Raw genomic sequence first — 57,671 nt, 5'->3', positions numbered from 1 at the left:
GCCCTGACCCGTACCGACGAGAGGCCGCGCGGACCCGCGCGGCCTCTCGTCGGCGCTATTGACAAATGATTTTTGTACGTACAAACTTGTTTTTGCCATGAGAGACGTCCTGTACCTGGAAGCACGCGAGCAGGCGGAGACCCTGCTCAAGCCGCAGCGCATCGAGGTGCTGCGGCAACTCGCCGAACCGCGCACCTGCACCGAGGTCGCCGCCCGGCTGGACCAGACGCCGCAGCGCGTCTACTACCACGTCAAGCAACTGGTCGCGGCCGGCCTGGCCGAGCAGGTCGCCCAGCGGCAGGTGCGCGGCATCACCGAGGGCATCTACCAGGCCGTCGCCCGGTCCTACTGGCTCTCCCCGCGGCTGGTCGGCCGCATCGGCGACGGGCGCCGGGTGCGCGACGAGCTGAGCCTCGGCTACCTGCTCGACCTGATGGAGGAGGTCCAGGCCGACATCGCCGCGCTGGACCGGGCTGCCCCCGAGCTGCCCTCGATCGGCGTGTCCGGCGAGATCCGGGTACCCGCCGAGCGGCGCCAGGAGTTCCTGCACGACCTGCAGTCGACGCTGCGGGACCTGTTCACCCGATACGGCGGCGCCGAGGGAGACGCCTTCAAGCTCGCCGTGGCCTGCTACCCGAAAGGCGACAACACCGATGACTGAGCCGCTGACCGTCCGCGCCCGCCTCGCCGCCGACGTGGCGACCGTCCGCCGCGCGCTGACCGACCCGACCGAGCTGCGCGTGTGGCTCGCCGAGCACGCCGAGGTCGAGCTGCCCCGCCGGTACGAGTTCTGGGGCCGCTTCACGCCCGAGGGCGACGCGCCGCACCAGCGGCTGCGGCACGTCGACGACACGTCACTGCGCTTCACGTGGACGCTCGACGGGGTGGAGACCACCACCGAGATCGAGCTGGCGCCCGACGGCGACGCCACGATCCTCACGCTGCGGCAGAGCCACTTCTCCTTCGACGAGGCGATGAGCGGCAGCAGCATCCGGGGCGTGCTCCAGACGTACTGGGCGCTGTCGATCGCCAACCTCAACGCGCACCTGGAGGGACGGTCGCTGCTGCCGCGTACCGACTTCACCGCCGCCGACCTGCGCGGCGAGCTGCTGATCGACGCCCCGATCGACGCCGTGTGGACCTCGCTGACCGACTCGGAGCAGGCCAGCGCCTGGTTCGGCTACCCGATCGGCATCGAACCCTGGGCGGGCGGTCGCTACGCGATGGGCGGCTTCGACACCGGCTACGCGGCCAAGGTGCTGGACGTGACGCCCGGGCGGGCCATCTCCGTCGACTGGGGGCCCACCGGCGTCAGCACCTGGGAGCTGGCCGAGTCCGCCGGCCGGACGAAGCTGACGTTCGTGCAGTCCGGCTTCGACGAGGGCAACCCCCCGTACGCCGCCTGGACCGGCACCGTGGCCGGCCTGGCCGAGCTGCGCCGCTTCCACGAACTCCCCGCCTGGCGCCCCATCTGGCTCTGACGGTGAAAGGACGGGCCCCCTGTTAACGCCTGCGGTATAGGAGGGGGCCCCGCTTAACCCGTGCCCCGGGTGGGTAATGCCGGGCGATGTTCTTCATCTTCGGGCTGCGGACCAAGGTCACCCGGTCCGGTGTCGTCACCCGGGTCTGTCGTCACTGCGGCAACCAGGCCGCACAGGTGATCACGCGGCGGGCCACGAAGTTCAGCCTCTTCTTCGTCCCGCTGATCCCGGTGCGCACCCGGTACGCGCAGCAGTGCACGTTCTGCGGCGCCGAGTACGACATCTCCCGCGCCGAGGCCGAGCGCCTCCCGGTCGGCTGACCGTGACGCGCTTCCTCTGTTGGCTGATGGGACGGCCGATGGTCACACCGCCCGCCGTGCCGGTGCACACCGCCGCCCGTCCGCCCTGCACGCCCGGCCGTCGGCACCGTCGCCGCAGCCGGCCGGCGGCTGGCGCGCTGTCCCCGCGCTCCCCGTGGAACCGTTCCGCCGGACGGTGACCCACCGGAGCGGGTGTCAACAGGGGAACCCTCCTCTACCGGAGGCGTTAACAGGGGGCCCGTCCTTACACTTCATCGGGTGGAAGATCGGCTGGGGGAGATTCGGGGTGGGGGGCCGCCGCGGCGGCACAACGCCCGCACCATCGCGGCGCTGACCGGCAACCCCGGGTGCACCCGGCGCGCCGTGCTGGACAGCGCCGGCGCGGACAAGCCGGCGCTGGCCGAGCGGCTGGGCTTCCCGGCCCGGTTCGGGCAGTCCCGGTTCGCCATCACCCGGGGCAACGCGTTCGAGGCCCAGGTCAAGGCGGACGGCGGGGTGGAGCTGCTGCGCCTGGTGGCGGAGCGGCTCGGCGTACCGGTGCCGGCGGGCGCGACCTGGACGGACCTGGGCGGCGACGACGACCGGACGGAACGCTCCCGGGCGGCGTTGACGGCGGGCGGCGACGGCCCGGCGCTGTTCGACCATCCGCTGCTCGGCCTGGACGTGGCCGGCCGACGCGTGCACCTGGAGCCGGACCTGGTCGCCGCCCGGCTGGCCGGCCGGTTCCACGTCGTGGAGATCAAGTCGTTTCCGGTGATCGACGGGCAGGCCGACCCGGCGAAGGTGGCCGCCGCCGCGATCCAGTCCGCGGTCTACGTGCTGGCCCTGCGGGAGCTGCTCGCCGCCGCGGGACGCGATCCGGAGCTGGTCTCGCACGAGGTGGTGCTGATCTGCCCGCGCGACTTCGCCAACCGGCCGGTGGCCAGCCTGCTCGACGTCCGCCGGCAGCTCCTGGTGCTGCGCCGGCAGCTCGCCCGGATGGCCCGCGTCGACGACCTGCTGGCCACCCTGCCGGCCGGCTTCACCGCCGACCCGGCGGCCGACCCGGCCACGCTGGCCGCCGCGCTGCACGAGGTGCCGGCCCGCTACGCGCCGGACTGCCTGGCCGCCTGCGAGCTGGCCTTCTTCTGCCGACACGAGGCGCGCGGCCAGACCGGGGCGCTGGGCCGGCCGGTCCGGGAGGCGCTCGGCGGTGTGCCGGCGGTGACGGACGTGCTGGCGCTCGCCGCGGGCGTCCGTACCCCGGAGCCGGAGCAGGCGGAGGCCGCCGCGCTGCTGCGGGCCGCCGCGCGCCTGCGCGCCGACGCCCTCGCCGGAAACCCCGCATGAGTACGCCCCGAAGCGCGCGGGCGCGTCGAGCGGGGAAGTCGCGGTGAGTACGCTGCGCGCGCTGGCCCGGGCGCAGGCGGTCGCCGCCGGGCGGGCCCAGCCGGTGGCCACGGTCCGGCACCTGCACCTGTCGGACCGGCCGCTGGTGCTGGTGCCGCTGGCTCTCGCGGGTGAGGCGAACGCCCCACTGGCCGTGCTGGTGGGCGCCGCGCCGGACGAGGCCCGGCTGCTGGTGGTGCCGCAGCCCCGCAACCGGGACCAGCGGTTCGCGTTCGCCGCCGAGCTGGCCGGCATCGTGCTGCCCTATCTGGACTCGTTCCGCGGCGTGACCGAGGCGGTGGTGGTGGACCGGGGCCGGGACGTCCGCCACCGGTACGTCGACGCGCCGCAACTGCTGGTGCCGAACCCGGCCGGGGTCACGTTCCTGCGGCTGTTCGGTCGGTCCACCCGCTTCCGTCGCCCGGACGGCGACCATCCGGTGCACCCGTCGGTGCCGCTGCTCGGCCGCTGGTTGACGTTCTTCGCGGAGCGGGCCGAGCAGCCCGGCTCGGCGGCGCTGCTGGCGATGACCGACGCGTTGACGCTGCACTGGGCGACCGGGCAGAGCGCGGTGGAGGACCTGCACCTGCCGGCGTTGCTCGGCTGGCTCGACCCGCCGCCGGGGTCGACCGGGGCCGAGGCGGCGCTCCGGGCCGAGGATCCGGCGCTCGTGCCACCGGCCGGGCCGGCCACCGACCCGGAATTCGACAACCACCGGCTGGCCCCGGCGATCGAGGCGTACGCCGGGGCGGAGGACGATCCGGCGGCGCGCGTGTCCGCGTACGCCGAACTCGGTGACCTGGTGCGCGGCCAGCTCGCGCCCACCTGGGAGCTGATGTGGCGCGGTGTCGGGCTGTTGCGGGCGTTGCCGCCCGGCGCGCGGGTGGCGGGTCGGTGGGCGGGGGACCGGGACGCGTTCACCGGGTACGCCGAGCACGTCGACGCCGGCGGCGGTCCGCAGCCGCGCCGGGACGGCGCGGTGGCCGCGGCGCTGCGGTTGCAGCGGCTGGAGCGGGCGCTGACCGCGTGGGCGGTGCAGCGGGCGTACGACGATCCGCTGGTGATGGCCGAGCACCGGCTGGCCGGCGAGGCGTTCGTGGGCGAGGTGACGCTGGCGGACCCGAAGCGGGTGGACGACTCCGGCCGGCGGCCGGTGCTGCGGCCCCGGATCCAGGTGGTGACCGTCGAGCCGGTGCCGATGCCGGTGGGCGCGACGCTGTATTCGCCGGCCCGACCGGGCCAGAAGGCGACCGTGGTGTTCGTGACCCCGGGCGGGGACGGCAAGACGGAGGTGGTGCTGGAGCTGTCCGGCGGGATGGGACGCGGGCTGACCGCGCCGGCCGGCAGCGTGCCGGAGGTGGGGGAGCGGATCTGCCTGACCAGCCTCTCCGACGGCTACCTGCCGGGTGGCGTGTTCCCGACGCCGGAGGAGACGCCGTGGACGCACGGCGGACCGCCGGAGCATCACGACGGGTAGCGGTATCAATTCATTTACATGCTTGAAACTTAATCGGTTCAGTAGTGCACTGGTGGCAGCCACGCCCGACCCCCTGACCCGAAAAGGTGACCCATGCGAAGCCGCAGGATCCGCCTCGCGTCGACCGCCGCCGCCACCGTCCTGGCCGCCGCCACCGCCCTCTCCGTCGTCGCGCCGGCCGAGGCGCACACCGTCGCCCCGGCCAACGCGAACGCGTCCACCGCCACCCGCAACGTGCTCAACTGGCTCGCCCACCTGCCCAACCGCAGCAGCAACCGGATCGCCTCCGGCTTCTTCGGCGGCTACAGCAACAGCGGCTTCTCGCTCAGCCAGACCGAGGAGCTGCGCGCCGCCACCGGCCAGTACCCGGCGATCCTGAGCTGCGACTACGGCTCCGGCTGGGCGACCAACAACGACATCACCGCGCTCGTCGACTACTCCTGCAACTCGTCGCTGAAGTCCTGGTCGGCCAGCGGGGGCCTGGTCACCATCAGCGTGCACCTGCCCAGCCCGGCCAACGCCAACGGGGGTGGGCTGAACACCCCGATGGGCAACTTCGCCGACCTGCTCAACCCGTCGACCGCCGCCGGCGCCCGCTGGCGTCAGCTCCAGGACAAGATGGCCGCCGGCCTCCAGGACCTGGAGAACGCCGGGGTGCCGGTGCTGTTCCGACCGTTCCACGAGGTCAACGGCGACTGGTTCTGGTGGGGCAACCGCGACCCGAACACGTTCAAGCAGGTCTGGCAGCAGACGTACACCTACCTCACCGGCACCAAGGGGCTGGACAACCTGCTCTGGGTCTACTCGGCCGACTTCAGCCGGGGCAACCGCACCACCTACTACCCGGGCAGCTCCTACGTGGACGTCGTCGGCATGGACGCGTACGACGACAACCCGCAGGTCTCCGGCATCCAGTCCGCGTACAGCGAGCTGGTCGGGCTGGGCAAGCCGTTCGCGTTCGCCGAGATCGGGCCGGACAGCCAGGGCTCGTTCGACTACGGGCGCTGGGTCACCGCGTTCCAGCAGAGCTACCCGAAGACGTCCTACTTCCTGGCCTGGAACGACGGCTGGGGCCCGGCCCGCAACGCCGGCGCGAGCACGCTGTTCAACAACTCCTGGATCGCCAACCGGGGCGAGGTCGACCTGGGTGACGTCACCGAGCCGGGTGGCGGCGGCACCACCCCGCCCCCGTCCGGCGGCACGCTGCTCAACGGGTTCGAGTCCGGCACCGAGGGCTGGACCGGCGCAGGAGTCACCGGCGGGCCCTGGCAGGTCACCGAGTGGGCGGCGGAGGGCACCCGCTCGCTGAAGTCCGACGTCAACCTGGGCGCCGGCGCCGCGTACCTGAAGAAGACCGCCACCACCAGCCTGAGCGGGCGTGGCACGCTGCGGGCCACCGCGCGCGTCGCGCCGTGGGGCGGTTTCGGCACCGGCAGCCAGGCGAAGCTCTACGTCAAGACCGGCGCCGGCTGGCAGTGGTTCGACGGCGGCACGGTCGCGGTCACCTCGGCCGGGGTGAACCTGTCGCTGCCGCTGGCCGGGGTGGCCAACCTCGGCGACGTGCGGGAGATCGGCGTGCAGTTCGTGCCGGGCAGTGGCGCGGGCGGCACCTCGGCGGTCTATGTGGACGACGTCACCGTCCAGTGACGACGGACCGGTCTGGTCCGGCTGACTGTCGCTATTGGGCGGTTATGTTCCGGCGCGCTACACGTCCCGTGTCCGCCGGATATTGACCAGTAACCCAAATACACCGTTATCGTTGGTTGTGTATGGGTGTGGTGGTGCGTGATACGCGGTCGCTTTCCCCGGCGGCGCAGGAGGATCTGCGTCGTCGGGTGGTCGCGGCGGTGAAGGCGGGAATGAGTCAGGTCGGGGCGGCGCGGGTGTTTCGGGTGGCGCCGAAGACGGTGTGGCGGTGGGTGGATGCCTTTGACCGTCAGGGAAACCGGGGTTTGAACACCCGTAGGCGGGGGCGTCGTGCGCACGAGCAGAAGGCGTTGACGCCCCGGCAGCAGGCGCGGTTGCGGCGGGCGATCATTCACCAGTGTCCGGACCAGGTCGCCCTGCCGGGGTTGGTGTGGACTCGTGCGCAGGTGCGGCAGCTCATCCGGGTGTGGTTCGGCCTGGACCTGTCGTTGGTGACGGTGGGAAAGTATCTGCGGTCGTGGGGGCTGTCGCCGCAGAAACCGGTGCGGCGGGCCTACGAGCAGAACCCGCAGGCGGTCACCGAGTGGCGGCAGGTCACCTATCCGGCCATCGCCGGGCGAGCCAGGCGGGACAAGGCGATCATCCTGTGGCTGGATCAGACCGGGTTACGCTCCGACGCGGCGGTGGGCACCACGTGGGCGCCGGTCGGACAGACGCCGGTGGTGGCCAAGACCGGCCGCCGTTTCGGCGTCAACGTGATGGCCGCGATCAGCAACAAGGGCGAGTTGTACTTCACCTGCTACCACGGTTCGTTCACCGGTCACGTGCTCCTGGGCTTCCTGGCCCGCCTCACCCGCCACCTCGACCGGAAGATCCACCTGATCGTCGACGGACACTCCGCGCACCGCCGGATCATGGTCCGTGACTGGCTGGCCGAGCGCACCGACGACATCGAGATGCACTTCCTGCCCGGCTACGCCCCTGAACTCAACCCCGTAGAACTACTCAACCACGACGTCAAACAGCATGTGGCACAAGCACGCCCGGCCAGCCCCACGGACCTGGCCACCGCGGCCAGCCGGCATCTGCGTCGTCGGCAGAACCAGCCAGCCGCGGTGAAAGCCTTCTTCGGCAAGCCCGAAGTCCGCTACGCCGCCGAATGATCACGGCACATTTGCCCTACCCGTCAATAACATCCAGCGGGACCGGACCGGACCCCCGGTCCGCGCCGATCGAACCACGGGGGATTCGTTGTCAGTTCGCCATGCCCGCCGGTGGGGAGCCGCTCTCCTCGGCGTCGTCACCGTCTCGACGCTGCTGGGTGGTGGGACCGCGTCGGCCGTCAGCGGTGCCACCCCGGTGCCCGACGGCACCTACGCCTTCACCGCCAAGATCACCTTCGGTGACCTGCGCGCCTGCACCGGCGCGCTGGTCGACCCGAACTTCGTGGTCACCGCGAAGACCTGCCTGACCGACGGCACCGGCCCCGTCGCCGCCGGCGCCCCGGCCCGCCCCACCACCGTCGTCGTCGGGCGCACCGACCTGACCGGCACCGCCGGTCACCAGCGCGCCGCCGTCGCGGTCCTCCCGCACCCGGACCGCAACCTGGCGCTGCTCCGGCTCGCCAACCCGGTCACCGGCATCACCCCGGTCGCGCTCGCCACCGCCGCACCCGCCGCGGCCGACACGCTGACCATCGCCGGGTACGGCCGCACCGCCACCGAGTGGGTGCCGGACCGGCTGCACGCGGCCGACTTCACCGTGCAGGGTGTCGGCGCGGCCACCGCCGACGTCACCGGCGCCACGGCCGGGGCCACCATCTGCCGGGGCGACGCCGGTGGCCCGGCGCTCCGCCTCGTCGCCGGTGTGCCGCAGCTCGTGGCGATCGGCAACACCTCCTGGCAGAAGGGCTGCCTCGGCGAGACCGAGACCCGCGACGGGGCCACCGTCACCCGGCTGGACGACCTGACCGCGTGGATCCGCGAGCGGACCGCCGACGTGCAGATCTTCGGGGTGACCGCCACCGGGCAGCTCACCTACGGCGTCATCGACGCCGCCAGCGGCGAACTACGCGCGAACCGGGTGTCGACCGCGACGCTCGGCTTCACGCCCAAGGCGATGGCCACGCTGAACGAGAACACCATCCTGGTGACGGACACCGGCGGCAAGATGTACCGGCTGGACGTGACAGGCGTCGACCCGCTGACGTTCACCACCACCTGGGTGATGGACGGCTGGTCCTCCTACGACCGGCTGACCTACGACGGCTACGGCTCGCTCTACGGGCAGATCGGCTACGAACTGCGGCGCCGGACGCTCACCACCGAGAAGCCGACCTCGCAGAACGACCTCGGGTACCCGGTGACGGTCTCCACCGGCTTCAGCCAGAAGACGCTCACCTCCCCGGTGCCGGGCCGCATCCTCGGCAACCTCGCCGACGGCCGGCTGCTCTCCTACCGCATCAACGGAGGCGGGCCGGAGGGGTTCATTCTCAGCACGCTCGCCACGACCGGCTGGGCCGGTTACACCCACGTGCTCTCGCCCGGTGGCGGCTGGTACTTCGCCCGCACGGCCGGCGGCGGGCTGGACCGCTTCCGCGACGCGAACCCGGTCGACGGCAGCGGCGCCGACCTGACGAAGTCCACAGCGGTCAGCACCAGCGGGTGGAACCAGACCCTGCTGTCGGCCCGGCCGTGGCACGGCGTCATCTCGGTCTTCGGCGCCCGGCCCGACGGCCGGCTCACCTACACCGCCCTCGACCCGGTGACCGGCGCGATCGTGGTGCGGACCGTCTCCGAGCAGACGCTCGGCTTCACGCCCAAGGCGCTGGCCACCCTCAGCTCGGACACCCTGCTGGTGACCAACGGCGGTGACCTCCACCGGGTCGACGTCACAAGCGTCCAGCCGCTCACCTTCACCCGCACCACCGAACGCCTCGGCGGCGGCTGGACGCACGACCGGCTGGTCTACGACGGCAACGGCTCACTCTTCGGGCAGGCCGGCAGCGTCCTGCACAGGTACACGGTGGCCAAGGCCAAGCCGGCCGACGCGACCACCGACCTGCCCAACCACGTGGTGCCGATCGCCAGCGGCTTCGGGGTGCAGTCCCTCGGCGCCAACGGCAAGGGGCATCTGATCACCACGACCAGCACCGGGGCCCTGGCCACCTACGTCGTCACGCCGGCCGGCGCCTGGGACGGCCGGTTCGACCCGGCGACCAGCGGCTGGACCGGGGTCACGTCGCTCTTCTCGCCGGGCGGCGGCCAGTACTACCGGCGCGACGCCAACGGCGTGCTGACCGGCTACCTGGAGACCAGGCCGTTCGACACGAGCGGCGCCGACCTGGCGGCGTACGTGCCGACCGGCACGGCCAGCGCCGGCTGGGACGCGATCCTCTCCGCCCAGTCGTACGACTCCTGGCCGGACAGCACCCGCCGCTGGTGATCCGCGCCGAGGTCCGATGAGGACGCGGGCCGTCTCCACTGCGGTGGGACGGCCCGCGTCGCGTCCGGTGGCCGACACCGGACCGAGTCTGGCGGCGGCCCCCGGCGCTGACTAGGCTTGCGCCGTTCGTCGTCCGCCGTCCGGTCCTCATCACCGAGGGCGCACGTCTGGAAGAGAGCCGGAGCGCATCGTTGTCCCCCCGCACGACGTGAGCCTCGCCGCCGCGGCGCCGGCCCGTCACCCGCTCGCCGGCCGTGTCGGACTCGTCGCGGCCGCCGTCGTCGTACTCGGGGAGATGATCTGGCTGGTCGCCGCCCTGCCCGGCGCGGCGCTGGTCAGCGACCTCGGCGCGATGGCGGTGTCGAGCTGGGCGGCGGTGCTCTGCGTCGGCGCGGCCCGCCGGCACCCGGTCCCGCTGCGGCGGTTCTGGTTGCTGCTCGCGACCACCATGGCCCTCGCCGCGCTCGGCCGTACGGTGTGGACGGTCGAGCGGCTCAGCGGGATCGACCTGCCGCACACGCCGCTGGTCGGCGGGCTCTTCACCGCCGGCATCGTCACCGGCACCGCCGCGCTGCTCTGCTCCCGGGCCGGCGGAAGCAGCCTCATCGGGCAGGCCCGCACGCTGCTCGACGGCGTGATCGTCGGGCTGGCCCTGATCCCGATCGGCTGGGTGGTGGTGTTCCGCGACCTCGCCGCCGCCGACCTGTCCGACCCGCTGCGTACGTTCGGGCTGCTCTACCCGATGTTCGACCTGATGCAGCTCACCATCCTGGTGGCGGTCGCCGGGCCGGGCCGGCCGATGTGGCGGGCGCTCACCCTGATCGGCGCGGGCCTGGCGATCCGGGCCGGCGCCGACGCGGTCTACGTCTCCCTCGTCGCGCACGGCAGCTACGCCCCCGGGCACCCGGTCGACGTCTGCTGGCCGCTGAGCTACCTGCTGGTCGGCCTGGCCACCCGCTGTCCGGCGCCGGGCGGCGGTGACCGGGAGGACGACGCCGGCGAGTCGCCGCTGCCGCCGTGGTGGCGGGTCGCGCTGCCGTACCTGCCGGTGGGCGGCGCGATCGTCGCGGTGATGGTGTCCGGGCAGACCCCGCACCTGGTCTTCGTCGGCATGATGGCGCTGCTCGGGGTGCTGGCGCTGCGGCAGGGGCTGGCCGCGAACGAGAACCTGCGGCTGGTCGCCCGGCTGCGCCGGCTGGCCTACTCCGACCAGCTCACCGGCCTGCCCAACCGGCTGACCTTCATCCGGCGACTGCGCCGCGCGCTGCGGGCGGGTGGGCCGGTCGCCGTGGTGCTGCTCGACCTGGACGGCTTCAAGCAGGTCAACGACCGGTTCGGGCACGCCGCCGGGGACCGCCTGCTCACCACCACCGCGGCGCGCATGCGGGACGCGACCGGCCCGGACGGGATGGTCGCCCGGCTCGGTGGCGACGAGTTCGCGGTGCTTGTCGCCGGGGACCGCCCGGTGGCCCCCGAGCGGCTCGCCGTGCGGCTGCTCGCCGCGCTCGAACCGCTGCCCGGCGAGGAGGACCTCGGCGTCCACCCGTCGGCCAGCATCGGCATCGCCGAGTACGGCCCGCAACACAGCTCGCACACCGACCTGCTGCGCGACGCCGACATCGCCATGTACGCGGCGAAGGCGGCCGGCAAGTCCGCCTGGCGCACGTGCACGCCGGAGCTGCGCGAGTCGGCGGTGAGCCGGGCCGAGCTGATCGCCGACCTGCGCCGCGCGGTCGACGAGGGTCAGTTGCTGATGGAGTTCCAGCCCATCGTCGACCTGGCCACCGGCACGGTGCGCAGCGCCGAGGCGCTGGTCCGCTGGCGGCATCCCCGGCTCGGCGTGCTCACCCCGGCGCGGTTCCTGCCGCTGGCCGAGGAGACCGGGCTGATCCTGGCCATCGACCGCTGGGTGATCCACGAGGCGTGCCGGGCCGCCGCGACCTGGCGGGAGCGGGCCCCCGAGGTGACCGTCGCGGTCAACATCGCCGCCGCCCACCTCTGCCGGCCGGACCTGATCGCCACGGTCACCGGCGCGATGGGCGCGGCCGGGCTGCCGCCGCGCGCGCTCACCCTGGAACTCACCGAGTCGGCGCTGATCGAGGGCAGCGAGGCGGTGCTCGACCGGCTGGCCCAGCTACGCGACCTCGGCATCCGCATCGCCATCGACGACTTCGGGACCGGCTACTCGTCGTTGAGCTACCTGCACCGGATCCCGGCCACCGAACTGAAGATCGATCGATCCTTCGTGGCCCGGCTGGGCGCCGGCGACTCCCGCGCGTACGCCACGGTGGAGATGGTCAACCGGCTGGCCGGCGCGTTCGACCTGGCGGTGGTGGCGGAGGGGGTGGAGACCGGCGCCCAGCACGCGGCGGTCACCGCGATCGGCTGCCGGCAGGGCCAGGGCTGGCGGTACGGCCGTCCGAGCGCCCTGCCGGACCTGCTCCCCACGTTGGCGCACGAGAGAATCAGCGGGTGACTTGACCCTCACGCTGCGGGAGGCGGGAGCCTTGGTCGCGGAAGGGAGGGAACCCATGGCGTACACGGTGGGTCAGGTGGCGCGGGCGGCCCGGGTGACGGTCCGCACGCTGCACCACTACGACGAGATCGGGCTGCTGCGGCCGAGCGGGCGGACCCCGGCGGGCTACCGCCGTTACGAGGACCGCGACCTGGACCGCCTCCAGCTCATCCGCTACTACCGCGAGCTGGGGTTCCCGCTTGACGAGATCGCCGCGATCCTGGACGACCCGGACGCCGACCCGGCGGCGCACCTGCGCCGGCAGCACGAGCTGCTCTCCGGGCGGATCGGCAAGCTCCAGGAAATGGTCGCGGCGATCGAGCGCGCGATGGAGGCGAGGAAGTTGGAGATCCGATTGACGCCGGAGGAGCGGTTCGAGGTGTTCGGGGACTTCGACCCGGACGAGCACGCCGAAGAGGTGGAGCAGCGGTGGGGTGACACCGAGGCGTACCGGCAGTCGCAGCAGCGGGCCAGCCGCTACTCGAAGGAGGACTGGCTGCGCAACAAGGCGGTGAACGAGGACTGGGGGCGGCGGTTCGCCGCGCTGATGGACTCGGGCGCGTCGGCCGACGGCCCGGAGGCGATGGCGCTGGCCGAGGAGCACCGCCAGCTCATCACCGAGTGGTGGTACGACTGCTCGTACGAGATCCACACCGGGCTGGCCGACATGTACGTGGCCGACCCCCGGTTCACCGCGTACTTCGAGACGATCCGGCCCGGGATGGCCGCCTACCTGAACGAGGCCATCCACGCCAACGCGATCAGCCGGGCCTGAGCCCGCCCCGGATGGCACGATGGCCGGATGTTCATCGTCGCCGGCACCCTCTACGTCGATCCGGCCCGGCGGGACGCCTACCTGGCGTCCTGCGCGGAGGCCGTCCGCGCGGCCCGCGCCGCACCCGGCTGCGTCGACTTCGCGGTCAGCGCCGACCTGGTCGAGCCGGGCCGGATCAACGTGTACGAGCGGTGGGAGTCCGACGAGCAGTTGCTCGCGTTCCGTGGTTCCGGGCCGGACGCGGCGCAGGTGACGGCGATCCTCGGCGCCGAGGTGCACAAGTTCCGCATCTCCGGCGTCGAGGCGCCCTGAGTAGGGCTCGTGGCCCTGGCTGGCCTGGGGCGAACAGTGCCCACGGGTCGCCTACGAACTTGATGGCACGGATGGGTCAGCACGGCGGCTGCTGTTGGCCGCGCCCTGGTTGACCCATTCACGCCATCAAGTTCGTAGGCGGTGTGAGAGCATCCTCGTTCGTCGCAGCCGGGCAGCCCGGCAGCCGGGGGCTAGACGAAGACGTCGAGCAGGAGGACGCCGAGGAAGCCGACCACCGAGATGATGGTCTCCATCACCGACCAGCTCTTGATGGTCTGCCCGACGGTCAGCCCGAAGTACTCCTTCACCAGCCAGAAGCCGGCGTCGTTGACGTGTGAGAAGAACAGCGACCCGCAGCCGATCGCCAGCGCCAGCAGCGCCACCTCGGGGCCCTGGAGCGTGGCGGCCAGCGGGGCGACGATGCCGGCGGCGGTGATGGTGGCGACCGTGGCCGAGCCGGTGGCGACCCGGATGCCGACCGCGACCAGCCAGCCGAGCAGCAGCGGCGACAGGTTGGCGCCGGTGGCGGCGTCCGCGACCAGGTTGCCCACGCCGGCGTCCACCAGCACCTGCTTGAAGCCGCCGCCGGCGGCGACGATCAGCAGGATGCCGGCGATCGCCGGCAGCGAGCCACCCAGGAAACCCGAGACCTGGGTACGGCTGAAGCCGTTCCGGTAGCCCAGGAAGACCATGGCGAAGATGACGCCGGCGAGCAGCGCGACGATCGGGGTGCCGGCGATGTCCAGCGCCTTGCGGCCGGCGGTGTCCTCGTCGAGGGTCAGCTCGCCGATGGCGCGCAGCAGCATGAGCGCCACCGGCAGCAGCACGGTGACCACGGCGGCCCAGAGCGCCGGCGTGCGCCGGGACCGCGGCCCGGCCGGCTCGTCGATCGACGCGCCGGGACGACCGGTGCCGGGGTTGACCAGGTCGTCCTCGGTGACGAGGTCGCCGTCGGCGTCGGCCCGCCCGTCGCCGGGACGGGTGGGGCTGCGGTCCCCGGCGACCGCCAGGTCGCGCCGGGTGGGCAGCAGCGCCTCCGGCGCGGTGGCCGGCACGTACCGGGAGATGAAGTTGCCGAACACCGGGCCGGCGATGATCACCGTGGGGATCGCCACCAGCAGGCCGAACGCGAGCGTCTGGCCGAGGTTGGCGCCGAGCGCGTCGATCGCGACCAGCGGGCCCGGGTGCGGCGGCACCAGGCCGTGCAGCACCGACAGGCCGGCCAGCGCCGGGATGCCGATCTTCATCAGCGGCACGTCGACCCGGCGCGAGACCAGCAGCACGATCGGCACCAGCAGCACCACGCCGACCTCGAAGAACAGCGGCAGGCCGATCAGCGCGGCGACCCCGGCCATCGCCCAGGGCAGCGCGCCACCGGAGACCCGGCCCACCACCCGTTCGACGATGCTGTCCGCCCCGCCCGACTCGGCCAGCATGCCGCCGATCATCGCGCCGAGCGCGATCAACAGACCGACGCCGCCGACCGTGGAGCCGACGCCGCCGCTGAACGAGGTGACGATCTTGTCGGCGGAGACGCCGGCGACCACGCCCAGCACCGCCGCGCCGAGGATCAGCGCCAGGAACGGGTGCACCTTGCCCCAGGCGATGAGCACGACCACCGCCGCGATGCCGAGCAGCGCGGCGACGACGAGTTGGGTGTTGCCGGCGTTCGTGAGTGGTTCCGCCGGTGCGGCGAGCAGTGTGACCACGGCTATCACGACCTCTGTTCGGTCATCGGGGTGGGGCGGTGGGTGGTGGCTCCGGCGGCAGGCTCGGGGCCAGCCGTCGCAGCGACGCGAACGTCGGCACGAGCGCGTCGTACAGCTCGGAGAAGAGCGGGAGCAGTGCCGCGTACGTGGCGGCGGCGGCGGGGTCGGGGCGGACCGTCTCCTCGATCCGGACCAGGTCGGCGGCGACCTCGACCGAGGGAATCAGGCCGAGCGCCTGCATGCCGAGCAGTGCGGCGCCGAACCCGGAACCCTCGTGCCCGGCCGGGAAGCGCACCGGCATGCCCAACGCGTCGGCCAGGATCTGCCGCCACAGCGGGCTGCGCGCGAAGCCGCCGCTGGCGCGTACCTCGCGGACCTCGTTGCCGGCCGCGCGGACCGACGCCAGGACCAGCGCGAGCTGCTGGCAGACCCCCTCCAGCGCGGCCCGCACCAGGTGGGCGCGGCCGTGGCCGTGGGTCAACCCGACGTACGCGCCGCGCGGCAGCGCGCTCCAGTGCGGCGCCCGCTCGCTGAGCAGGTACGGCAGCATGATCAGCCCGCCGGAGCCGACCGGCGCCTGGGCGGCCAGGCCGAGCAGTTCCTTCTCGGCGTGCTCGCCCAGCTCCGGGGCGAGCGCGTCGTGGGCCCACTGGAGCACGATCCCGCCGTTGTTGATCGCGCCGCCGACCACCCAGCGGTCCTCGGTCAGCGCGTAGCAGAAGACGCCGCCCAGCGGGTCCACGCCGGGGCGTTCCACCATCACCCGCATCGCGCCGCTGGTGCCGATCGAGCAGGCCACCACACCGGGGCGGACCGCGCCGAGCCCGAGGTTGGCCAGCGGGCCGTCGCCGGCGCCCACCACGAGCGGGGTGTCCGCCGGCAGGCCGGTGGCCCGGGCGGCCTCGGCGGTCAGCCCGGGCAGCACGTGCGTGGTGGGGACGAGCTGGGGGAGCTGCTCCTCGGTGATGCCGGCGACGCGCAGCGCCTCGGTGTCCCAGGCCAGCCGGTGGATGTCCATCAGGCCGGTGGCGGAGGCGACCGAGTGGTCGGTGACCAGCGCCTCGGCGAGCCGCCGCAGGACGAGATCCTTGATGCCGACCCAGTGCGACACCCGCTCGTGCAGCTTCGGCTCCTGCTCGGCGAACCAGACCAGCTTGGGCAGCGGCGCCATCGGGTGCACCGGCGTGCCGGTGCGCCGGTGCAGGGCCAGCCCGGACGGCACGGCCCGCAGCCGTTCGGCCTGCGCGCTGGCCCGGGAGTCGGCCCAGGTGATCGACGCGGTCAGCGGGTTGCCGTCAGCGTCCAGCCCGATCAGGCTGTGCATCGCGGTGCTGAACGACAGGCCGGCGACCGGCCGGCCCAACTCGTCGACGACCGCGCGGATCACGCCGAGCACGGCCTGGTAGATGAGGTCCGGGTCCTGCTCGGCCCAGCCCGGGTGCGGCTCCTCCAGCGGGTAGCCGATCGAGTGACTGGCCAACTGCCGGCCGTCGGTGTCGAACGCGACCGCCTTGCTGCTGGTGGTGCCGATGTCCACACCCACCACGACGGCCGGGTCGCCCACCGGTGCACCTCCACTCGCCGCCGGGGGCCGCGGACGCCCCGCCCTGCGGCTGACGTTACCGACGTGCCCACCGGCCCGCATGGCGAAGCGGAGTGGCCGTCAATCAACCAAACGGACTAATTAGCGACTTTCGCGTGTCTTCGCGCCCCTGCCCGCCCGTTGTTACCAGTGACACCCCGGTTGGTGGGCTCGCGCGGCGGAGGAGTCGGCGTGGCGATGACTGATTCGACGGGTTCCACATGGCGTTACCGGTGGGCACACCGGCAGAACGAACGGCGGCAGCGGGCCTTCCGCGCGGCCGACGAGGCGTGGCGACGCCGCGACGACGAGCTGCGTCGCCTGCGTACCCTCGCGGTTTCCTTTCATGGCTCGGTGCGGGCCGGCGTGGGCCTGCCGATGGAGCTGGCCCCCGGCGAGGTGGTCTTCTGGACGCTGCCGGCCGCGCAACTGGTCGAGGTGCGGCACACCGCCGTGCTGCCGGCCCCCGAGCTGACCGTCGACCCCGACCCGGCGGTGCTGCGCCCGCGCCGCCCCGAGGGGGTGCGGGTGGTCGACGCCGGGCTGGCCGTGCTCACCAACCGGCGGCTGGTGCTGCTCGGCGGGCGCGGGCGGCGCGACTGGGTGTACGGCCGGATGACCGGGCTGTCCCACGACCCGGCCGCGCCGGTCACCCTGATCCAGGTGCTGGACCGGCGGCGTACCTCGGGGCTGCTGCTGCCCACCGGCGCGGCGGCCGACTTCCGGTTCACGCTCACGCTGGCCTTCGCCGACGCGATCGAGCAGCGCGCCGCGGTCGTCGCCGAGCTGGACGCACTGCTCGACGAGCACGCGGAGTCCCGCCCGCAGCGCCCGGCCGTGCTCACCCCGGGCCAGGCCCGGCCCTCCGCGCTGGTGCCCGGCGGCCGGCGGACCGTCGCGGTGGGCGCGGCGCTCGCGTTGGCCGTGCCGGCGATGCTCGTCGAGTCCAACCCGCCCACCCGGGCCGGGTCGGAGCGCGCCGCCGCCGCCACCCCGGCGGCCACCGGCACGCCCGCGCCACCGGTCGTCGCCCCCGCCGTCCAGGTCCGGCCCAGCGCCGACCCGGAACCGCGCCGCACCCGACCCGCGGCGCCGCGCGACGCCGTCCCGCAGCCGGCCACCGAGCGGCGCTGCGGCGCCCCGGTGAACCCCTTCGGGTACGACTTCTGCGGCGGCAACCGGATCCGCAGGCCGGCCGCCGGCGTCTGCGACTGGTTCGAGTGCGTACCCGGGTTCTGGTCCGGTCGGGGCTGGCTGGTCCAGTGCCGGGACGGCACGATCAGCCGGACCGGCGGCCAGCGCGACGCGTGCGCCGACCACCGCGGCCCGCGCCGCACCTTCCGCAGCTGAGGTGTAAGGAGGGGCCCCCTGTTAACGCTTCCGGTATAGGCGGGGCCCCCGGTTAACACCCCGGGCGCGCAGCGGCAGCAGGCCGGCCAGGACCAGCGCGGCACCGACCGGCAGCAGGTCCAGGTTCACCGCGATCGCCACGAACCCGACCAGCACCAGCACCGGCGCCCACACCGGCAGCAGCCGCGCCGCCGCCGCGCGGTAGAGCAGCACCAGCAGACCCACCTCGAACAGCGCCGGCCCGCCGACGAGCACCACTCCGGGGGTGTCCACCGCGTCGGCGAAGCGTGGGAACAGGTCACCGAGGATCACCCAGACGAAGGCGGCGGCACCGACCAGGCCGGCCAGCGCGGCCACGTCGTCGAGCGTCCGCAGCCGGCCCGACGGGGTACGCAGCAGGCCGTGCAACCCGACGATCAGCGCGGCGAACCCGAGCACGCCGAACAGGAACAGGGTGTGCCCGGTGTTCCACGCCCAGGCGCCCTTGTCGCTGTGCCCGTCCAGGCGGTCGAGCAGGCGCAGCAGCCCGTAGCCGAGCAGCAGCAACGCGGCGGTCACCGCGACCGGCCGCAACCAGCGGTACGCGGGAGGAGTCCGGGAATCGAGAAGGCTCATTGCCCCAGCGTGTCCGCCGCCCGTCGCCGGGACATCCGGGAGCCGCCCCGCAGCGCTCCCGGATCAATCCGCTCGCCTCCCGTAGGGGTGCTCGGTTAGCGTCCGGCCGTGTCCCGCACCGTGACAGTGGTCCTGGTCGACGCCGCCGGTCGGCCGCTCGGCGCGCTGCCTCCGTTCGGCGTGCCGGACCCGTGGTGGCAGCAGGTCGCGTCGATCGTCGACGGCGTCCGCCACCGGCACGGCGTCGACGTGGCCGTACTGCGGCTGCTCGACGCCGACCGCCCGCACCCACCCGGCGGCCACGTCCGCTACCTGGCCCAGCTCACCGGGGCCTCGGCCGCCGTCGCGGCGCCCGTCATGCCCCTGGAGCCGGTCGCGGTGGACCTCGCACCGCACCCGCTGCACCAGCCGTGGGCGGAGCCCGGCGGCCCGGCCCGCAGCGTGGCCTGGGCCACCGACGAGCTGCGCCGCCTCGGTCGCCCGGTGACCGCCGTGGCGCAGCAGCGCACCTGGAACCTCTCCGCGATCTGGCGCCTGGACACCCCACCGGGCCCGGCGTGGCTGAAACAACTCCCCCCATTCGCCCACCACGAACCCGCCGTCCTGACCTGGCTGACCACCCTCCCGCTCCCCGCCTCCCTCACCTCCCCGGCCGATCAGGGAGTTCGCGTCGCCGGAGAGCTCGACGGAGACGCGAACTCCTTGGTCGACGACGCCGGGGTCGGGCCGGGGGTGCTGGCGGTGGGTGGGGAGGGGCGGGTGCTGGTGGAGGACGTGCGGGGGGAGGACCGGTACGGGGCCGGGGAGGCGGAACTGGCCGGCATCGCGGCGGCGCACCACGCGGTGCAGGTGCGAGCCGTGGGGGCGGCGGGTCGGCTGGTCGCGGACGGCGTACCCGACCTTCGCGGGGTGCGGCTGGGTGGGTGGATCCGGAGGTGGCTGGCGGGGCACGACGTGTCGGCCGCCGCGGAACTGCTCGACGGGCTCGACGAGCGGCTACGGCAGGTTCGCGACTGCGGGCTGCCCGACACGCTCGTGCACGGTGACCTGCACCCCGGCAACGTCCGCGGCGACGGCACCCGGCGCGTCGTCCTCGACTGGGCGGACGCGTTCGTCGGCCATCCCGCGTTCGACGTCCTGCGTCTGGCCGAGGGCCTGGCCGCGCCGGCCGTCGCCCGGCTGATCGACGCGTGGGCCGACCGGTGGCGGGCCGACGCGCCCGGTTGCGACCCGCACCGGGCGGTCGACCTGCTCCGGCCGGTCGCGCCGCTGCGGCTGGCCGCCGCGTACGCGATGTTCCTCGCCGGCATCGAGCCGAGCGAGCACCCCTACCACGCACTCGACGTGCCGGCCGCGTTGGCGCGGGCCGCCGCCGAGGCGCGCCGCTAGACCCGGCGCACCGGGATCCACAACTCCGCGTCGGCGGTGCCGCCGCCCTCGGCGATCCGCACCCGGGAGATCTCCGGCCCGGGGCGGATCTCGTACGGGTTGGACGGGAACCACTGGGTGAACACGTCCCGCCAGAGGTGCTGCAACGCCTGCGGGAACGCGCCGGAGCTGCGGAAGACCGCCCAGTCGCCGGCCGCCACCGGCAGGGTGTCCAGGTCCGCCGGCACCGGGCCGCCGGTCACCACCGCGTGCCAGTAGTCCAGCTCGGTGCCCTCCGCGCGCGACCCGGCCAGGTCGTCGCTGACGTTGACGATGCCGCCCGGCTCCTGGTCGGACAGCGCCTCGATCCGGCGTACGGTGTCCGGGTCCACGCTCTTGACGAACGCCACGATGTGCGGGTTCATCCCCTCGTGGACCAGCGGCACCCGGGCCTTCCGGCCGGCGAGGTGGCAGGCGCCCTTGGCCACGATCCGGTAGTCCATGCTGCTGCTTCCTTCGACGACGAGCCGGAACGACATCCGGGGCTGGGACCGCAGCACCGCACCGGTGCGCCGTGCCTGCGCCGGGCCGACGCCGTGCACGGACCGGAACGCGCGGGCGAACGCCTCGTTCGACCCGTAGCCCCACCGGATCGCCACGTCGAGCAGCGACTCCCGGTCGGCGAGCACGTCGGCGCCGGCCAGCGTGAGCCGGCGACGGCGCACGTACTCCGACAGCGGCATCCCGGCCAGCGCCGAGAAGAGCCGCCGGAAGTGGTGCTCCGACGTGCAGGCGACGCGGGCCAGCGCGGCCACGTCGAGCGGCTGGTCGAGCCGTTGTTCGAGGTGGTCCATGGCCTGGTTGAGCCGATCCAGCACCGGATGCTCCCTCCTGGGTTCGCCCTCGACGCCATGGTTCCGGCTGCCGGTGGACCCGACCGCACCGACCCCGTCCCGGTCGGCTGAGCCGCCACTGGCGGGGGTGTCGCATCATGACGTCGTGATCATGCGGAAGCGACACCACAAGAAGAAAAAGCACCGGGACTGGTGCGACTGCGACTGCGATCTGCTCGACTGTGACGGCCCGGGCTGCTGCGACCTGGGGCTCTTCTCGACACTGCTCACCCTCGGCTCGGTGACCGCCGGCCTGGTGCGGACGCCGGCCGTGGACCGGGCCGGCCGGGCTGCCATCCTCGGCTACCGACGCTGGCTGTCGCACCGCTGGCCGGGGACCTGCCGTTACACGCCGACGTGCAGCGCGTACGGGCTGGCCGCGGTGGAACGGCACGGCCTCGCGGTGGGTGGCCGGATGGCCGCCGACCGGGTCCGCCGGTGCCGCCCCGACGTGCCGCGCGGCACCCACGACCCGCTGCGCTGACCGTCGGCCGGCACGGGGTCAGGGAACCGACGTGGGGCCGCCGAAGACGACCGGGACGCCGGGGGAGTGCAGCACGCTCACCGGCGGCCCGTCCGGCGCGGGCAGGCCGGCGGCGGTGACCAGCTCGTCGTCCAGGTGCAGCAGTTCGGCGCGGTGCAGCGGCCACCGCGGATGCCAGTTCGGCAGGTGCCGGGTGCGCCCGTACGCCCGGGTGTGCAGGCCCCACCGCGCGGTGAGGAAGTGCTCCAGCGGCGTCGGCTCGGGGATCGGCGCGCCGACCCGGACGGTCATCCGGCTGGCCGCGCCGGCCGGGCCGGGCCAGCGCCGCCGACAGTGGTAGGTGAGCGTGTCGCCGGCCCGCTCCAGCCGCATCGCCGACCACTTGTAGGGCAGGCGCAGGCTGAGCTGGGCGACCAGCACCGGCACCAGCCGGGACGCGTCCAGCGAGCGGAACACCACTGCCCGCCGGCCGGCGCCGTCGACGGAGTAGAGCCGCACGTTGGTCTCGGCGAACGTGCCGAAGTAGGGCACGCCCGGGCCTCGGCCGAACCCCAGCCCGACCATCCGGAAGCCGATCAGCCCGACGTAGCTGAGCCCGTCGAGCGTGTCGGGACGGGTGCCGGCCGGCAGCAGCGGCGCGACCCGCTCCGGCGGCACCGCCCAGTGCAGGAACATGAGATCGTGCCAGCGTTGCGCCAGCCAGGCCCGACGGATCGCGCGTGCGGGCGCGTGCTCGACCGGTTCGATCTCCACCCGACCATCCTGCCTCCCGCCGGGCCGGCGGGTCACTCCGGCCGGTGGCAGACCGCCTCGACGTTGTTGCCGTCCGGGTCGCGGACGAACGCGCCGTAGTAGGCGGCGTGGTATTCCGGCCAGACCTTCGGCGCGTGCAGCACCTCGGCGCCGGCCGCCACCGCCGCGTCGTGGCACGCCTGCACGGCCGCCCGGTCGGGCGCGGTGAACGCGATGTGCACCGGCGCCTGGGCGGCGTCGGCCGGCGCGGGCTCGACCCAGAAGTCGGGCGTGTCGACGCCGTAGCCGATCGGCCCCGGCTCCATGATCCGCCGGCCGCCCAGCGGGGCGAGGACCGTGTCGTAGAAGGCGGCGCTGGCCGTCAGGTCGCGCACCGCTACGGAGAAGTGGTCGAGCACGTCGCCTCCCTGCGATCGTCGAGAACCCCGCCAGGCTACGAGCCCACTACGACACTTCCCGGGCGTTCGGACGCCGCACTCCCGCCCACGCGCCGGGCAGCGCGCCGCCGCCGGGCGGTGTCCGCGCCGACGAGCAGGCCGGGCAGCGCGCCGAGCAGCCAGATCACGCCCACCGGCCAGTGGATCAGCGCGCCCACCGCGCCCCGGATCCGCGGCTCGTCGCCGACCACGTAGGACGCCTCCGGATCCGACGTGCGGCAGGTCAGCGTCCACGCCCCGGCCGCCGGCAGCCGGACCGAGGCGACCCAGGCGTAGCTGGCGGCGTCCCCGCCGTAGCCGCCGGGCGGCACCCGGACCGGCTCCGCCACCCGGACCGCCGCGCCCGCGCCGGTGAGCCGGCAGTCCGGGTCCGCCGGCGCGGAACCCACCCCGAAGATCGCGTACGCCCCGGGCGCCGGCACCGTGACCCGCCCGGCCGACGTGGCGTAGGGGCCCGTGCCGCCGTACTCCCGCGGGGGTTCCCCGACCGTGCTGCCCTCGGCGCCGAGCCGGACCGCGGACTGCGCCAGCAGCGCCCCGAACACGACGGTGAGCGCGCCGACCAGGTAGCCGCGCCGCGACGGCGGCCGGTCCCGGCGGGGCAGGCGCGCGCCGGCGGCGTACCCGGTCAGCGCGCCGGCCACCGCGAGCGCCAAGCCACCGAGCAGCGCCCGCCCCCAGCGGGCCTCGCCGGTCAGTGGCACCACCCAGCGGAAGAACGCCAGCGACACGCCCAGCAGCACGGCCGTGACCGGCGTGGCGACGGCCACCGCGAGCGCGGGGCCGGCGACGCCGCGGCGGCGGGGCTGACCGGCCGCGACCAGGGCGGCGAGCACCGGCGACGCCAGCACCGGCCACCACAGCGCGGGGGCGAGCGACGGGTCCTCCTCCCACCGGTGGGTCACCTCGAAGAAGAGCAGCGGGACCGGCACGGTCGCCAGCAGCCACGCCGCCAGGACGCCCGGACCGGGCCACCGAACGCTCATCCACCGATCCTCGCACGCCGTTCATCGACGCAAGGGCGCGTGCCGTCCGAAAAGGATTGGTCACCGACGGTAGGATGCTGGCGAGGCAGTCGAGTTCACGGGGGAAACGATGTTCGAGCGACTGGGCAGGTTCGTCGTCGGCAAGGCGTGGTGGGTGATCGGCGGCTGGGTCCTCGCCGCGATCGCCGTGGTGGTCACCAGCCCGTCGTTGAGCGACATCACCTCGGCCGACCAGGAGAGCTTCCTGCCGCGCTCCTACGAGTCGGTGCAGGCCACCGAGCTGGGTGCCAAAGCGTTCCCGCAGGCGGCCACCGCCACCGCCACCATCGTGGTCAAACGCGGCGACGGCACGCCGCTCAGCGCCGCCGACGAGGCGCGCGTCGGGCAGCTCGCCGCGGCGCTCAAGGGGCGCGCCATCCCGCAGACCTCCGGCTACCTGACCGGCCCGCCGGCCGTCGCGCCGGACCGGTCGGTGCAGATCATCTCCGTCGGTCTCGACGCCGAGAACCCGGGCGACCCGAAACTGCTCGACGCCGTACGCGACCTGCGCGCCGCGCTCGGGCCGGACCTGGCCGGCAGTGGCCTGACCGCCGGGGTGGCCGGCGACGTGGCCAGCTTCGTCGACAACGAGGACACGTTCAACTCGGCGTTCGCGGTCGTCGGCGTCGCCACCATCGTCCTGATCATCGGGCTGATTCTGATCATCTTCCGCAGCCCGATCGCCGCGCTGCTGCCGGTCGTGGTGATCAGCGTGGTCATGTCCGTCACCACCGGGCTGGTCGCCGCCGCCGGCAAGGCGTTCGACCTCAACGTCAGCCAGGACCTCCAGACCATCCTGCTGATCGTGCTGTTCGGCATCGGCACCGACTACATCCTGTTCCTGCTGTTCCGCTACCGCGAACGGCTGCGCGCCGGCGACGACAAACGCACCGCGATGATCGTCTCGGTGCAGCGGGTCGGGGAGGTCATCACGTCCGCCGCCGGCGCGGTCATCGTCGCGTTCCTGGTGCTGCTGCTCGCCTCGCTCGGCTTCTTCGGCTCGCTCGGCCCGGCGCTCGCCATCGCCGTCGGCGTCATGCTGATCACCTCGCTGACCCTGATCCCGGCCGTCGTGTCGCTGCTCGGCCGCTGGGTGTTCTGGCCGTCGAAGGCGTGGCAGCGCCAACCGAAGGCGACGCTGTCCCGGCGGCTCGGCGCCGCCGTCGGCCGCCGACCCGCCGTGGTGGCCGCCGCGTCCGGCGCGCTGCTCGTCGCGCTCGCCGCGGGGGTGCTCAGCTACCAGGCCGACTACGACTTCAGCGCCGGCTTCCCGCAGGACACCGAGTCGGCACGGGCCGCCAAGGACCTTCAGCGCGGCTTCGCCGCCGGCGCGCTCGCGCCCACCGAGGTCTACCTGACCACCGGCAACGGCACCCCGCTCACCGACCAGCAGGTGAACGCGTTCGCCGCCGCGTCGGCCGACGCGCCCGGCGTGGCCCGGGTGCAGCCGGCCGAGCGCAGCACCACCGACCCGAGCGTCGCCCGCATCAACGTGCTGCTCGACGAGAACCCGGTCTCCAACGAGGCGATCGCCCTGGTCCGCGACGACCTGCGGGACGCGTTGCACGCCAAGGCCCCGCAGGGCACGAAGGCGCTGGTCGGCGGCCCGACCGCGATCTTCGCCGACATCAACTCGGCCAACAACCGGGACCTGTCGGTGATCCTGCCGGTCGCCGCCGCTCTGATCGCGCTCATCCTCGGGCTGCTGCTGCGCAGCCTCGTCGCGCCGGTCTACCTGGTGATCGCCGTGCTGCTCAACTTCGCCGCCACGCTGGGCGCGACCGTCTACCTGTTCCAAGGGCTCCAGGGCAAACCCGGCGTCACGTTCCAGCTCCCGATCATCCTCTATCTGTTCGTGGTGGCGATCGGCACCGACTACAACATCCTCATGATCGCCCGGCTCCGCGAGGAGGCCCGCGAGGGCCACGAACCGCACCGGGCCGCTGCCATCGGCGTGGAACACGCCGGCCCGACCATCGCCGCGGCCGGGCTGATCCTCGCCGGCACGTTCGGGGTGCTGATGCTCGCGCCGATCTCGTTCCTTCAGCAGATGGGCTTCGCGGTGGCGATCGGGATCGTGCTGTCCGCGTTCGTCATGTCGATGTTCTTCGTGCCGGCGCTGACCGGGCTGATCGGGCACAAGGCGTGGTGGCCTGGGCATGGGGACGAGCGGCGCCACGGCGGCCGACCGGCCGAACCGGAGCCGGCCACCGTCGACGTCGGGTAGCCGGCCGGGTCACGCCTCGCCGGGGCGGACCAGCCCACTCTCGTACGCGATCACCACGAGCTGGGCGCGGTCACGGGCGGCCAACTTCTGGAGCAGCCGGCTCACGTAGGTGCGCGCGGTGTCCGGGCTGAGGAACAACGCCGCCCCGATCTCCGCGTTCGACCGCCCGGCGCCCACCTGCGCCAACACGTCCCGCTCCCGGGCGGTCAGCCCGGCCAGCCGCGCCGGGTCGGCCACCGGCGAGCGGGCCGCCGCCGCCAGCACCCGACGGGTGACGGCGGGGGAGAGCAACGCGTCCCCGCCGGCCACCACCCGCACCGCGTCCCGCAGCGCGTCCGGCGGGGTGTCCTTGAGCAGGAAACCGGCCGCCCCGGCGCGGATCGCCTCGAACAGGTACTCGTCGTCGTCGAACGTGGTCAGCACCACCACCTGCACGCCGGCCAGCGTCGGGTCGGCCAGGATCCGCCGGGTCGCCGCCAACCCGTCCCCGCCCGGCATCCGCACGTCCATCAGCACCAGGTCGGGCCGCTGCTCCCGCACCACCGCGACCGCGCCGACGCCGTCGCCGGCCTCGCCCACCACCACGATGTCCGGCGCGCGTTCCAGCAGCGCCCGCAGCCCGGTCCGCACCAGATGCTGGTCGTCCACCACGACCACGCGCACCGGGTTCACGCGGCGACCCGCGCGAGCGGCAGGTCCGCGTACACCCGGAAGCCGCCGGCCACGACGGCGCCCGCCGCGACCGTGCCCCCGAGCAGCGCGACCCGCTCCGCCATGCCCCGCAACCCCTGGCCGGCGCGGCCCGGCGACCCGCCGCGACCGTCGTCGACCACCTCCACCGTCAACCGGCCCGGCGTCGCCCGCACCGCGACCGTGACCCGGCCGGCCCCGGCGTGGCGCACCACGTTCGTCAACGCCTCCTGCACCACCCGGTAGACCGTGCTGCCCACGACCGCCGGCAGCGCCGCCACCGGCCCGTCGACGCGCAGCTCCACCGCCAACCCACCGCGACGGACGCCGTCGACGAGCGCCGGGAGCTGCGCGAACCCGGGCGTCGGCTCGTGCCGGCCCGGCTCGCGGCGCAGCGTGCCAAGCGTCGCCCGCAGCTCCGCCATGGCGCTACCGCTCACCGCGTGGATCGCCGCCAGCGCGGTCTCCGCCCGCGCCGGCGCAGAATCGGCAAGCGCCTCCCGCGCCACCGCCGACTGCAACGTGACCACCGACATGGTGTGGCCCAACGTGTCGTGCACCTCCCGGGCGATGCGCAGCCGCTCCGCCTCCACCTGCCGGGCCGCCTCCCGGCGACGGTCCTCGGCCGCCGTCGCGGCCTGCCGGTCCAGCGCCGCCCGCAGCGACCGCCGATTCCGCACCGCGTCCCCGAGTGCGATCACCGCCAGCATCAGCGCCGCCTCCGACCCCAGGGCCGCCCCCACCACCACCGCGACGTCGTCGCCCTCGGCCAGCCGGGCGGTCACCGACACCGCCAGCAGCCCGCCGGCCACCAGCGCGGCCGGCACCACCCGCCCCCGTTCCGCGACCCGGTAGAGCACCGCGGCGGCCGGCGCGGCCACCCCGAGCGGCGGCAGGTCCAGCGCGTAGTACCCGAGGATGCCGACCGCCGTGGCCAGCAGCGCCGGCAGCGGCCACCGCCGCGCGCACCACACCAGCGCGGCGAACCCGACCCCGAAAGCGCCGGCTACCGCCGCCACGCCCGGCGCTGTCGGCTCCGTCGCCACGGCCACCACGACCAGGCCGAGCGTGGCCGCCGCGAGCAACGCGTCGGCGCGGGTCAGCGAGAAGTCCGGCACGGCCCCGAGCCTAGGTCCGCGCGGCCTTCCGGCGCTGCCGCCCACAGGCGTCAGGTCAACCCCCAGGTGTACGCCGAGAGGCGACAACCGCTCACGCGGCTACGCGGACGACGCCAGACGGTCGCCGCCCTAGCGTCGATGGCGTCCCCTTCAGATGAGGAGAACCGTCGTGTCCCGCACCAAACTGACGTGGCTCGCGCTGATCGTGATGGTCTGGGCGGCGATGCTGTCGTTCGGCGGGGTGGCCGCCGAGACCGTCATGCTCTACCCGAACATCTTCAACGACCCGCCCGCCTCGCTCGACCGCGCCCGCGCGTTCCTGGTCGACGGCGGCCCGCACGACTACTTCCCGCCGCTGGGTGCTTCCGTCGTGCTGAGCAGTCTTGCCGCGACGCTGCTCACCTGGCGCGACCGCCGGCTGCGCTGGTGGGTCGCCGGTGCCACCGTCGTCTTCGTCGCCTGTGAGTTCCTGTTCTCCGCGGTGTTCTTCTGGCCGCGCAACGAGATCATGTTCGTGGACCCGCCGGGGACGCACTCGCCGGAATATCTGCGGCAGGTGGCCTCGGAGTTCGTCGCCGGGCACTGGGTGCGGTTCGCGGGTGGGGCGGTGACGGCCGGGTTGGCGTTCGTCGCGCTGCTGAAGTTCGTCCGGGCCACCGGGCCGGCGGCGGGTCGAGCGCGGAAGCGGGCAGGCCTCCCGGAGCACTGAGGTTCCTCTCGAACACTGACCGCCGGTGCAAGATCGCGACGGCGGCACGTCGAGCATGCGGGCCGTCGCTCTCGTCGCGGGAATGTCCTCGCCGAAGAAGCCTCGCAGAGTGGGAAATCTCAGCCCCCCGAACAGCGGTCACCTCACGCGGGGTGCTTGTCGCCAGAGAAGGCGACTGTCAGATCCTAGACACGACCGAGCGAACGGTCGGATGTCTTCTCCGTGTCATGACGGCATGGGGATCTTGAGGGTAGCGGTGATCTTCGGTCACCTGGTGCCGAGCGAGGTGGCGTGAAACGCCCGTGAACTGGTCTTTTTTGGATGGCTGCTGCGGTGGTGCCTGAAGCCGACGCCATCGCCGTACGTACCTAACACCGAAAGAACGAGGGCCCAGGTCGTCTGGTCGGCTGATTCCTCGGGGGTCCCGCTCGCGAGACTCCTGCCGTAGGGTCCATGTCTGCCTAGTGGGGAGGGTATCGATGCTTGCTGGGCCGAAATGTGCGGTGGCTGTTGGCGGGGATCTGGCTGAGAGGTCGTCCCTGGAAGAGGCTTGCTCGCGCTCTGGTCACGGCATGGTTGGCCCGACACGACGACCTGGCATCGATCGGCCGGGGGCCTCGATCACGGTCTGCACGCTCAACTCTGACGTGGGCCGCGGATCCGCGGTGAGCCTGGATGTGAGGACTGTCCTGCGATGACGATGGCGCTATCGGCCTGGACGCCAGACGCTGGCCTTCTGAAGGATGTGCAGGAGCAGTTCGACAGGGCCCTCGGATCCTATCGGATGAATCCGAATCTCATCTCAGAACATGCGAACCACGAGGAGTCGATCCGGGTCGGAGGCTATGCCAACCGGACGCTCTTGGAACTCGTCCAGAATGCAGCCGATGCGATGTCCGGGGTCCCCGGAAATTCCGATGGCCGCGTCGAGATAGTCCTCGACACCGAAAATCGGGCTCTCTATTGTGCCAATACCGGACGGCCATTCTCGAAAAATGGAATAACTGCGATCACGCACGCGCATCTCAGCGGCAAGCGAGGTGACGAGATCGGACGGTTCGGGCTCGGCTTCAAGTCCGTTCTTGCAGTTTCTGACACGCCGCAAGTGTTCAGTAGATCTGTCTCATTCGAATTCAACTCGCCGAAGGCTCGGGCCGAGCTCGTCCGCATCGGTTCGACTGCTAGGCGCTACCCTTCTCTTCGTACGCCTGTCGTCATCGACCCGCTGACGGCATTCGCAGCGGATCCCATCCTCGCAGAACTCTCCCAATGGGCCGCCACCATCATCAAGCTTCCCCAAGCATCTGGCCTCGAGCGGCTACGTAGGGAGATTGAAGGGTTCTCCTCGGAATTTCTACTGTTCGTCGGCGTAGTGCGAGAGGTGAAGCTCAGAGTAATCGGTCCGGATGAATTCGCCACAACTCACGTGTCGCGTGACTTCGGCGGCGGACTCTTCAAGATCGAAGGACCAGACGGCACGGGTGACGAATGGATCGTTGAAAATCACATGCACGCACCGTCCCCTGAAGCGAGGAAGCAGGTCGGCGAAGCTGCGTCGCGTGAGAAATTCAAAATCACCATCGCGATTCCTCAACGACAGATCAAGCCACGGGGGCAATTCTGGTCATACTTCCCCCTCCAGGACCGGACCTCAGCCTCTGCCTTGTTCAATGCGCCGTGGAGCGTCAACGACGATCGAACAACCTTACTCAGGAATGAGTACAACCGGGAGATCTTGCGCACCCTGTCCGGGATATTCGTAGACATGCTGCCGCGACTAAGTACCGCAGACGACCCTGCTGCTCATCTCGACTACATGCCAGCGCGAGGTCGGGAAATTCTTTCGTTCGGCGACGAGCTCCTCTGCGCACATGTCCCATTGATGGCGGCAGAAAAGAACCTCATTCCTGACGGCATCGGCGAGCTTAAATTTGCAGAAGAGATTCGTCCGTTGGACTTCGCGATCAATGTCGATGCCAGCATCCACAGAGCCTGGGCAGAATCCCCCAACACCGGGACTGACGTTCCGCATTGGCGCTGTTACACGTCCCAGCAGCGGGTCACCCGCCTAAAGAGTCTCTTTGGCGAGGCTACGTCAGGCCGTTTGGCGGGAAGCGGTGACAGGGGCATGAAGCGGACGCTGAAGGCGTTACCGAAGCGAGGGATTCTCACTTGGCTACGTGAGTGGGCCGAGGGGAGCGACGTCACCTCCAGCGCAAATGCCTTCAGATTCGTATGCGGACATCTGAACCTGCCGGATATCGATAAGGCCAAGGTTGTCCCGACCACGGAAGGGATGCGCGCCCTTGCGGACAAGGATCTCGTCTTCTTGCGTCCGGATCAAAGCATCGAAGTTAAAGGATCAGTTTTCGTCTATGCCGATTTCTTGGCGGAGCCGGGTGTTTACGACAGCCTGAAGAGAATCGGCTTTCGAGACCTGGATCCTCTCGCGATCCTGAACGCGCGCTTGGCAGGACTCTCGGGAAACGCAACTGACGAGGAGCTCTCTGAACTCTGGAATGCCGTTCTTGAAGTGAGCCCCTCGGAGGCTGCGAGGACATTGGCGGCCCACTCGGGCGCGGTCAAGGTGCCGACGAGCGACGGAGGCTGGGCGTGGCCACGCCAGGTCTTCGATCTACCGATATTGAGTGGGCAACTTGCCTCGAAACAATTGGATCACCAACGTTGCGTGGCAAGCGTGGCGCATCAATTAGGAGTGGTCCGCGGGCCGGTGAAGGATTACCCTGCCGAGGACGAGCTCGCTCTTGAACAGTACCGCCTGTGGGTGTTGGAGAGCATTAACGCAAATAAGGGTCCCGGCGAGCGGCCGGTCGAGCGAATCGAACTCTATCCCGGCATCGGTCCAGGCCCATTCTCGATTCTCTTCCTCCTGAGAGAGGTGAACGCGCCGGACCAGGTGCGTGAGTCTTGGACTATCGGCCTTCTTGGCGAGGATGATTCCGAGTGGACGTGTGAGGATCTGGATACGGGCGCAAGTTATCAAGTGACAGCGCCCGTCCGATGGGCCGCCGAAAAAGCGGGCCTACTACGGTCGACTCGAGGCTTTCGTTCTCTAGCCAGCATAGTAGCCCCGTCGCTTGTCAGGTACGAAAGACTATTGCCGTTGTTCCGTGGCCCGGGCCAGATCGCTGACACCCTAGGGCTGCCTGATCGACTTGACGATGTGCCCATTCCGGTGCTCGAAGAGGCTCTGACGGCAGAACTCTTCCCACACGACATCCCCGACGCTGTGCTTGTCGACTTCATCCTGAACTCATGCCGCGTTGCTTTCCACGACGCACAGCCGCCTAGTATTCCTGCGCGGGTCAAGCGAGCGGTCGAGGGACGTTCCCCCGCTTCGGTCTACCTCGCCACGACAACTGAGCAAGAAAATTTCCTGGCTACCCGGCAGCGCCCTTATCTCCGGGTAGCGGAAGATGAGGCAGAGAAACTTGTCGAGCTGGTTGGGTGCCGTCGCTTCGAGGACAGCTTTTCATTCACGGTGATGGTCGAGGGTGAGCAGGAGAGCGAAAGGATCGCAGATGTTTTCGCGGGGTTGCGGCGAGGGCATCTGCCTGATCGGCTGACCAACTCGATGCTGGCCCGAGCGGTCAAAATCATCAAGCGTGTTACGACCGAGGACGGCGTCGAGGACCAGTCGCTCGACTGGCACCTAGACGGGCTCAAACTAATCGTCAGCAGCGATGCGGATGAGCGCCGGACGCTTCGAATAGTCAGTGAGGCCCTTAATCTAAGGTTGACTAACGTAGAGCTTGATAAAGTTCTGCAGGCCGGGCTCGACCGTCGCCTTGAGAGGCAGCGCCAAGAAGCCAGGTCCGCCTTCAGCGACGCAGAGAAGCTCGACGTCTACTTCGGTCCCGACGACCTAAGGGAGAATTTGCCAAAGGGGCTTTGGTCGGCGCTTGAAGCACAAGGCCTCGTCAGCGGGTCGACCTCTCTCGCCCAGTTGTTCCTTACTGTGTACGGATCTGATGCGATAAGAACGCTGGCGGACCTCTTCAGGCGCGACGGTTTTTCCGATGCGCCCACGATGTGGGCTGGCGGCGCGGCGACGATCTCGTGGTTGAGGAAGATGGGTTTCGGACCTGAGTACGCCGGGCGCAGAAGCGAGCGGCAGGACGACGAGTTCGTTGTGCCGGGTGCCGTGAAACTCAATCCTCTCCATCATTTCCAGCAGAAGATCAGCCGGCAGCTCCGAGACGTTCTGACACTTAGAGAAGCGAACGGCCGTCACCTGAAGGCGATGGTGGAGCTTCCTACAGGCGCAGGTAAGACGCGAGTCGCCACAGAGACGGTGCTTCGCCTTTTCATCGAGGGAGCCCTCCGCGGTCCGGTACTCTGGATCGCTCAGTCCCAGGAACTCTGCGAGCAGGCTGTGCAAACTTGGAGCACAGTCTGGCGCGGGCTCGGGGATGAGCGCCCATTGACGATCGGGCGTCTGTGGGAGGGCAACGTTGTACACCAGCCTGACACGGAGTTCAGCGTCGTCGTCGCAACTGATGCGAAGCTCGACATACTCATCGGTAATCCTGAATACGAGTGGCTGAGTGATTCCGCAGCAGTAATCGTGGACGAAGGGCATCGAGCCGGGGGGTCCGAGCGGTATACCAGAATTTTGACGTGGCTCGGTGTTGCGGGTCGAGGTTGGGAACGTCCACTGGTCGGTCTTTCTGCGACACCCTTCAAAGGAAAATCTGAGACGGCAACCACGGCACTCGTAAATCGATTTGGTGGACGAAAGATCGATGCCTCTTTTCCTGGCGACCCGTACAAGCAACTGGCGGAGATTGGCGTCCTCGCAGAAGTCGAGCACGAGGTGCTCCCAGGAGTTGAGGTCATCCTACATCCGAATGAGATAGCCGAGGCGAAAAAGCAACGCAGGGTCAGCCAGAGTGTCCTAGACAGGATCGGGCGTGACCAGGCGCGCATGGCTATTCTTGTCAATCACATTATGAAACTGGATAGAGATTGGCCCGTGCTGGTTTTCACCCCGAACATCCTCTCGGCTCAGGTTCTCGCAGCGACGCTTCGATATCGTGAGATCGAGGCCGCCTCGGTAAGTGGGCAGACGGGTCGACAGGAGCGCCGTGACATCATCGAGAGGTTCAAGAAGGGCGAGGTCCGAGTCCTTGCGAACTGTGACCTGCTGATTCAGGGATTCGATGCCCCAGGGGTTCGCGCGCTCTACATTGCGAGGCCCACCTTTAGCCCCAACCCCTACATTCAGATGGCCGGCCGGGGCCTGCGCGGCCCGCAGAACGGCGGGAAGGCCAAATGTCTGATCGTTGACATGGCTGACAATTTCGGCGATATCAATGATTTGCTCGGATATCGAGAGTATGAGGATCTCTGGCAGGAGCAGCGCGCATGATTATCGTCCCCGACCTGGCCGATATTGAAAAGAACGCCAGCAGCGACGCGGAGCGCAGGGTGGCCTGGTTGCTGCGGGAGGTTGTCGGAGACGCTGACGCGGTCGCTTTCCATTCTGTGAAGCTGCGCTCTCATGCATACAAGCAGCAGGCCGAGGCCGACTTCGTCCTGCTGTGGAAGAAGGTCGTCGTCCTGATCGAGGTAAAGGGCGGCGGGATCAAGAAGTACGACGGTGTGTGGTACAGCGTCGACCGGCGAGGCGACTGGCACAAACTGGCGACGTCACCGATGGAGCAGTCGCAGTCGGCAATGTTCGCGCTGAGAAGCATTCTTCGCAAGGAAGGTGTGGGCTGGTTCGCCCACGAGGCGATCGTCGTCACGCCAGATGTCGAGGCCCCTCCCCACTCGGTCGAGTGGAAGCCAACTCACTGGCTGGCGAAGGACGACATGACCGTCGAGGCGATGGCGAGTGCGCTCGATGTAATTGCCGCGGCGGCCCAGAGGCCACCAGCCGGTCAGAAAATTGCACGGCCGGGCGAATTGCGGGTCCGGTTGTTCGGAGAGTTCACTCGTATGCCCGTCATCGATGCTCAGCGCGGAGCGGTGATCGAAGAGCAGAACCGGGCCACCGCCGGGCAGGCCAGAGTGCTTGCGCTGCTAGCACGCCACCCCCGGCTTATGATCCTCGGTGGGGCAGGTACGGGGAAGTCACTCGTCCTGGTGGAGGGAGCAAAACAGGAGGCAGATCAAGGAAGATCAGTTCTGATCACGTTTCATTCCCCAGAACTGATTGGTTTTTTCGAGGCACACCTCGCAAATCGCGAGATAGATCTCGTCCCGTTCGACCAGTTGGAGCCCGGAAAGATCTTCGACGTCATCTTCGTGGATGAGGCTCAAGACCTCATGACGGCTGAGGTGATGGACAGACTCGATGCGGTCGTCGCGGGGGGCCGTGCGGGAGGCCGCTGGCGTATGTTCCTCGATACCAATAACCAGGCTCACGTGGACGGAAAGTTCGACCAAGAGGTTTTTGAGCTTGTTGCTGACGAGGCGCTATCCGTGGATCTGGACCTGAACGTTCGGAACACACGGGCCATCGTGCACATGGTCCAGGAATACCTGGGCGCGGACGTCGGTGATCCGGGCATCGTTCATGGTGAGAGGATTCAGTGGCACGTTCCTCATGGCTCCGCTGACATCGGCGCGGCAGAGCAGGTGGCGCGAGATCTCGCCTCTGACGGCGTCCGCAAGAACGATATCTGGATTATCAGTGCATCCTCCAGCGCGGCGCCGATGAAGACGACTCAAGGATTCACGGTCACCAGTCCGAGGTACGCCAAGGGCCTCGAGGCGGAGCACGTCGTCCTCTGTGAGCTGCCGACGCTGTACGACGAAGCCGGGACGGCCGCCTTCTACGTTGCCGTGACGCGAGCCCGCGTATCGCTGCACATCGTCGCCTCCGCAGCTGACAGGAAGAACCTTCAGGGACTTGTTGCGCATCGAATGGCGTCGAAGTGACTAGATCGTCCGCGCAGGAGTTCGCGCTGAAGCACCTCCGAGAGGCGTACGTCGGACCGGATCGTGGTGAGGACGAAGTTGTTCTCAACATGCCCGATCGTCAGTACGCGGTCGGGATGCTCTTTCCTTCGACGTCCTCGCCAAGGGGCCGCGAGGGTTCCGAGCGGCAGGAGGCGGACGTCGATGTGATGCTCGGGGAGATCGAAGAGCACGGCGCCGGTGTTCCACTTGCCGAGGACTGGCGTCCGTCGTCGGCAGCGATTTCTTTCGTTGCTAACCGGTCTTCCGTGTCGTGCGATTTTTCCGGGGGCACTTATCAACGAGTGGTGGATGACGGCCCACCGCGGTGGAAGCGTACTCCGTTCCGCTTCCACGGCATCCAACTTTCCCGAGACTTGCCCGTCCACCAGATCTCCGCCTGTGGCGTGAAGGTCGAAGTGGGATCGCGATGGCGGCCCTACAGAGAATCCTGGCTTGTGACAGTGCACGTGCGCGTACTGACGACGTCTACTGGGGATGACCGGAGCGACATCCCCCTGATGCTCTTCCAGGTCTCGCTAAGCGTCAGTCCGTCTTCTGGCGGGCGGTTCCTTGAGTACGATATCTCCCATTCGTTCGACATGGACCCTGAGGCTGCCGAGCTGCGCCTTCGATACCGAAACAAGAAGATCTTCGCAGTCGGTCACGGCATGGCGGCGGACTGGGAATTCGATGCTGGTGAGTGCAGCAAGGTCTTCCTGGATCCCATGCCGTCCGTTGTTGTTCCAGCGGTAGAGACCACTGGCTTCGACTCCGGCTCGATCGAGGCTGAGGCGCTCCGCCTTGACAACTTGTCCCGGATCGACTCTCAAACCGATGTGATCGTTCCGATGCTCGACGCCTTCGTCGAAGCCTTCTCCATCTGGGTCACCTCACAGGAGGACCAGGTCGACAGCTTCGGGCAGCGATCCCACGTGGCGCGGTCGATCACGGTCCGGGCACGCGAGGCTGCCCGGCGCATGGCGGCGGGTGTTGAGCTGTTGCGAGCGCCTCGAAACCACTCCTTGAGAGCCGCCTTTGCCCTTGGCATGACCGCGATGCGTCTGCAAATGCTTCCGTCCGAGACCAGGACCGTCGGAGGTCCAGCCGAGCCTGAGCAACCTCGATGGCGTCCCTTCCAGCTCGGGTTTCTCTTGGTGGCACTGGCATCGACCGTAGATGAGAGACATGGCGACCGTGAACTGGTGGATTTGATCTGGTTTCCTACTGGTGGCGGCAAAACGGAGGCATACCTGGGCCTCTCAGCGGTCGAGATCTTTCGTCGTCGTCTTGTCCATGGAGTGGAAGGCGGGGGAACGGCGGTCATCACGCGCTACACTCTTCGGCTGCTAACGGCCCAGCAGTTTCAGCGTGCAGCGTCTCTGATATGCGCGATGGAACTGATTCGTCTCAATGACGAACGAGCCAAGGGCATGGCACCATTTTCTATCGGCCTCTGGGTCGGCAACGAGGTCACGCCTGGTTCGAGGAAGGACGCAAAGGCAGCTCTCCAGCGGCTGTACAAGGCGGCAAGGCCCGAGGAGGCGAACCAGTTCCAGCTTGAGAACTGCCCATGGTGTGGTGCGGACTTGCTGCCCGCTGCCAGATCCGCTGATCCGAAACGATACGGACTACGCGTGCTGGGCAACGATATCATTATTCATTGCACACGTAGCACTTGCCAATTTAGCAATGAGCTGCCCGTTTCAGTCGTGGACGAGGTTCTGTACGATGAACCGCCGACGATTCTACTTGCCACAGTCGACAAGTTCGCGCGTCTCCAGTTCAACCCCAATGCGGGTCGCCTACTTGGCCTTGACACGGCGTTCCGCCAGCCGTCGATGGTGATTCAAGATGAGCTCCACCTGCTGTCGGGCCCGTTGGGTACTACGGTCGCTGTCTTCGACGCAGTGATTCAACTCCTACTGCGCAGTGGGGGGTCGAGTCCCAAAATTGTTGCCTCGACCGCTACGATTCGAGCGTCGACCGATCAGGTTCAGGGGCTGTACGGGCGAGAAGTGGCACTGTATCCGCCCGCTGGTCTTGAGGGAGATCGGACATTTTTTTCTCGGCCCGTGGACAACGGGCAAGGCCGTCTATACATCGGCCTGATGCCGCAGTCTCTCTCGCAGGTCTCGGCGGTCGTCGCGGCGGCTGCGCCTCTGATCGAGATCCCCGAGGTGTTGGCGCGGGACTGTCCTCTCGCAGTCACACGAGATTCTTACTGGACAGTTGTCATGTATCACAACAGCCTCCGAGAACTGGGGCGTACGGGAACGCTGGTGGTCGATGATGTCAACGGCCGGCTTGAGCCGCGATCTGATCGGCTGTGCCTGTCGTTGCGACGGGTGCGAGCGGACCGCGTCCTTGAACTCACGAGCCGGCGGGGCCCAGAGGAACTACCCAAGGATCTTCGTGAGCTCGGCCGAGGTGCCGATCAGGGCACACAAGCAGTCGACGTGGTTCTCTCTTCGAACATGCTTTCCGTGGGCATCGACATTCCACGACTGGCCTTGATGTTGATGGTCGGCCAACCGAAGACGACTGCGGAGTACATCCAAGCCACAAGCCGAGTCGGTCGTGGCAAGAACAATGGAATCGTGACGACGCTATTTCGCTCGAATAGAGCGCGCGATCGGTCCCACTTTGAAACGTTCCGTGGGTACCATGAGGCGCTCTACCGGAATGTTGAACCCACCAGTGTCACTCCATGGTCGATCGCCTCTCGCAGGCGATCCCTGGCCGGGGCACTCGTGGCGCTGATGAGAAACTCCATCCCGACTTTGGCTGCTAACGATGCCGCCTCGTTTCTTGATCTTGGCAGCAAGCAAATCAGAGGCTCTGTGGAGCGAATCGTCAGCGCCTTCATCGATCTTGTGAGTCACTCGGATGAAGCTGAAGCCGAGGCAGCGTCGGAGGAGGTGTGGCGGCTCCTGCGTGAATGGGATTACCGGGCTGCGAACGTGCGTGAAGCGGGAGGCACCTTGCTTTACGAACGCCGGAAGCCGGATGACGAGGCTCTATTAAAGAGGTTCGGTCAGTCCGGATCCGGATGGCTGGCCGCCGATTCCATGCGATCGGTCGAACCGAACGTCGCCGTCCACGTTCGCGAGCCGATGGAAGGGGGCGGCCGTGGAGCCGATCATCCATGACCTACGGCTCTCCGAAACTGTGACGCCTTTCGGAGTGGGGGCCATAGTAGATGTGCTCGGGCAGTCCTTGATCGCGCCCGACACCTCTTGGTGGGATCTCAAGTTCACGTCGGAGATCAGATGCGACAGACTTCTCGCCCGCTTGGGTGCGGGCGTGCTTCGCCAGGCCCCTTCTCACTCGGGCCGGGCGGCCAAGGAGACAGCCCATCTTCTTTACTGGCGCTTTCCGGCATGGCGATTCTGCGAACGTTGCACGAAGCTCTCGCAACTTACCGGGAAGATCAAGGGTCGTTGGAGTAATCGGTGCGATTGCGGAGGAGCCCTCGTCCCGATGAGGTACATCGCTGTTTGTAAAGAAGGAAGTCACATCCAGGATATCCCCTGGTTCAAATGGGCGCATCGTGGGAACGACGGCGATGTCACCGACGCGGTTAGGTTCTGTCGTGCCTATAAAGAATTGAAGTTCATTCGGTCCTCGCAGCGTGGGGAGGGTTTGTCGTCTCTGCGTATTAGATGCAGTGGTTGTAAGCGATCCCGCCCCTTGTCAGCACTCGTGAGTGAGGGTTCGTTGCGCCGGGACGGCATTCGATGCGACGGCACCCAGCCGTGGGAGGACTCCAGATCTGGCGATGGCTGCATGCAACCACTCACTGCCGTGCAGCGTGGCGCCACGGGCAACTACATCGCAGATCAGCTTTCTGCGCTTGACATCCCGGAGGAGCGCCCGAGATCCGTCGAACAGGCAGAGAAGATACGCAGTCACATCTACTTCGAGAAAGTCGTCGCTGACAACGGCGGCCCACAAGCAGAACTAGTTGCCGGCTGGATCGCTGACGAGATCGGCGTGTCGAGGGATGACGTCCTAGAAATTGCGGCAGGTGGCGATGACGTGCCGGACTCCGTGTCGATGGAGCTGAAGGACGGCGAGTGGGCTGCGTTCCTCAAGAAACTCGAGGGCGGCAGAGATCGCAGTGACGGCGACTTCATGGTCGACGGGTGGAAGGTGCCGGCTGATTCGACATGGCCGTCGGCGTTGGCGAGCCGGCTCACTGGTGTCGGCCAGGTCCGTCGTGTTCGCGAGGTTCGCGCACTCCGCGGTTTCCGGCGGAACGGTCCTGACGCTGCCCTCATCTCTACGGATCTCGGCCCCGACCGAAAGCGGCGTCCGGTATATCCTGCTGTAGAGATGTTCGGTGAAGGAATCTTCCTGCGTTTCGATGAGACCCACCTGTCCAAATGGGAAGCCCTGCCCGCGGTCCGTGCCCGAGCCGACATATTGATCGAACGGCGTAATGCGAGCTCTTGGGCTCATCGGCTCGACCTGCCAGAGCCGAGATTCCTCGCGCTGCACACTATCGCTCACCTGCTCATTCGAAGGCTCGCTTTTGCGAGCGGGTACTCGTCAGCCTCTCTGCGTGAGCGAATCTATGCACGCTCCCAACGGCCTGATCGATCTGCAGGGGTATTGATCTATACGGCCGCAGGCGATGCGCAGGGGACCCTTGGCGGACTTGTTCGACTGGGTGAGCCGAAGACGATCCTCTCGCTGCTTCTGGCGACGTTCAACGATGCAGATGTCTGTTCCAACGATCCCGTGTGCATCGAGAGTGATCGCCAGGGTTCCTCGCAGCTCAACCTGTCGGCGTGCCACGGATGCTCGCTGGTGAGCGAGACGTCGTGTGAGACAGGCAATCGCCTGTTGGACCGCCAGCTCGTGCTCGGCGGCGGCGACGTGCCAGGTTTCCTGGACGCAGTCCTTGGGCAGGTCCGGGTCTCGTCAAGCTCGAGCGTCACTCGGAGCGAAGGGAGCTACGTCAGTGCTCGCGAGTGAGCGCGAAATCCGCCAGGTGTGGTCGCCCGTAGCGACGGTGCGTGAGCCTGTCGACGAGCTTTGTGGACAGTCGGCACGCCCGCCTTGGCTGCTGTCGGTGCCGATGGCTAGTGTACAGCCCATGCCGAAGATCTTCCGCGTCGTGGACCTCTTCGCCGGCTGCGGGGGACTAACGGAGGGCCTACGGAAGACCGGGCGGTACACCCCTGTCAGTGCGGTGGAGATCGACCTGGCTGCAGCGGCTTCCTATGCTGAGAACTTCGGCGCTGAGCACATTCACCCCGGAGGTATCGCGGAGTGGCTGGACGACGGGGTTGCTCCTCAAGCGGATGTTGTCGTCGGAGGGCCGCCCTGTCAAGGTTTCTCAAATCTCGGGAAGCGTCTCGATGGCGATCCCCGGAATGAACTATGGCGTGAGTATTGGCGTGCCCTCAGCGTGATCAAGCCAATGGTATTCGTGCTTGAGAATGTAGAGAGGTTTCTTGGCAGTCAACAGTACGAGCAGATGAAGGCGGTTGTTGGAAGCGGGGCTCTCCGCGACTACGAGCTCCGTGAGGATGTCGTCGTTGCTGCTGCTTTTGGATCGCCTCAGGTCAGGCGCAGGGCCATCGTAATAGGCACCCACCGGGACCTAAAAACTGTCGACATCCCGCTCCCGACGTTAGATCGAGACAACTGGAAGACCGTCGGGGAGGCTCTGCTAGGTGTCCCGCAGTTTGTTCCCCCGGAACGAAAATCCTTGCCTGCGGGATCTATGAAATTTGCTGGGAAGTCGATGCCGGGGCCTTTTTCCAGCCGCGCCCTGCATGTGACGCGCCATTACGAAGACATTTCGCGCAGGCGATTCGACGCAATTCCTGCCGGTGGCAACCGTTTCGATCTCCCTGACCACCTCAAGTCGCCTTGCTGGATAAAACACACGACCGGCGCCATGGATGTAATGGGTCGCCTGCGATGGGACCGTCCGTCCGTCACGATCCGGACAGAATTCTTCAAGCCGGAAAAGGGGCGCTACCTGCATCCGTCGGAAAATAGAGCGCTCACTCACTACGAGGCTGCGAGGCTCCAGGGATTCGACGATGATTTCCAGTGGTGCGGCAGCAAGGTTCAGATCGCTCGCCAGATAGGTAATGCCGTTCCTGTCGAACTCGCGACCGCTATCGGTAAACACATCGCGGCGGCGCTCGACGAGCAAATTTAGAAGACGTTCTCCAGCGATGTTACGGGCCGATCGTCAACTATAGGGTTTGACGGCGTTTGTCGAGGAGTGTGATGATCCTTCGCGCCGCCTCGCTGGCGCTCTCGTGCTCCCAGACCCGGACCACCGACCAGCCGAGTGTCTCCAGGTGTCGGCTGGTCTCGGCGTCGCGCAACTTGTTCGCTTCAAGCTTTCGTTGCCACCAATCACCATTTGCGATTGGACTAGTTCCGTGCAGGGTGCAGGAGTGCCAGAAGCATCCGTCCACGAACACGGCCACTCTTGCCCGTGTAAAAGCGATGTCGATGGTCCGTCGGCGTAGCCCTGGTATCGGCCAGGACACTCTATAGCGGTACCCCTGGGCATGAAGTAGCCTCCGTATCGACACTTCGGGCGCCGTGTCACGGCGGCGTTGGCCGCTCATGCGCTTGGAGACCGTCTCCGAACTCGGGGTGGGCAACTGTGCCGCCATCATTCAAGTCTACCGTTTCCAGGCTTACCGCTACGGCCAGTAGGTGCACATGGCGAGTGCACCGTGATTTGCGGACATGTCTCGAACTCGATTCGACGAGTGATTGCGGTAGGTACTCATTTGCATTCGTCGGGAAAGAGCGTTGGATCGCTTTCACGTGGACCTCGAACAACGGCGTACCTTGCCGGGCGGGCCTGAGTCGCCCGGCCAGCTGCCATCCCCAGGAGTCGTACGCATGCTGAGCGGCAGTGTTGTCCGGCCGGACAAGCAACGTCGCGCGTTCTTCTTGTCGGTTGCTCAGCAACTCGTCGTGCAGAGCGCGCGCAATCCCCTGACGCTGCCAGGCGCGCCGCACCAGCAACTCTGCGACGCCGAATGTCCGGCGACCGTTCTCCTCCGTGAAGCGGTCCGGAACCGGCCCTTCGATACCCTCCCACCAACGGGTGTCCGTGCCGAGCGGGAACCCGTAGATGTATCCCACCAACTCCCCACCGATCCACGCCGCCACCAACTCCCATCCTTGGCGGGGCATGTGCGCCGCGAGCTGCTGCTCGTATCGTTCGGCCGTGTAGCGCGGTCCGTCGTCGGCGTGTGCATCGAGATACACGTCCACGAGATCACCGAGCATGCCCTCCGCCTGCGTGGCCGTGTGGTGGCCTAGCCGCAGGTTCTCCACCATCAGGCGAGCGTCCCCTCGTAGACGTCGATGAACTCGCGAGCCTCGGGCACCCTGTGGTGGCTGGCGAGGCCGGACCGCACCTCGGAGAGCACGCGTAGCGTGCGCCCTGAACGCACGTCCTGAAGCTCAGGCAGCACCGCCAACGCGGCGTGGGCTGCGCCAGGCACATCACCCTGCCGTATCGAAGCGCGGGCGAGCTGTGCCGTGGAGTAGACCCGGTTGCGCCGGTACGCATCGACCGGGCTGGCGGTGATCGCCCGGAAGCAGGATGCGGCCCGGTCCGGTCGGTCGAGAGCAAGGTAGGAGAGCCCGGTGATGGCCGTGACCTCCTGCTCGGTCACGAAGGAGATGAAGGACAGGTCGTCCTCATGGCTGCCCCCTTCGAATGCCCGGCGTGCCTTGGTCATCTCCCGCTCGAATCCGAACGTGTCCCGGAGGATGGCGTGGGCGTGAGCAGAACGAAGGTGAAGCAGAGTGGTCAGGCGCGGTGTGGTCCAGCCGGCGGCCGTTCGCAATGCTGCTTCGGCGCAGTGCAACGCTTCGACCGGCCGGTCTTCGCGCAGCAGCAGGGACATGCAGGTGAGGGCACGCACCTCGACGCGGGCATCGTCGGCAATGCGCGCTCGCGCTATGGCCTCGTTCAGGTAGGGCCGCGCCTCGGAGCGGCGGTCCGCGTCGATGGCTAACCAGGCTGCCTGGATCGCTAGATGCGCCAGCGCACTTTGCAGCGCCTCACCCACCGACCGGCTGTAATCGGCGTGCTCGGCCCAGGCGGACAGGCGATGGTGCACTTGCATGGCGATGTCGCAGAGCGCATCCGCGCCTACGGCGGCATCCGCTGAGCGAAACTGGTCCACGAGCGAGGCCGTGTACCGCACCTGCTCCATGCCGAGGCTCGGCGGCGGCTCCGAGTTCGCTGTGAGCAGGTCAAGGCCGATGCTGGCATGGATGCCGGCCAGCGCGGCTAGCGCGTGGAATTGACGGCGCTTCGTATGATCACCTTCTTCAACACGTGCGCCGGACACCACTGTGGGTGCCGGCTGGCCGGGCAGAGCGAACCAGAGACGCTCCGGGGGGATCCTCAGCATCGAGGCCCAGTGCGCCAGCCGGTCGAGGTGCACGATTGCCGGCCCGTTCTCGATCCGGCTCAACTGGGCCTGCGTGATCCCCAGCCATCCCGCCACCACGCTTTGCGGCAGCGGGCTCCGCCCGTGGTACGGGTGATACCGGTACGCGCGGATCACTCGCCCGAGGTGCCGCCCGGCCAACGCCGTCCGTACCGGTTCGTGTTCCCAGAACGACTCCGGCACCACCGGCGGCGCGCTCAGTCGGTCCCGCTCGGCGGCCTGGCAGGGCGCGCAGCGTCCGCTGGAGTTGTCGCGGGCCAGGCGTCCGCCGCAGCGGGGACAGTTCGCGTGTGTCACCGGCAACCTCGCTTCGCGCGGGTGGCTGTGTCCGAAATCGAGCGTAACCATTCAAACCGTTTCGTGGCGTGCCGGTATGCATGTCACGCATAACGAAGCCGCCCGGCATGAGCGTGACTGATCGCATACCGAGCGTGCATGCCGTCGACGATCACGAGGACATACGGCCAGCAGATGCCAAGGTCGACAGTCGACGCATGGCCCGGGGCGGGTGCCGGGCTCCGGCGGTGCCGCGTCCCCCGATTCGTGGCTGCCCGCCGACCCCGCCCGCCCCGGTGCCCCGCACACGACACCCGACCCCGGAGGCGCCCGCCGATGTCCGCCATACCCGCCGACCTCCCCACCCCGACCACCGACGAGGACCCGAAGCCGTACCCGGCGCTCCACCTGACCGACGAGGCGCTGCTACACGCCTCCCTGCTGCGGCTGCTGGACGGCCGCGACGACCGGGCCGCACGCCTGGCGTCGCTGCGGGTGCTCGGGTCCGCGTACCGCGGGTTGGGGTGGCGCCCCTGGCACGCGGCGCCGATTGGCGCCGCGCTGCTGGCTGCGCCAGGCGTGTGCCTGCGGCGGGCCTGGCGGCTGGTGGAACGGACCGCCGCGCGGGTGAGCGACGGCCCGGCCTGGTGGCCGGCCGAGGTGATCGGCCACGACCGCGATGTCGACACGATCGCCGCGCTGACGGTACGGCCCTTGCGGCGCCTACCGTTCCGTGCCGGGCAGGCGGTGCCGGTGTGCACGCCTGGCCGGCCGGGGCGGTGGCGGTGGTTGTCGCCGGCCAACGCGCCCCGCGCGGACGGCACCGTCGAGTTCCACGTCCGCGCGCTGGCCGGCGGGTCCGTCTCAGGGAGCCTGGTCCACGAGGTACGCCCCGGCGATCTGCTTTACCTCGGCCCGCCGGCCGGTTCCGGCCTGGAGTTGGCCGGCGGTGCCGACGATCTGCTGCTGGTGGCCGGCGGCACCGGCCTGGCGCCGCTGCGCGCCCTGGTCGAGCAGGTCGCCGAAGCGCCCGTCGGTCGGCGGGTCACGCTGGTCGTCGGCGCGCGCACGTTCGCCGACCTGTACGACGCGATCGCGTTGGACAAGCTCCAGCAGGCGTACGACTGGTTGCGGATCGTGCCGGCGTTCTCCGACGACCCGGAGGCTCCACCTGCCGAGCAGGGCACCGCCATCGGCCTGGCGATCCACCACCACCGGCCCGGCCAGCACGTGTACGCGTGCGGGCCGCCCGCGATGCTTGCCGCCGCCCGCCGCTGGCTGCCCATCGCCGGCGTGCCCGCCGACCGCCTGCACCTGCCCACGCTCGGGCAGCGATGACGGGCCGGCCGCCGCATCATGAACATCGACAATCGACGTGCCGAAAGTGCAGGCCGCAATTGGCAGTCGGAAAGAACCGGCGCTGGAAATTCCACGGCACCGGTTACCGATTGCGCGGCGGTGAAAATATCGGCATGGCGACAGGTGTGTCCGCCGCGACCCCTGGTGATCAGGGAAGATGCCTTCCTATTCTGGTTGGACAGAGGGGATTATCAATGTCCAGCGGGGGGTGTGGAATGGCGTTTTCGCGTGCGTACCGAATGGTTTCGGCCGCCGTCCTCGGCGTTTTCCTGATCGTTTCCGGCGGCCCCGCGCCAGGGATGGCGGCGGCGAAGCGCGAGATGACCGACTACCTGGCGGCGCATCCGGGTGGGGTGCCGGTGAGCGCCAACGAGATCAGCTACGGCGACGGCGCGGTGCTGGTCACGCTGCGCGCGCCGGTCGGGACCTACGCGCTGGCCGACTGCCCCTACGGGTGGTACTGCTTCTACGACCGGCCCAACTTCGGCTATCCCCGGGGCAAGCTCTCCGACTGTGGTCGGCAGAACCTCGCGACCTGGCAGTGGCAGTTCCGGGTGGCGTCCGCGCACTACAACATCTCCAGCGGATCGGTCACGTTCTACTACGGCACCACCGCGTTGTTCAGCGTCGGCGCCGGCAACCGGGTTCGTGCCGACGCCGCGCCCTATCGGGACTGGGCCAACTACGTCAACCGCCCTTGTTAGTCGGCTTCGGATCGGCGCACGGCCGGTCGACGATGGTCGAGGTTCGCCCGCTGTCCAGGAACAGGTAGGAGGCGAGCGTTTCGTTGCCGGCGCCGATCTTCTCGTGACTGAGCAGCCGGCCGGTCTTCTCGTCGAACTGCAACGTCTCGCGTTGACCTTCACCGTTGTCGGCGCTGATCGCGTACCCGTCCCGGCCGGCGCGGTCGGGGTAGCTGCCACTGTCGATGGTGCCCTCGGTCCTGGCGAGCAACCGCAGCAGCGTCACCCGCTGCGGCACCGAGAGCGGCCAGAACTGGTGGAACTCGGCGACGAGTTCCAGCAGGCCGGCCGCGTTGCGCAGCTCTGGCGGCCTCGCGTCCAGCAGGCTGGCGACCTGCGCGCGCAGCTCGGCCGGATCCTCCGACGGCGACGGCGGCACGTCGGTCAGGTCGCTCGGGCCGAGCGGGGAGACCTTCGCCCGGGATCGTCGGCCGTGCTCGACGGCCTGGACCGTGCGTCGACCGGTGCCCTCCCGGGTCCACCAGAACCGCTCCTCGCGGAACCGGTCCGGCCTGTCCGAGTGCGGCTCGAGGTCGTTCGGTGACCACACCCGCAGGCAGATGTGGGCGTACCGGCCCCGGCTCGGCGGCTCCGACCGCTGCGCCACCCGGGCAGCGATCCGGTCGAGCTGCACGCCAGGGCCCACCGGCTCGAACGGTGTGCCCGCACGGTCGTCGTCCCGGCTGGTCGGCGGCGTCTCGGTCCGGTTGGACGGCGTCACCGGCGGCCGGATGCCCCGGTCCGACGGGCCTTCCGCCGCCATCAACGGCAGGAGGCTGGTGCCGAACACGGCGAGGGTCACCGGGACCATGATCCGACGTCGGGTGCCGTTCCCGGCCGATGGCCGACCGACGCGTGAGCGCCACATCCCGCCGACCCGGTCCGCTGCGGCATTCCGATTGCGCTGGTGGGGCGGCCTCCCGGCCGGGCCCGGGTCGAGGGCGGGCGCCGCGTTGCGCGGCTGAGCCAGCGTGGCGCGGTGCCGCCCCGGTGTGCCCGGATCGTGCCCCCCGCCGGGAAGCTGGTACCAGCCGGAGGGCCGGGCCGTGTCGAGTGGCCGGGGCGACGGCACCCCGATGCCGGAGGCCGGCGGTGTCACCTTCCGGTGGTGCTCTTCGCGGTGCGCCTCCAGCAGGTACGCGGCCAGGCGGAAGCACCACCGGACGCCGTCCGGACTGACGTTGTCGTAGGTGGTGGTGGCGAGTGCATGGACGATCAGCGACAGCCGGAACTGCGTACGCCACTCCGGCCGCCAGTTCCCGTTGTCGGCGTAGGCCAGCCCGGCCTCGTGCGTGAGCCGCACGATGTCGGCAAGCGCCCGCGGCAGTTGGCTCGGCGCCGGCTGGTCCGGCCGCACCAGGTAGCGCAGGAGCGGCTCGGTCTGCCTGGGTGGCAGGCCGGGCGGCCACGCCCCGTCCGGACCGGGTCGCGGCGCCACCCACCGCAGGACCATCGACATCAGCAGGGCCGCCGGGTCGCGGGACAGCGACGCCCGACTCTCGTACGACTCCAGATCGATCATGAAGAACGTGCTGGGTTGGGGTGTGCCGTCGACGGTCGCCGGGATCAGCAGGTTCCCGCCGTGGAGGTCCCCGTGGGTTCGCCCGACCAGATAGCGGATGCGGAGGTCGCCGAAGAGCCCGTCCGGTTCGGCCAGCCGCAACGGGTTCGGCAACATCCTGCCGTCGATGTCCAGCCAATCCCCGTCGAGATCGCCAAGCCTCAGCCGGTCGGCGGCCGAGCGGATCGCCTCCAGCGACTTTGTCACCGTCAACTCGCGCTCGACGTACTCGCGCACCGTGGTGGAGGTGGTGGACGGTCCGCCGTCCTTCGTCGGGCGGTTCCAGTCCGTCGGCAGGGCGGTGACCACCTTGCGGCAGGCCGCGACGAGGAGATCGTCGTCCTCGATCTCGTCCATGGCGACCACCGGGTCGCCACCGTTGGCGACGTCCTGGAAGGAAAGGTGGCGATCGTCGCTCGTCCGCTGCCAGCCGTGATGGTCCTTGACCATGTGCCGCTTGGCGAAGCCACCTCCCTCTGCCTTCGCGCGGTTGTGCCGGCCGGACTCGGGTGACTCGCTCTCGCCGGCCGGATGCACCTTGACCAGCTTCTTGCGGTCGCCGGTCAGCCCCGGGCCGGTGGGGCCTCCCAGGCTGATGGCGAACAGATAGGCGGCGGTGTATCCACGCCTGGGTTCTTCCTGTGGCAGCACCTCGGCGGTGCCGCCCTTGCTGGCCGCCCACTCCCGCAGTGCCGCCAGCACGGGTGCGTCCTGCCGGAGCCAGGGCGGTGTGGCATCGAGACCTTCGTCCATCGTGGGTCGTTGAACTTTCTGGTGATGAGGGGTGTGGTCGAGATTCGTTGAGTGCCGGCTCAACGTACCGGACCCATCCCAAAGTACCCACTACCTCGCGGGTCGGGATGTATCCATACTTATTGGTAGTTCAGTGATCACGTTAAGGTGTGATCAAGAAGCGGACAGTAACATCTAGTGGCTTGGATGTACGATCGGGTCGGCGGACCGGGAGGTTGACGTGACGGACCGGACTGATTCCCTGCTCAGGCGTCAGGTCGACCCGGCCATGATGTCGCTGCTGCGGGCCATGTCGGTCTGCCACTACCGCGCCCAACGCCTCGACGCGCTGCGCACCACGGTCTCCGTCGTCATCGCCGGCGCCGGCGCGACAGTCGCCTTCACCGGCGTGTCGGCCACCGCCGTCACCGCGCTCGGCGCGCTCTGGGCCGTGGTCAACGCGCTCGGGCTCGCCTCCTGGTCGCGCGGGCAGCTCCGGCGGGCCGCCACCATCCAGGAGATGTTCGACGTCGACCTGTTCCGCCTACCGTGGAACGCGGTGGTGGCCGGCGACCGGGTCGCCGCGCACGAGATCAGCCGACTCGACCGCGCGTTCCGGGGCACCGAACGCTACCTGCGCGACTACTACGAGATTCCGGAACTGCCCGCACCGTACGACGTCCTCGCCTGCCAGCAGCAGAGCCTCGGCTGGGGCGCGCGGCTGCGCCGCCGCTACGCGTACACCGTGCTCGTCGCGGTGGCGACCTGGACGGCGGTCGGCGTCGGCTACGGGGTGCTCGCCGGCCTGACCGTGGCGCACCTGCTGCTCGCCTGGTTCGTGCCGTCGCTCGGCGCGCTGCTGCTCGGCGTCGAGATCTACCGGGGGCAGCGCGAGGTCGCGGTCGAACGCGACCGGGCCATGGTCATCGTGCACGGTCACATCACCTCGGCCGTCCGCGACCCGTCAGCCGGCGACCTGCTCACGGTGGCCCGCCAGGTGCAGGACCTGCTCTTCCACAGCCGCTGCACCCAGCCCCGCGTGCCGAACTGGTTCTTCCGGCGGTTCCACGCCGCCGACCGGGTCGACTTCCAGTCCACCATGGCCGGCCTCGGCCAAGTGCTGCACGCGCCCGCACCCGCGGCGCGACTTGACGGGTGAGCACGGGGCCGCGCGGAGCGCCCGACGCCGGTACCGTCCCTCAGGTGCCGCACACCGAAGACCCGCTGGCCGGGTTCACGCCGGCCCGGGCGTACACCAAGGATGTCGTCGCCGCCGCGCCCGCCGCGCCCGGCGTGCACCTGGTGCTCGACGGCGGCGTGGTCGCCTACGTCGGCCGCACCGGCAACCTGCGCGCCCGGCTGCGGCAGCACCTCACCGGCAAACCGCGACTCGTCGGTGCTGCACGAGCAGGTCGGCCAGCTCCTCGACACGCCAGGCCGCGCCGCGACCCGCGACGACATCGCCGGGTGGCTGGGGCGGTGCGAGGTCCGCTGGCAGGAGACCGACAACCCCGAGGGTACGAAGGAAGCGCTGGTGTTGGCGCTGCGTCCCCGTTTCAACCGTCAGGTGCCCCGCTCCCGCTGATGGTGGAGATTCACTTCAGTTCGCGAAACTCGAAGGCGCCACCGATTTCACGCTGGCTATTCTGAGTGCTCGATTCGTGACTCTGAGGAGTTGATGATGGTTGGTCGATGGGAAGCGGAACCTGCTGCCACGTTCGCCCGTCGCCTCGGACGGTCCGCCGCCGAACTGGGCGAGAGCGGCGGCACGACCACCTGCCCCGACATCTGGGAGCTCTCCAACGGTGACGTGGCCGTCATCGGCCGCGACCTCACCACCGCGTACGACGGACGCCTGCCGGAGGGTGTCAGCGTCGGTCCCGACGAGCGGCTGGTCGTCATTCCGCGCAGCATGATCCGGGCCGCCAAGCCGGACATCCCGGATGCGTGACCTGCTGCGGGCGGCATCCGCCCGACAACTGAGCCTGCCTGAGTACGAGGCCGACTTCTACGCCACGGTGGAGACCGTGGACGGGGTGATCCTCAAGACCGAGCGGGCCCAGACGTTCCGTGAGCCGGGCAGCCCCAGTTGGGAGGCGTTCGCGGCCGGTCGGTGGGACGAAGCGCTGCGGATCGCCGCCCAGCCCGATCCCGACCTGGCCCAGTTCTTCGCCCGCCTCGACGAACGGGGCTCCGGTCTGCACCGGCTGAGGATCGTGGAGCTTCCTCTTACGCCGTACCTGTTCTGGGAGTTCAACTTCCTCCGCTTCCGCGCCGAGGCGGGGGAGCAGATCCGCGTGCTCGACGCGGGGGCCGTGTCGGAGCTGGAGCGGACGCACGGCCAGGTTCCGGAGCTGATGGTGGCCGGCAGCCGCGCCGTCTACAACGTCCGCTACGACGAAGCAGGGGCTCCAGTAGGCGCGGAGAAGGTCGTCGAGCCCGAGGCCGTTGACGGTTGCCGTACGCAGATCCTGGCCTTCCTCGACCAGGCCGAGCCGTTCGATTCGTTCTTCCGTCGGGAGGTCGACAGGGTGAAGCCTCTCACCGCCCTCTCGTAGTGGCCTGCCTTCACCCGAGATTTACACGCCGGCTGCGTCAGGGTTTCAAGATTGGCTACCGTCGGTCTCGCATCTGCGGAGCGTGAAACCATGCATCCCTGCCGAGTGCGCCGAGATAGATGTATGACATGCCCCGGTCCCTATCGTCGATCGGGGTGAAAAACTCGGCGGCCTCGTTGATGTAGAACCGGCCGCCCCGATGTCCCTTGACCCTCTTTAGCCGGTGGGCGAGCCCTCGGGCCGCTTCCTGCCCTACGACGGTTGACAAATACTCCCGGCGGGTGCCCTGCTGGCTGGTTCCGATGCGTCGGAAGATGTCGTCGCCGCCAGACGTCAGGGCGTGCTGGATGCCCACGTGTGGACCAGGCCAGCGCTCGCCGGGTGCCAGGCCCGACGGTGCGACCGGGCTCAGTGTGCGGCCGTCGAAGTCGAAGTCCAGCAGCTTCCGATACGTGCGGACGTAGATGCTGCCACCGCCAGCTCGGGGAACCAGGACATGGTGGAACTCGTTGATGTAGAAGATGCCGCCATCTTCGCCGGATTCCTTGTACTTGACCTCGTTGACCTGGGCGATGAGCTTTCTGTGTCGCTTGTTGGTCCGCAGGTGCTCCCCGCTGCTGTCGCGGTAGATGAGCCGGACTTCCCAATCACCGGTCGGGCCACGAACAATCGAATACTTGGCATCTTTGTTGCTGTTCGACGGTGACAATCCGGGATAAGGCTGGGGCACTCTCGCTCCTGTGGCAGCGCATCGACTCGACGCCGGCCGTACGATCGCCAGATGAGACCGCCGGGGCGCTCGGCGAGCCTAGGTGCGTCGGAGCGCGTCCGTCCATAGCGGAGCGTGGGTGAACCTGAACATTGGCGGTCTTCCTGACGTACGTGGCCCGAGGTATGAACCAGCCCCGTCAGGATGGCCAGGAGAAGCCACCCGGAACGTAGGCGAGGAAACGCCGTTGGCTGGCTTCGAGATACCATGCCTGACCATCGCTACTGACAAAGAAGCCAATTCCTCTGTCAAATAACTGACGCCACCCTTCCAGCACCCGACGCGCGTTCGCCACAAGTTCTGCGGGTGCTGCTTCGTCGGTCCGAGCGAACTCGGTCAGCCCACCCGGCAGGCGCCGCTCGATGACGCCACCCCTCTTCTGTCGGAGGCGAAAAGCGCCACCGTTCTTGTCGACCTGCCGACGAAGTGGCGTGCCTGGTGTCAGCGTGCTCGGGTCCGGGCCGCCGTCGTCCGACGGCAGCGCGTCTCGAGGCTCGGCCTCGAAAGGCTTGAGGAGTTGCCCGGCAACGTAGGGCAAGACTCCGTTCAGGCCGTCGCCCCAGACGAGGACAAGACGATGGGCGGGAGTGATCCGGAAGCGTCCCCCGGGGCGGCCCCGGACCAGTTCGACCAGCGACGCGACGTGCTGAGGATTACGGATCAGGGCACCCGAACTGTTGGTGACGGTACCGAGTGTGTCGACGGAATACTCCTGACCGCTGAGCATCCCGTGCCACTGAATCGGGGTGTCGGGGGCCCGCTGGCCCAACCTCTCCCACTCCTGCTCCTCGGTCGGCCGAGGGGTGGCGGGCGATTCCGGCATTCGTTCCTTCGCCTTCTCCGGGTCGAGAGACCAGCGCCAGTAGTGGTTCGCGCCCTCGCCGGTGAGGTCGGCCCAGTCCTCCTTGGCGTAGATCTGCTCGTCCACCGTGCCCGCGACGTAGATGAGGTGCATGTCGGCGTGCTTGCGCGGAGCAGAGCCATCGAAGCGGCGACGCAGCACCCTGCCGAGTGCCTGGATCCGCTGGCGAACGCTGGAGGTCGCCGCGACCGACACGCCGAGGTCTGCCTCCGGTACGTCGATGCCTTCGACCAGCGACTTCACGGAGACCAGGATCTGCGCCTGGCCGTGCCGAAACGCGTCCAATGCCGCCACCCGTGTTCGGGCGGCCAAGCGGGAATGCTCCAGCACGACGGATGTTCCCGTCAGATGCTGCCGCAGGTGCTCGTACAGCTCCTTTGCCTCACCAACCCGCTCGTGAAACATCAGTACGCGGCGGGCTGTATCCGCCCGGAGAGCTTCTTCGATGATCTGGTGGGCCACCCGGCCGCGTTCGAGGGCGCGGTAAAGCAGATCCTTCCGCCGCGTCGCGGCGGCCATGTATCTGCGGGCGACCGCGGCCACCTCGTCCCCACGTCGCTGCAACTGCTGCACTCGCCCTACCTCGAAGCCGAGCGAGCGCAGTTCGTCAGCGAGATCATCCACCTGCCGGCTTATCTTGTCGTACTCACGCCGTTCCTCATCGATGAGTTGGATGCCATGGTGATGAATCTCGTAGTCCGGCAGCCAGCCGGCGACACGTGCGTCGCGCAGGGTGAAGCGGTGCACGACGGGACCGAGCCCCTGGCCGACGAGTTGCTCGTCGTAGCGCAGAGGCTGACCTGACTCATCGAGTTCGTCGCGATCCGGGGTAGCAGACAGGCCGAGTCGATAGTCGGCCTTCGTGTCCAGCACCCGGGAGAAGGTTCGCGCTCCCGCTCGATGGCACTCGTCGACCACCAACATCAGAGGTTGTGCGGTCTGCGCCGCAGCGGGAAGTTGCTTGGCGGCGGTGTTCAACACCGCTACCAACGCCCTGCAGCGGGAAAGATTAGCTGAGCCTCCGGCACCTAGCAGGCCGATCTCGGGTCGCTCCAGGTTCGTGTACCGCTCCAACGCAGCCTGCCACTGCCGGGCCAGCGCCTCGGTGGGAACAACCACAGCCAGCCGCAGTTCGGGATCGCGTTCGGCCGCGCGCGCGGCGCAGGCGAGCGCGATCAGCGTCTTCCCACCACCGGTGACGATCTCGAATGTTCCCCGGTGCGCGCCACCAGTGCCACCGACCCACGCCTCGACGGCTTCTGCCTGCCAGGGCGCCAGTTCGAAGCCACGGGTCCTGATCACCGAGTCTCCCAGCGTGAACGAGTCGGTTGTGGTGCCGCTGACGCTACAACGAGCACGACGGTCGCGGGCCGGCCTGGCACCAACTCCAGTTAGCGGATCCGCGTACTTGATCGGGCCGGCAGTCCGGCGGCGGCCGAGTCTCGGCGGCGTCCAGCTCAGCCTCGGGGTCGGGCCGCGCGCAGCGCGTCGACCACCACCGCCCACCGGCTCGGCGTCATCTCGTCCGGGGACCGCAGCACGTCCCCGTCGTGCACCACCGCCCCCGCCTCCCGCAACAGCCGTAGATTCGGCGCGTAGGCCGGATGCGCCGACAGCGCCGCGTTCACCCGGGGGAAGACGTGGATCGGCAGCCCGGTGCCGAGCAGTTCGTTGAGGATGCCCAGCGCCAGCGTGTCGCTCGCGCCGGCCGCCCACTTGTTCAGCGTGTTGAAGGTGGCCGGCACGACCGCGGCGGCGTCGGCCGGCGGGTGCGGTTCGGGGTCGCCCGGCCGGCGCCACTGCACGCGTACCGGATGACCGGTCTGCGCGGCGAGCGCGTCACGGTCGAGCCAGCTTCCCGCGACCGGGGTGGCGATGAGGCAGACCCGCCACCCGTCGGCGGCGAGCAGGTCGGCGAGTTCGCCGATCCGCTGGGCCGGCGGAGCGGCGCAGACGACGAGGTGGAGCACCGGCGCGTCACTCATGGTCGTCAGTCTTACCCGGAAACGCTCCCGCCCGAGCACCCTCGGTGGGTGCTCGGGCGGGCGAGGTGTTAGGAGGGGGCCCCTCCTATACCGGAGGCGTTAAGAGGGGGCCCCGCCTTTCTGCACTACGCCGTTGACCTTCAGCGTGTACGGGGCATACTGCTGGACCTGCTCGGTGGGCTCGTCGTAGGCGACCACGGCGACCACCTTCGGGAAGAGCGCGAGCAGCGCGAGCTGGGCCCGGTTGAGCGTCAGGCTCGACTTGCCGTTGAACTCGAACTGCCAGGCCAGCGAGTGCTTCTCGTCCAGACCGACGAGCCGCACGTTCCAGTTGTGCACCGCGATCGGCTTGATCTCGGTGGGCGAGTCGAACGCGGCGAGGCTGCTGCCGTCGCTGACCGTGGTGCCGCCGAGCGTGACGTCGTCGACGAGCAGGCCGCCCTCGTTGACGCCGCCGTCGCTGACGTAGCGGAAGCCGAGCAGGATGTTCTTGCCGGCGTACGCGGACAGGTCGAAGCTGTGCGGCTCGAAACCGTCGGTGGTGCCGTTGAGCGCCGGGCCGAGCGGACCGTCGGTGGTCTTGTCGCCGGCGACCGCGGTGTAGGTGGCGCCGCCGTCGGTGGAGACCACCACGTAGCCGTAGTCGAAGCCGACCTCCGCGCCGTACTTGGCGAGGAAGCGCAGCGTCGGGTCGGCGGTCGGCACGGTGACCGGGGTGACCGCGGCGGCGTCGGTGTTGTCGGCGTTGCCGGAGAACAGCACCGGGTTGCCGGCGCGGTCCGGGTCGTTCGTCACGACGGTCCAGGCCAGCGGCAGCGACGGCAGCGTCTTCGCGCCCTGGAACGACAGCGACCGCAGGTCACGGCCGCGCAGCACGGTGCCGTCGGCCTTCGCCAGCGGGACGTAGTCGGCGCCGTTGGGCGCCGCGCCGGGCGTGGCGTACGCGGCCGGGTTGGCCAGGTTGACGGTGGAGCGCAGGATCTTCGTGGTCACCCGGCTCTTCGGTACGCCGAGCATGATGCCCGTGCGCGACTCCCCGACGATCTTGTCGACCAGCGTCATGGTCTGGTAGTCGTGGATCACCTGGTACATGTTCTTCGCGCCCTCGGCCTTGAGCGCGGCGTCCAGGCTGGCCAGCCCCTGCAGGTCGGCGTCGTTGTGCAGCCGGTGCACGATGTCGTTGCCGTAGCGGTCGTACAGGAACTGGATGAACGCGTACGCGTTGCCGTAGTCGGCGAGCACCGCGTTCGGGTTCGGGTTCTCGCCCCACAGGTTCAGCGAGTTCTCCGGGCCGCCGCAGTCGCGCGGGTTCGCGTTGTACGGCGTCTGCACCGTGCCGAAGCCCTGCTGGCAGTAGAGGTGGCTGTCCGCGCCCCGGTCGAAGACGGTCGCCTTCGTGTCCACGTACCCGGTGAGCGTCTGCGCGAAGTCGGACAGGCCCTCGTTCATCCAGGTGGTCTCGAACGGGTCGCTGTAGTAGTGCGCCAGGTGTTGCCACTCGTGCGCGAACGTGCCCTCGTAGCTGAACGGGCGGGCCGGGCGGCTGGTGCACAGGTCGTCGGTCGGCTCGTCCGGCGGGTTCGCGCCGGTGCGGTGCAGCCAGTCGAACGCGTCGACGGTCATCACGTTCCGGTCGAACAGTTCGTTGAGCTGCGCCGAGAAGAAGCCGGCGATGTAGGTCGGCGCGGCCGGGAAGTCGTAGAAGTTGTCGTCCCGGACGTTGTCGATCAGGGTGACCGTCTTGTTGCCGCCGCCGGTGTAGTCGCCGCCGTTGCCCTGGGCGTCCGGCGGGATCTGGGCGTTGCTGCCGTCGCGGTCCGGTGGCCGGCTGAACGCCACCGTCTCCTTCGGGTACATGTTCGTGTCGAACTCGTGCACGAAGCTCTGCACCTGCGCGTCGGTGATCTGCGTCGACGTGGGGATCTGGTTGCGGCAGTCGTCGGCCGGAAACGCGATGTCGTTGGCGACCCACACCTCGACGTTGTCGCCGACGCCGCGCAGCGTGTAGTCCTTGCGGTAGTAGCTGCCCTGGAAGTCGTCCATGCCGAGCCACTGCCGAACGGTGCCGACCGGCGGGGTCGGCGCCGCGGCGGCCTTCGAGCGGGCCTGGGCGCGCTTCTGGTAGCGGGCCGGGGTCTTGACCGGCTTGCCGTCGAGCGTGAAGTCCTTGCGGGTCAGCTCGCGGGTGTCGTCGGTGGCCGGCGTGGCCTTGGCGGGCACGGCCTGTGCGGGCGCGGCGGATGCGGCCGTCGCGGGCAGGACGCCGAGGAACGGTAGGACGAGTGCGATGGCTGCGGTACCGGCGATCCGGCTGCGTGCCATTGGCCCCCCTTGTCGGGTGTGCGGAATCCGGCCGACGGGGTCACCGTCGCGTGCGCCGGAGAGACATTCACGTCGTTCGTACGCCACACTGTTGCCTTTGGCAACCAGTCGAACGTGTTAAGAAGGGGCCCCGCCTCTACCGGATGCGTGAAGAAGGGGCCCCGCCTTGCAGGTCGTGGAGAGTGTGCTGCGTGACGTGCGCGAGGGCGCGCACCGGGGCGTCGTCGTCGACTCGCCGCCCGGCGCGGGCAAGAGCACGCTCGTCGTCCGCGCCGCCGCCGAGCTGGCCGTCACCGGGGACCCGCTGATGATTGTGGCGCAGACCAACGAGCAGGTCGACGACCTCATCGACCGGCTCGCCCGGCGGGCGCCCGAGCTGCGGATCGGCCGACTCTCCGCGACCGACTACCGGCCCAGCGAGCGGGTCACCGGCCACGGGACGGTCCGGGTCGCGGCGAAGGTCGCCGACCTCGGCGGTCCGGCCGTCACCATCGGTACGGCGGCCAAGTGGGCCACCGTGCCCGAGGGCTCCTGGCCGTGGGCGATCGTGGACGAGGCGTACCAGATGCGGGCGGACGCGCTGCTGCGCGTGGCCGGTCGGTTCGAGCGGGCGCTGTTCGTCGGCGACCCCGGGCAGCTCGACCCGTTCTCCGCCGTGGAGACCGCCCGCTGGACCGGCCTGACCTGGGACCCGATGCAGTCGGCGGTGGCCACGCTGCTGCGGCACAACCCGGACCTGCCGGTGCACCGGCTGCCGGTGTCGTGGCGGCTGCCGGCCTCCGCCGCGCCCGTGGTGTCCGCGGCGTTCTACCCGTTCAC

The 57,671-nt window shown here is 69.4% G+C and carries 46 protein-coding genes (1 of these 46 running past the window's edge); 29 read left to right on the top strand and 17 right to left on the bottom strand.

Going from position 1 to position 57,671, the window contains the following annotated elements:
- From TPA0908_RS30740 to TPA0908_RS30685, 12 genes are all read left to right on the top strand, one after another.
- Positions 1 to 7: the final stretch of a class I SAM-dependent methyltransferase gene (locus TPA0908_RS30740; RefSeq protein ID WP_281943913.1), read on the top strand. Its footprint begins 1,337 nt before the window's first position; only the last 7 of its 1,344 coding nucleotides appear in the window; its start codon lies off the left edge, out of view; it ends in the stop codon at positions 5 to 7.
- 90 nt (positions 8 to 97) lie between these two features.
- Positions 98 to 661, top strand: coding sequence for a winged helix-turn-helix domain-containing protein (locus tag TPA0908_RS30735; RefSeq protein WP_281943911.1), 564 nt, complete (start codon positions 98 to 100; stop codon positions 659 to 661).
- Complete coding sequence (locus TPA0908_RS30730; protein ID WP_281943909.1) at positions 654 to 1,481, top strand: SRPBCC family protein; 828 nt, start codon at positions 654 to 656, stop codon at positions 1,479 to 1,481. The genes TPA0908_RS30735 and TPA0908_RS30730 overlap by 8 nt, the downstream gene beginning before the upstream one ends.
- Positions 1,482 to 1,567: 86 nt before the next feature.
- Positions 1,568 to 1,801, top strand: coding sequence for a zinc-ribbon domain-containing protein (locus TPA0908_RS30725; RefSeq protein WP_107158271.1), 234 nt, complete (start codon positions 1,568 to 1,570; stop codon positions 1,799 to 1,801).
- 258 nt (positions 1,802 to 2,059) lie between these two features.
- The gene (locus tag TPA0908_RS30720) at positions 2,060 to 3,130 is read left to right on the top strand and encodes a hypothetical protein (RefSeq protein WP_281943905.1); all 1,071 of its coding nucleotides are present in this window, start codon (positions 2,060 to 2,062) and stop codon (positions 3,128 to 3,130) included.
- A gap of 43 nt (positions 3,131 to 3,173) precedes the next feature.
- Positions 3,174 to 4,646, top strand: coding sequence for a hypothetical protein (locus TPA0908_RS30715; RefSeq protein WP_281943904.1), 1,473 nt, complete (start codon positions 3,174 to 3,176; stop codon positions 4,644 to 4,646).
- 93 nt (positions 4,647 to 4,739) lie between these two features.
- A complete protein-coding gene (locus tag TPA0908_RS30710; RefSeq protein WP_281943903.1) occupies positions 4,740 to 6,293 on the top strand; it encodes a glycosyl hydrolase in 1,554 nt (517 codons plus the stop codon).
- Positions 6,294 to 6,415: 122 nt separating this feature from the next.
- Positions 6,416 to 7,456 (top strand): IS630 family transposase, encoded by a 1,041-nt coding sequence (locus TPA0908_RS30705; RefSeq protein ID WP_281934556.1) that lies wholly within the window; start codon positions 6,416 to 6,418, stop codon positions 7,454 to 7,456.
- 88 nt (positions 7,457 to 7,544) lie between these two features.
- Positions 7,545 to 9,737 carry a S1 family peptidase gene (locus TPA0908_RS30700; protein ID WP_281943902.1) on the top strand — a complete coding sequence of 731 codons (2,193 nt, stop codon included), beginning with the start codon at positions 7,545 to 7,547 and terminating at the stop codon, positions 9,735 to 9,737.
- 208 nt (positions 9,738 to 9,945) lie between these two features.
- Complete coding sequence (locus tag TPA0908_RS30695) at positions 9,946 to 12,213, top strand: putative bifunctional diguanylate cyclase/phosphodiesterase (RefSeq protein ID WP_281943900.1); 2,268 nt, start codon at positions 9,946 to 9,948, stop codon at positions 12,211 to 12,213.
- 55 nt (positions 12,214 to 12,268) lie between these two features.
- Positions 12,269 to 13,027, top strand: coding sequence for a MerR family transcriptional regulator (locus TPA0908_RS30690; RefSeq protein WP_281943898.1), 759 nt, complete (start codon positions 12,269 to 12,271; stop codon positions 13,025 to 13,027).
- 27 nt (positions 13,028 to 13,054) lie between these two features.
- Positions 13,055 to 13,339, top strand: a complete 285-nt coding sequence (locus TPA0908_RS30685) for a putative quinol monooxygenase (RefSeq protein ID WP_281943896.1) — start codon at positions 13,055 to 13,057, stop codon at positions 13,337 to 13,339.
- 191 nt (positions 13,340 to 13,530) lie between these two features.
- Here TPA0908_RS30685 and TPA0908_RS30680 read toward each other — a convergent pair whose 3' ends face one another.
- Both TPA0908_RS30680 and TPA0908_RS30675 read right to left on the bottom strand, forming a co-directional pair.
- The gene (locus TPA0908_RS30680) at positions 13,531 to 15,048 is read right to left on the bottom strand and encodes a GntP family permease (protein ID WP_281943894.1); all 1,518 of its coding nucleotides are present in this window, start codon (positions 15,046 to 15,048) and stop codon (positions 13,531 to 13,533) included.
- Between the two features lie 22 nt (positions 15,049 to 15,070).
- Positions 15,071 to 16,612, bottom strand: a complete 1,542-nt coding sequence (locus TPA0908_RS30675) for a gluconokinase (RefSeq protein ID WP_281943892.1) — start codon at positions 16,610 to 16,612, stop codon at positions 15,071 to 15,073.
- 210 nt (positions 16,613 to 16,822) lie between these two features.
- Between TPA0908_RS30675 and TPA0908_RS30670 the strand changes: the two genes are divergently transcribed.
- Complete coding sequence (locus tag TPA0908_RS30670; RefSeq protein WP_281943890.1) at positions 16,823 to 17,980, top strand: hypothetical protein; 1,158 nt, start codon at positions 16,823 to 16,825, stop codon at positions 17,978 to 17,980.
- Between the two features lie 21 nt (positions 17,981 to 18,001).
- Here the strand turns inward: TPA0908_RS30670 and TPA0908_RS30665 are convergent, their stop codons facing one another.
- Positions 18,002 to 18,595 carry a hypothetical protein gene (locus TPA0908_RS30665; RefSeq protein WP_281943888.1) on the bottom strand — a complete coding sequence of 198 codons (594 nt, stop codon included), beginning with the start codon at positions 18,593 to 18,595 and terminating at the stop codon, positions 18,002 to 18,004.
- A 108-nt stretch (positions 18,596 to 18,703) separates the two neighbouring features.
- Here TPA0908_RS30665 and TPA0908_RS30660 point away from each other — a divergent pair, with 108 nt between their 5' ends.
- A complete protein-coding gene (locus TPA0908_RS30660; RefSeq protein ID WP_281943886.1) occupies positions 18,704 to 19,984 on the top strand; it encodes a phosphotransferase family protein in 1,281 nt (426 codons plus the stop codon).
- On the opposite strand, the gene TPA0908_RS30655 is transcribed toward TPA0908_RS30660, so the two are convergent.
- The gene (locus TPA0908_RS30655; RefSeq protein WP_281943884.1) at positions 19,981 to 20,841 is read right to left on the bottom strand and encodes an AraC family transcriptional regulator; all 861 of its coding nucleotides are present in this window, start codon (positions 20,839 to 20,841) and stop codon (positions 19,981 to 19,983) included. The two genes, TPA0908_RS30660 and TPA0908_RS30655, sit on opposite strands and share 4 nt — an antisense overlap.
- A gap of 127 nt (positions 20,842 to 20,968) precedes the next feature.
- Between TPA0908_RS30655 and yidD the strand changes: the two genes are divergently transcribed.
- A complete protein-coding gene (yidD, locus tag TPA0908_RS30650; RefSeq protein ID WP_281944185.1) occupies positions 20,969 to 21,340 on the top strand; it encodes a membrane protein insertion efficiency factor YidD in 372 nt (123 codons plus the stop codon).
- Positions 21,341 to 21,358: 18 nt separating this feature from the next.
- Here the strand turns inward: yidD and TPA0908_RS30645 are convergent, their stop codons facing one another.
- Genes TPA0908_RS30645 through TPA0908_RS30635 form a run of 3 tightly spaced genes read right to left on the bottom strand, consistent with a single transcriptional unit; the run spans position 21,359 to position 23,516 of the window.
- Positions 21,359 to 22,093: a YqjF family protein gene (locus TPA0908_RS30645; RefSeq protein ID WP_281943883.1), complete on the bottom strand. Its 735-nt coding sequence runs from the start codon at positions 22,091 to 22,093 to the stop codon at positions 21,359 to 21,361.
- 32 nt (positions 22,094 to 22,125) lie between these two features.
- Positions 22,126 to 22,491 (bottom strand): VOC family protein, encoded by a 366-nt coding sequence (locus TPA0908_RS30640; RefSeq protein ID WP_281943881.1) that lies wholly within the window; start codon positions 22,489 to 22,491, stop codon positions 22,126 to 22,128.
- Between the two features lie 35 nt (positions 22,492 to 22,526).
- A complete protein-coding gene (locus TPA0908_RS30635) occupies positions 22,527 to 23,516 on the bottom strand; it encodes a hypothetical protein (protein ID WP_281943880.1) in 990 nt (329 codons plus the stop codon).
- A gap of 109 nt (positions 23,517 to 23,625) precedes the next feature.
- Between TPA0908_RS30635 and TPA0908_RS30630 the strand changes: the two genes are divergently transcribed.
- A complete protein-coding gene (locus TPA0908_RS30630; protein WP_281943878.1) occupies positions 23,626 to 25,782 on the top strand; it encodes an MMPL family transporter in 2,157 nt (718 codons plus the stop codon).
- A gap of 9 nt (positions 25,783 to 25,791) precedes the next feature.
- Here TPA0908_RS30630 and TPA0908_RS30625 read toward each other — a convergent pair whose 3' ends face one another.
- Positions 25,792 to 26,454 (bottom strand): response regulator, encoded by a 663-nt coding sequence (locus TPA0908_RS30625; protein WP_281943877.1) that lies wholly within the window; start codon positions 26,452 to 26,454, stop codon positions 25,792 to 25,794.
- A complete protein-coding gene (locus TPA0908_RS30620) occupies positions 26,451 to 27,590 on the bottom strand; it encodes a sensor histidine kinase (protein WP_281943875.1) in 1,140 nt (379 codons plus the stop codon). The genes TPA0908_RS30625 and TPA0908_RS30620 overlap by 4 nt, the downstream gene beginning before the upstream one ends.
- A 169-nt stretch (positions 27,591 to 27,759) precedes the next feature.
- On the opposite strand from TPA0908_RS30620, the gene TPA0908_RS30615 reads away from it, so the two are divergent.
- From TPA0908_RS30615 to TPA0908_RS30590, 6 genes are all read left to right on the top strand, one after another.
- Complete coding sequence (locus TPA0908_RS30615; RefSeq protein ID WP_281943873.1) at positions 27,760 to 28,299, top strand: anthrone oxygenase family protein; 540 nt, start codon at positions 27,760 to 27,762, stop codon at positions 28,297 to 28,299.
- A gap of 694 nt (positions 28,300 to 28,993) precedes the next feature.
- Positions 28,994 to 33,691, top strand: coding sequence for a DEAD/DEAH box helicase (locus TPA0908_RS30610; RefSeq protein ID WP_281943872.1), 4,698 nt, complete (start codon positions 28,994 to 28,996; stop codon positions 33,689 to 33,691).
- A complete protein-coding gene (locus tag TPA0908_RS30605; RefSeq protein ID WP_281943871.1) occupies positions 33,688 to 35,208 on the top strand; it encodes an NERD domain-containing protein in 1,521 nt (506 codons plus the stop codon). The genes TPA0908_RS30610 and TPA0908_RS30605 overlap by 4 nt, the downstream gene beginning before the upstream one ends.
- Complete coding sequence (locus TPA0908_RS30600; protein WP_281943869.1) at positions 35,205 to 38,378, top strand: helicase-related protein; 3,174 nt, start codon at positions 35,205 to 35,207, stop codon at positions 38,376 to 38,378. Before TPA0908_RS30605 ends, TPA0908_RS30600 begins: the two co-directional genes overlap by 4 nt.
- Positions 38,359 to 40,209 (top strand): DUF1998 domain-containing protein, encoded by a 1,851-nt coding sequence (drmB, locus tag TPA0908_RS30595; RefSeq protein ID WP_281943867.1) that lies wholly within the window; start codon positions 38,359 to 38,361, stop codon positions 40,207 to 40,209. The genes TPA0908_RS30600 and drmB overlap by 20 nt, the downstream gene beginning before the upstream one ends.
- 121 nt (positions 40,210 to 40,330) lie before the next feature.
- Positions 40,331 to 41,410, top strand: coding sequence for a DNA cytosine methyltransferase (locus TPA0908_RS30590; RefSeq protein WP_281943866.1), 1,080 nt, complete (start codon positions 40,331 to 40,333; stop codon positions 41,408 to 41,410).
- Positions 41,411 to 41,447: 37 nt separating this feature from the next.
- Here the strand turns inward: TPA0908_RS30590 and TPA0908_RS30585 are convergent, their stop codons facing one another.
- The 3 genes from TPA0908_RS30585 to TPA0908_RS30575 are packed head-to-tail and all read right to left on the bottom strand — an operon-like array spanning position 41,448 to position 44,033.
- Complete coding sequence (locus TPA0908_RS30585) at positions 41,448 to 41,831, bottom strand: very short patch repair endonuclease (protein ID WP_281943864.1); 384 nt, start codon at positions 41,829 to 41,831, stop codon at positions 41,448 to 41,450.
- Positions 41,809 to 42,558, bottom strand: coding sequence for a GNAT family N-acetyltransferase (locus TPA0908_RS30580; protein WP_281943862.1), 750 nt, complete (start codon positions 42,556 to 42,558; stop codon positions 41,809 to 41,811). The genes TPA0908_RS30585 and TPA0908_RS30580 overlap by 23 nt, the downstream gene beginning before the upstream one ends.
- Entirely contained in the window at positions 42,558 to 44,033 is a 1,476-nt protein-coding gene (locus TPA0908_RS30575; RefSeq protein WP_281943860.1) for a helix-turn-helix domain-containing protein, read from the bottom strand. The genes TPA0908_RS30580 and TPA0908_RS30575 overlap by 1 nt, the downstream gene beginning before the upstream one ends.
- 264 nt (positions 44,034 to 44,297) lie before the next feature.
- Here TPA0908_RS30575 and TPA0908_RS30570 point away from each other — a divergent pair, with 264 nt between their 5' ends.
- Both TPA0908_RS30570 and TPA0908_RS30565 read left to right on the top strand, forming a co-directional pair.
- Positions 44,298 to 45,299 (top strand): FAD-binding oxidoreductase, encoded by a 1,002-nt coding sequence (locus TPA0908_RS30570; protein WP_281943858.1) that lies wholly within the window; start codon positions 44,298 to 44,300, stop codon positions 45,297 to 45,299.
- 341 nt (positions 45,300 to 45,640) lie between these two features.
- Complete coding sequence (locus TPA0908_RS30565) at positions 45,641 to 46,024, top strand: hypothetical protein (protein ID WP_281943856.1); 384 nt, start codon at positions 45,641 to 45,643, stop codon at positions 46,022 to 46,024.
- Here TPA0908_RS30565 and TPA0908_RS30560 read toward each other — a convergent pair.
- Positions 46,008 to 48,377, bottom strand: coding sequence for a hypothetical protein (locus TPA0908_RS30560; RefSeq protein WP_281943855.1), 2,370 nt, complete (start codon positions 48,375 to 48,377; stop codon positions 46,008 to 46,010). The two genes, TPA0908_RS30565 and TPA0908_RS30560, sit on opposite strands and share 17 nt — an antisense overlap.
- 220 nt (positions 48,378 to 48,597) lie before the next feature.
- Between TPA0908_RS30560 and TPA0908_RS30555 the strand changes: the two genes are divergently transcribed.
- The 4 genes from TPA0908_RS30555 to TPA0908_RS30540 all read left to right on the top strand — a co-directional run bounded on the left by TPA0908_RS30555 (position 48,598) and on the right by TPA0908_RS30540 (position 50,914).
- Entirely contained in the window at positions 48,598 to 49,515 is a 918-nt protein-coding gene (locus TPA0908_RS30555) for an S-4TM family putative pore-forming effector (RefSeq protein ID WP_281943853.1), read from the top strand.
- A 237-nt stretch (positions 49,516 to 49,752) separates the two neighbouring features.
- Positions 49,753 to 49,941: a hypothetical protein gene (locus tag TPA0908_RS30550; RefSeq protein ID WP_281943852.1), complete on the top strand. Its 189-nt coding sequence runs from the start codon at positions 49,753 to 49,755 to the stop codon at positions 49,939 to 49,941.
- Positions 49,942 to 50,037: 96 nt separating this feature from the next.
- Positions 50,038 to 50,307: a hypothetical protein gene (locus TPA0908_RS30545; RefSeq protein ID WP_281943850.1), complete on the top strand. Its 270-nt coding sequence runs from the start codon at positions 50,038 to 50,040 to the stop codon at positions 50,305 to 50,307.
- A complete protein-coding gene (locus TPA0908_RS30540) occupies positions 50,300 to 50,914 on the top strand; it encodes a DUF6879 family protein (RefSeq protein WP_281943848.1) in 615 nt (204 codons plus the stop codon). Before TPA0908_RS30545 ends, TPA0908_RS30540 begins: the two co-directional genes overlap by 8 nt.
- A 55-nt stretch (positions 50,915 to 50,969) precedes the next feature.
- On the opposite strand, the gene TPA0908_RS30535 is transcribed toward TPA0908_RS30540, so the two are convergent.
- The 4 genes from TPA0908_RS30535 to TPA0908_RS30520 form a co-directional block, all read right to left on the bottom strand.
- Positions 50,970 to 51,644 (bottom strand): hypothetical protein, encoded by a 675-nt coding sequence (locus TPA0908_RS30535; RefSeq protein ID WP_281943846.1) that lies wholly within the window; start codon positions 51,642 to 51,644, stop codon positions 50,970 to 50,972.
- A 178-nt stretch (positions 51,645 to 51,822) separates the two neighbouring features.
- On the bottom strand, positions 51,823 to 53,847 hold the full coding sequence (locus TPA0908_RS30530) for a DEAD/DEAH box helicase (RefSeq protein ID WP_281943844.1): 2,025 nt from the start codon (positions 53,845 to 53,847) through the stop codon (positions 51,823 to 51,825).
- Between the two features lie 155 nt (positions 53,848 to 54,002).
- Positions 54,003 to 54,530 (bottom strand): flavoprotein, encoded by a 528-nt coding sequence (locus tag TPA0908_RS30525; protein WP_281936227.1) that lies wholly within the window; start codon positions 54,528 to 54,530, stop codon positions 54,003 to 54,005.
- Between the two features lie 99 nt (positions 54,531 to 54,629).
- On the bottom strand, positions 54,630 to 56,852 hold the full coding sequence (locus tag TPA0908_RS30520) for a choice-of-anchor J domain-containing protein (RefSeq protein ID WP_281936225.1): 2,223 nt from the start codon (positions 56,850 to 56,852) through the stop codon (positions 54,630 to 54,632).
- Between the two features lie 166 nt (positions 56,853 to 57,018).
- Between TPA0908_RS30520 and TPA0908_RS30515 the strand changes: the two genes are divergently transcribed.
- On the top strand, positions 57,019 to 57,671 hold a 653-nt coding region (locus TPA0908_RS30515; protein WP_281943842.1), incomplete at its 3' end, for an AAA family ATPase.

The organism is Micromonospora sp. AKA38, from assembly GCF_027925725.1.
Lineage (GTDB): Bacteria > Actinomycetota > Actinomycetes > Mycobacteriales > Micromonosporaceae > Micromonospora.
The sequence above is the reverse complement of the archived record's forward strand: the minus strand, read 5'-3'. Positions and strand labels throughout refer to the sequence as shown.

Excerpts from the sequence above, each read along its gene's own strand:
- TPA0908_RS30735 (WP_281943911.1), top strand. The coding sequence starts at position 98 with ATGAGAGACGTCCTGTACCTGGAAGCACGCGAGCAGGCGGAGACCCTG.
- TPA0908_RS30730 (WP_281943909.1), top strand. The coding sequence starts at position 654 with ATGACTGAGCCGCTGACCGTCCGCGCCCGCCTCGCCGCCGACGTGGCG.
- TPA0908_RS30725 (WP_107158271.1), top strand. The coding sequence starts at position 1,568 with ATGTTCTTCATCTTCGGGCTGCGGACCAAGGTCACCCGGTCCGGTGTC.
- TPA0908_RS30710 (WP_281943903.1), top strand. The coding sequence starts at position 4,740 with ATGCGAAGCCGCAGGATCCGCCTCGCGTCGACCGCCGCCGCCACCGTC.
- TPA0908_RS30705 (WP_281934556.1), top strand. The coding sequence starts at position 6,416 with ATGGGTGTGGTGGTGCGTGATACGCGGTCGCTTTCCCCGGCGGCGCAG.
- TPA0908_RS30690 (WP_281943898.1), top strand. The coding sequence starts at position 12,269 with ATGGCGTACACGGTGGGTCAGGTGGCGCGGGCGGCCCGGGTGACGGTC.
- TPA0908_RS30685 (WP_281943896.1), top strand. The coding sequence starts at position 13,055 with ATGTTCATCGTCGCCGGCACCCTCTACGTCGATCCGGCCCGGCGGGAC.
- TPA0908_RS30665 (WP_281943888.1), bottom strand. The coding sequence starts at position 18,595 with ATGAGCCTTCTCGATTCCCGGACTCCTCCCGCGTACCGCTGGTTGCGG.
- yidD (WP_281944185.1), top strand. The coding sequence starts at position 20,969 with ATGCGGAAGCGACACCACAAGAAGAAAAAGCACCGGGACTGGTGCGAC.
- TPA0908_RS30635 (WP_281943880.1), bottom strand. The coding sequence starts at position 23,516 with ATGAGCGTTCGGTGGCCCGGTCCGGGCGTCCTGGCGGCGTGGCTGCTG.
- TPA0908_RS30630 (WP_281943878.1), top strand. The coding sequence starts at position 23,626 with ATGTTCGAGCGACTGGGCAGGTTCGTCGTCGGCAAGGCGTGGTGGGTG.
- TPA0908_RS30610 (WP_281943872.1), top strand. The coding sequence starts at position 28,994 with ATGACGATGGCGCTATCGGCCTGGACGCCAGACGCTGGCCTTCTGAAG.
- TPA0908_RS30605 (WP_281943871.1), top strand. The coding sequence starts at position 33,688 with ATGATTATCGTCCCCGACCTGGCCGATATTGAAAAGAACGCCAGCAGC.
- TPA0908_RS30590 (WP_281943866.1), top strand. The coding sequence starts at position 40,331 with ATGCCGAAGATCTTCCGCGTCGTGGACCTCTTCGCCGGCTGCGGGGGA.
- TPA0908_RS30585 (WP_281943864.1), bottom strand. The coding sequence starts at position 41,831 with ATGAGCGGCCAACGCCGCCGTGACACGGCGCCCGAAGTGTCGATACGG.
- TPA0908_RS30580 (WP_281943862.1), bottom strand. The coding sequence starts at position 42,558 with ATGGTGGAGAACCTGCGGCTAGGCCACCACACGGCCACGCAGGCGGAG.
- TPA0908_RS30575 (WP_281943860.1), bottom strand. The coding sequence starts at position 44,033 with ATGGTTACGCTCGATTTCGGACACAGCCACCCGCGCGAAGCGAGGTTG.
- TPA0908_RS30570 (WP_281943858.1), top strand. The coding sequence starts at position 44,298 with ATGTCCGCCATACCCGCCGACCTCCCCACCCCGACCACCGACGAGGAC.
- TPA0908_RS30565 (WP_281943856.1), top strand. The coding sequence starts at position 45,641 with ATGACCGACTACCTGGCGGCGCATCCGGGTGGGGTGCCGGTGAGCGCC.
- TPA0908_RS30560 (WP_281943855.1), bottom strand. The coding sequence starts at position 48,377 with ATGGACGAAGGTCTCGATGCCACACCGCCCTGGCTCCGGCAGGACGCA.
- TPA0908_RS30545 (WP_281943850.1), top strand. The coding sequence starts at position 50,038 with ATGGTTGGTCGATGGGAAGCGGAACCTGCTGCCACGTTCGCCCGTCGC.
- TPA0908_RS30540 (WP_281943848.1), top strand. The coding sequence starts at position 50,300 with ATGCGTGACCTGCTGCGGGCGGCATCCGCCCGACAACTGAGCCTGCCT.
- TPA0908_RS30525 (WP_281936227.1), bottom strand. The coding sequence starts at position 54,530 with ATGAGTGACGCGCCGGTGCTCCACCTCGTCGTCTGCGCCGCTCCGCCG.
- TPA0908_RS30520 (WP_281936225.1), bottom strand. The coding sequence starts at position 56,852 with ATGGCACGCAGCCGGATCGCCGGTACCGCAGCCATCGCACTCGTCCTA.